The organism is Actinoplanes sp. NPDC023714 (assembly GCF_040639855.1).
Lineage (GTDB): Bacteria > Actinomycetota > Actinomycetes > Mycobacteriales > Micromonosporaceae > Actinoplanes.
Window position 1 is genome coordinate 169,895 of the sequence record NZ_JBFAAR010000002.1, and the last position, 55,162, is coordinate 225,056.

Annotated in this window: 55 protein-coding genes (1 of these 55 only partly in view); 29 read left to right on the forward strand and 26 right to left on the reverse strand. The window is 71.0% G+C overall.

Translation table 11 applies throughout. The features are described from left to right. Positions 1–146: 146 nt before the first annotated feature. From AB0G10_RS08580 to AB0G10_RS08590, 3 genes are all read left to right on the forward strand, one after another. A complete protein-coding gene (locus AB0G10_RS08580) occupies positions 147–821 on the forward strand; it encodes a hypothetical protein (protein ID WP_360918141.1) in 675 nt (224 codons plus the stop codon). A 23-nt stretch (positions 822–844) separates the two neighbouring features. Beyond that, positions 845–2,143, forward strand: a complete 1,299-nt coding sequence (locus AB0G10_RS08585; RefSeq protein ID WP_360918142.1) for a WD40 repeat domain-containing protein — start codon at positions 845–847, stop codon at positions 2,141–2,143. 156 nt (positions 2,144–2,299) lie between these two features. After that, entirely contained in the window at positions 2,300–2,728 is a 429-nt protein-coding gene (locus AB0G10_RS08590; protein WP_360918143.1) for a hypothetical protein, read from the forward strand. Here the strand turns inward: AB0G10_RS08590 and AB0G10_RS08595 are convergent. Continuing rightward, a complete protein-coding gene (locus AB0G10_RS08595; RefSeq protein WP_360918144.1) occupies positions 2,710–3,078 on the reverse strand; it encodes a cyclic-phosphate processing receiver domain-containing protein in 369 nt (122 codons plus the stop codon). The two genes, AB0G10_RS08590 and AB0G10_RS08595, sit on opposite strands and share 19 nt — an antisense overlap. Before the next feature lie 47 nt (positions 3,079–3,125). On the opposite strand from AB0G10_RS08595, the gene AB0G10_RS08600 reads away from it, so the two are divergent. The 3 genes from AB0G10_RS08600 to AB0G10_RS08610 all read left to right on the forward strand — a co-directional run bounded on the left by AB0G10_RS08600 (position 3,126) and on the right by AB0G10_RS08610 (position 5,577). Further along, positions 3,126–3,377, forward strand: coding sequence for a hypothetical protein (locus AB0G10_RS08600; protein ID WP_360918145.1), 252 nt, complete (start codon positions 3,126–3,128; stop codon positions 3,375–3,377). 1 nt (position 3,378) lies between these two features. After that, positions 3,379–4,182, forward strand: coding sequence for an SDR family NAD(P)-dependent oxidoreductase (locus AB0G10_RS08605; protein WP_360918146.1), 804 nt, complete (start codon positions 3,379–3,381; stop codon positions 4,180–4,182). 150 nt (positions 4,183–4,332) lie between these two features. After that, entirely contained in the window at positions 4,333–5,577 is a 1,245-nt protein-coding gene (locus AB0G10_RS08610; RefSeq protein WP_360918147.1) for a vanadium-dependent haloperoxidase, read from the forward strand. A 186-nt stretch (positions 5,578–5,763) separates the two neighbouring features. Here the strand turns inward: AB0G10_RS08610 and AB0G10_RS08615 are convergent, their stop codons facing one another. Then, positions 5,764–7,134 (reverse strand): LacI family DNA-binding transcriptional regulator, encoded by a 1,371-nt coding sequence (locus AB0G10_RS08615; RefSeq protein ID WP_360918148.1) that lies wholly within the window; start codon positions 7,132–7,134, stop codon positions 5,764–5,766. Between the two features lie 469 nt (positions 7,135–7,603). Between AB0G10_RS08615 and AB0G10_RS08620 the strand changes: the two genes are divergently transcribed. Next, positions 7,604–8,956, forward strand: coding sequence for a DUF1996 domain-containing protein (locus AB0G10_RS08620; protein ID WP_360920652.1), 1,353 nt, complete (start codon positions 7,604–7,606; stop codon positions 8,954–8,956). A 51-nt stretch (positions 8,957–9,007) separates the two neighbouring features. Here AB0G10_RS08620 and AB0G10_RS08625 read toward each other — a convergent pair whose 3' ends face one another. Next, entirely contained in the window at positions 9,008–9,397 is a 390-nt protein-coding gene (locus AB0G10_RS08625) for a DUF305 domain-containing protein (RefSeq protein WP_360918149.1), read from the reverse strand. A gap of 4 nt (positions 9,398–9,401) precedes the next feature. On the opposite strand from AB0G10_RS08625, the gene AB0G10_RS08630 reads away from it, so the two are divergent. From AB0G10_RS08630 to AB0G10_RS08655, 6 genes are all read left to right on the forward strand, one after another. Further along, a complete protein-coding gene (locus AB0G10_RS08630; protein WP_360918150.1) occupies positions 9,402–9,902 on the forward strand; it encodes a hypothetical protein in 501 nt (166 codons plus the stop codon). A gap of 87 nt (positions 9,903–9,989) precedes the next feature. Further along, positions 9,990–12,950 carry a discoidin domain-containing protein gene (locus tag AB0G10_RS08635; RefSeq protein ID WP_360918151.1) on the forward strand — a complete coding sequence of 987 codons (2,961 nt, stop codon included), beginning with the start codon at positions 9,990–9,992 and terminating at the stop codon, positions 12,948–12,950. A gap of 195 nt (positions 12,951–13,145) precedes the next feature. Further along, complete coding sequence (locus AB0G10_RS08640; RefSeq protein ID WP_360918152.1) at positions 13,146–14,804, forward strand: discoidin domain-containing protein; 1,659 nt, start codon at positions 13,146–13,148, stop codon at positions 14,802–14,804. 8 nt (positions 14,805–14,812) lie between these two features. Continuing rightward, positions 14,813–16,030 (forward strand): DUF1996 domain-containing protein, encoded by a 1,218-nt coding sequence (locus AB0G10_RS08645; RefSeq protein ID WP_360918153.1) that lies wholly within the window; start codon positions 14,813–14,815, stop codon positions 16,028–16,030. Between the two features lie 53 nt (positions 16,031–16,083). Next, positions 16,084–17,259: a HAMP domain-containing sensor histidine kinase gene (locus tag AB0G10_RS08650; RefSeq protein ID WP_360918154.1), complete on the forward strand. Its 1,176-nt coding sequence runs from the start codon at positions 16,084–16,086 to the stop codon at positions 17,257–17,259. Further along, complete coding sequence (locus AB0G10_RS08655; protein ID WP_360918155.1) at positions 17,256–18,290, forward strand: LacI family DNA-binding transcriptional regulator; 1,035 nt, start codon at positions 17,256–17,258, stop codon at positions 18,288–18,290. The genes AB0G10_RS08650 and AB0G10_RS08655 overlap by 4 nt, the downstream gene beginning before the upstream one ends. Here the strand turns inward: AB0G10_RS08655 and AB0G10_RS08660 are convergent. Next, a complete protein-coding gene (locus tag AB0G10_RS08660; RefSeq protein WP_360918156.1) occupies positions 18,282–19,406 on the reverse strand; it encodes an aminotransferase class I/II-fold pyridoxal phosphate-dependent enzyme in 1,125 nt (374 codons plus the stop codon). The two genes, AB0G10_RS08655 and AB0G10_RS08660, sit on opposite strands and share 9 nt — an antisense overlap. Continuing rightward, positions 19,354–20,262, reverse strand: coding sequence for a DMT family transporter (locus AB0G10_RS08665; protein WP_360918157.1), 909 nt, complete (start codon positions 20,260–20,262; stop codon positions 19,354–19,356). Before AB0G10_RS08665 ends, AB0G10_RS08660 begins: the two co-directional genes overlap by 53 nt. Positions 20,263–20,343: 81 nt before the next feature. Between AB0G10_RS08665 and AB0G10_RS08670 the strand changes: the two genes are divergently transcribed. Beyond that, the gene (locus AB0G10_RS08670; RefSeq protein WP_360918158.1) at positions 20,344–20,814 is read left to right on the forward strand and encodes an Lrp/AsnC family transcriptional regulator; all 471 of its coding nucleotides are present in this window, start codon (positions 20,344–20,346) and stop codon (positions 20,812–20,814) included. Between the two features lie 81 nt (positions 20,815–20,895). Here AB0G10_RS08670 and AB0G10_RS08675 read toward each other — a convergent pair whose 3' ends face one another. From AB0G10_RS08675 to AB0G10_RS08705, 7 genes are all read right to left on the reverse strand, one after another. Beyond that, positions 20,896–22,800, reverse strand: a complete 1,905-nt coding sequence (locus AB0G10_RS08675) for a GGDEF domain-containing protein (RefSeq protein WP_360918159.1) — start codon at positions 22,798–22,800, stop codon at positions 20,896–20,898. Between the two features lie 29 nt (positions 22,801–22,829). Beyond that, complete coding sequence (locus tag AB0G10_RS08680; RefSeq protein WP_360918160.1) at positions 22,830–23,513, reverse strand: hypothetical protein; 684 nt, start codon at positions 23,511–23,513, stop codon at positions 22,830–22,832. Next, positions 23,510–25,843, reverse strand: coding sequence for a xanthine dehydrogenase family protein molybdopterin-binding subunit (locus tag AB0G10_RS08685; protein ID WP_360918161.1), 2,334 nt, complete (start codon positions 25,841–25,843; stop codon positions 23,510–23,512). Before AB0G10_RS08685 ends, AB0G10_RS08680 begins: the two co-directional genes overlap by 4 nt. Beyond that, a complete protein-coding gene (locus tag AB0G10_RS08690) occupies positions 25,840–26,802 on the reverse strand; it encodes a xanthine dehydrogenase family protein subunit M (protein WP_360918162.1) in 963 nt (320 codons plus the stop codon). The genes AB0G10_RS08685 and AB0G10_RS08690 overlap by 4 nt, the downstream gene beginning before the upstream one ends. Then, positions 26,799–27,296 (reverse strand): 2Fe-2S iron-sulfur cluster-binding protein, encoded by a 498-nt coding sequence (locus AB0G10_RS08695; protein WP_360918163.1) that lies wholly within the window; start codon positions 27,294–27,296, stop codon positions 26,799–26,801. The genes AB0G10_RS08690 and AB0G10_RS08695 overlap by 4 nt, the downstream gene beginning before the upstream one ends. A gap of 46 nt (positions 27,297–27,342) precedes the next feature. Then, positions 27,343–27,915, reverse strand: coding sequence for a TIGR03086 family metal-binding protein (locus AB0G10_RS08700; protein ID WP_360918164.1), 573 nt, complete (start codon positions 27,913–27,915; stop codon positions 27,343–27,345). 106 nt (positions 27,916–28,021) lie between these two features. Continuing rightward, positions 28,022–28,654, reverse strand: coding sequence for a hypothetical protein (locus AB0G10_RS08705; protein ID WP_360918165.1), 633 nt, complete (start codon positions 28,652–28,654; stop codon positions 28,022–28,024). A gap of 109 nt (positions 28,655–28,763) precedes the next feature. On the opposite strand from AB0G10_RS08705, the gene AB0G10_RS08710 reads away from it, so the two are divergent. Then, the gene (locus tag AB0G10_RS08710; RefSeq protein WP_360918166.1) at positions 28,764–28,961 is read left to right on the forward strand and encodes a hypothetical protein; all 198 of its coding nucleotides are present in this window, start codon (positions 28,764–28,766) and stop codon (positions 28,959–28,961) included. 109 nt (positions 28,962–29,070) lie between these two features. Here the strand turns inward: AB0G10_RS08710 and AB0G10_RS08715 are convergent, their stop codons facing one another. Next, on the reverse strand, positions 29,071–29,580 hold the full coding sequence (locus tag AB0G10_RS08715; protein ID WP_360918167.1) for a hypothetical protein: 510 nt from the start codon (positions 29,578–29,580) through the stop codon (positions 29,071–29,073). A 44-nt stretch (positions 29,581–29,624) separates the two neighbouring features. On the opposite strand from AB0G10_RS08715, the gene AB0G10_RS08720 reads away from it, so the two are divergent. Both AB0G10_RS08720 and AB0G10_RS08725 read left to right on the forward strand, forming a co-directional pair. Next, on the forward strand, positions 29,625–29,825 hold the full coding sequence (locus AB0G10_RS08720; protein WP_360918168.1) for a hypothetical protein: 201 nt from the start codon (positions 29,625–29,627) through the stop codon (positions 29,823–29,825). Positions 29,826–29,914: 89 nt separating this feature from the next. Beyond that, positions 29,915–30,649, forward strand: a complete 735-nt coding sequence (locus AB0G10_RS08725; protein ID WP_360918169.1) for a CPBP family intramembrane glutamic endopeptidase — start codon at positions 29,915–29,917, stop codon at positions 30,647–30,649. A 122-nt stretch (positions 30,650–30,771) separates the two neighbouring features. On the opposite strand, the gene AB0G10_RS08730 is transcribed toward AB0G10_RS08725, so the two are convergent. Then, positions 30,772–31,671 carry a LysR family transcriptional regulator gene (locus tag AB0G10_RS08730; protein ID WP_360918170.1) on the reverse strand — a complete coding sequence of 300 codons (900 nt, stop codon included), beginning with the start codon at positions 31,669–31,671 and terminating at the stop codon, positions 30,772–30,774. Positions 31,672–31,756: 85 nt separating this feature from the next. On the opposite strand from AB0G10_RS08730, the gene AB0G10_RS08735 reads away from it, so the two are divergent. Next, positions 31,757–32,587: an NAD-dependent epimerase/dehydratase family protein gene (locus tag AB0G10_RS08735; protein WP_360918171.1), complete on the forward strand. Its 831-nt coding sequence runs from the start codon at positions 31,757–31,759 to the stop codon at positions 32,585–32,587. Between the two features lie 99 nt (positions 32,588–32,686). Continuing rightward, a complete protein-coding gene (locus AB0G10_RS08740) occupies positions 32,687–34,612 on the forward strand; it encodes a cellulase family glycosylhydrolase (RefSeq protein ID WP_360918172.1) in 1,926 nt (641 codons plus the stop codon). A gap of 269 nt (positions 34,613–34,881) precedes the next feature. Here the strand turns inward: AB0G10_RS08740 and AB0G10_RS08745 are convergent, their stop codons facing one another. After that, positions 34,882–35,487, reverse strand: a complete 606-nt coding sequence (locus AB0G10_RS08745) for a TetR/AcrR family transcriptional regulator C-terminal domain-containing protein (protein WP_360918173.1) — start codon at positions 35,485–35,487, stop codon at positions 34,882–34,884. A 95-nt stretch (positions 35,488–35,582) separates the two neighbouring features. Here AB0G10_RS08745 and AB0G10_RS08750 point away from each other — a divergent pair, with 95 nt between their 5' ends. Continuing rightward, a complete protein-coding gene (locus tag AB0G10_RS08750) occupies positions 35,583–36,926 on the forward strand; it encodes an NAD(P)/FAD-dependent oxidoreductase (RefSeq protein ID WP_360918174.1) in 1,344 nt (447 codons plus the stop codon). 56 nt (positions 36,927–36,982) lie between these two features. On the opposite strand, the gene AB0G10_RS08755 is transcribed toward AB0G10_RS08750, so the two are convergent. The 3 genes from AB0G10_RS08755 to AB0G10_RS08765 form a co-directional block, all read right to left on the reverse strand. Beyond that, complete coding sequence (locus AB0G10_RS08755; protein ID WP_360918175.1) at positions 36,983–37,705, reverse strand: STAS domain-containing protein; 723 nt, start codon at positions 37,703–37,705, stop codon at positions 36,983–36,985. 10 nt (positions 37,706–37,715) lie between these two features. Continuing rightward, complete coding sequence (locus AB0G10_RS08760) at positions 37,716–37,940, reverse strand: hypothetical protein (RefSeq protein WP_360918176.1); 225 nt, start codon at positions 37,938–37,940, stop codon at positions 37,716–37,718. A 146-nt stretch (positions 37,941–38,086) separates the two neighbouring features. Continuing rightward, positions 38,087–38,827: an ATP-binding protein gene (locus AB0G10_RS08765; RefSeq protein ID WP_360918177.1), complete on the reverse strand. Its 741-nt coding sequence runs from the start codon at positions 38,825–38,827 to the stop codon at positions 38,087–38,089. Between the two features lie 36 nt (positions 38,828–38,863). Between AB0G10_RS08765 and AB0G10_RS08770 the strand changes: the two genes are divergently transcribed. Continuing rightward, positions 38,864–39,562: a response regulator transcription factor gene (locus AB0G10_RS08770; protein ID WP_360918178.1), complete on the forward strand. Its 699-nt coding sequence runs from the start codon at positions 38,864–38,866 to the stop codon at positions 39,560–39,562. Positions 39,563–39,590: 28 nt separating this feature from the next. Here AB0G10_RS08770 and AB0G10_RS08775 read toward each other — a convergent pair whose 3' ends face one another. Continuing rightward, positions 39,591–40,832, reverse strand: a complete 1,242-nt coding sequence (locus tag AB0G10_RS08775; protein ID WP_360918179.1) for an Nramp family divalent metal transporter — start codon at positions 40,830–40,832, stop codon at positions 39,591–39,593. A gap of 112 nt (positions 40,833–40,944) precedes the next feature. On the opposite strand from AB0G10_RS08775, the gene AB0G10_RS08780 reads away from it, so the two are divergent. Both AB0G10_RS08780 and AB0G10_RS08785 read left to right on the forward strand, forming a co-directional pair. Then, complete coding sequence (locus AB0G10_RS08780) at positions 40,945–41,862, forward strand: manganese catalase family protein (protein ID WP_360918180.1); 918 nt, start codon at positions 40,945–40,947, stop codon at positions 41,860–41,862. 169 nt (positions 41,863–42,031) lie between these two features. Beyond that, positions 42,032–43,207: an FAD-dependent oxidoreductase gene (locus tag AB0G10_RS08785; protein WP_360918181.1), complete on the forward strand. Its 1,176-nt coding sequence runs from the start codon at positions 42,032–42,034 to the stop codon at positions 43,205–43,207. Between the two features lie 10 nt (positions 43,208–43,217). Here AB0G10_RS08785 and AB0G10_RS08790 read toward each other — a convergent pair whose 3' ends face one another. From AB0G10_RS08790 to AB0G10_RS08800, 3 genes are all read right to left on the reverse strand, one after another. Continuing rightward, positions 43,218–43,967, reverse strand: coding sequence for a winged helix-turn-helix domain-containing protein (locus AB0G10_RS08790; RefSeq protein ID WP_360918182.1), 750 nt, complete (start codon positions 43,965–43,967; stop codon positions 43,218–43,220). 105 nt (positions 43,968–44,072) lie between these two features. Further along, the gene (locus AB0G10_RS08795; protein WP_360918183.1) at positions 44,073–45,647 is read right to left on the reverse strand and encodes an MDR family MFS transporter; all 1,575 of its coding nucleotides are present in this window, start codon (positions 45,645–45,647) and stop codon (positions 44,073–44,075) included. Between the two features lie 41 nt (positions 45,648–45,688). Then, positions 45,689–46,150: a MarR family transcriptional regulator gene (locus tag AB0G10_RS08800; protein WP_360918184.1), complete on the reverse strand. Its 462-nt coding sequence runs from the start codon at positions 46,148–46,150 to the stop codon at positions 45,689–45,691. A 243-nt stretch (positions 46,151–46,393) separates the two neighbouring features. On the opposite strand from AB0G10_RS08800, the gene AB0G10_RS08805 reads away from it, so the two are divergent. Genes AB0G10_RS08805 through yidC form a run of 3 tightly spaced genes read left to right on the forward strand, consistent with a single transcriptional unit; the run spans position 46,394 to position 49,399 of the window. Continuing rightward, the gene (locus AB0G10_RS08805; RefSeq protein WP_360918185.1) at positions 46,394–46,981 is read left to right on the forward strand and encodes a hypothetical protein; all 588 of its coding nucleotides are present in this window, start codon (positions 46,394–46,396) and stop codon (positions 46,979–46,981) included. Next, the gene (locus AB0G10_RS08810) at positions 46,978–48,489 is read left to right on the forward strand and encodes a glycosyltransferase family 2 protein (RefSeq protein ID WP_360918186.1); all 1,512 of its coding nucleotides are present in this window, start codon (positions 46,978–46,980) and stop codon (positions 48,487–48,489) included. Before AB0G10_RS08805 ends, AB0G10_RS08810 begins: the two co-directional genes overlap by 4 nt. Positions 48,490–48,538: 49 nt before the next feature. Further along, positions 48,539–49,399, forward strand: a complete 861-nt coding sequence (gene yidC / locus AB0G10_RS08815) for a membrane protein insertase YidC (RefSeq protein ID WP_360918187.1) — start codon at positions 48,539–48,541, stop codon at positions 49,397–49,399. Here the strand turns inward: yidC and AB0G10_RS08820 are convergent. Then, complete coding sequence (locus tag AB0G10_RS08820; RefSeq protein WP_360918188.1) at positions 49,353–50,630, reverse strand: MFS transporter; 1,278 nt, start codon at positions 50,628–50,630, stop codon at positions 49,353–49,355. The two genes, yidC and AB0G10_RS08820, sit on opposite strands and share 47 nt — an antisense overlap. 64 nt (positions 50,631–50,694) lie before the next feature. Between AB0G10_RS08820 and AB0G10_RS08825 the strand changes: the two genes are divergently transcribed. Further along, a complete protein-coding gene (locus AB0G10_RS08825) occupies positions 50,695–51,105 on the forward strand; it encodes a MarR family transcriptional regulator (protein WP_360918189.1) in 411 nt (136 codons plus the stop codon). A gap of 130 nt (positions 51,106–51,235) precedes the next feature. Continuing rightward, positions 51,236–51,988 (forward strand): alpha/beta hydrolase, encoded by a 753-nt coding sequence (locus AB0G10_RS08830; RefSeq protein WP_360918190.1) that lies wholly within the window; start codon positions 51,236–51,238, stop codon positions 51,986–51,988. 11 nt (positions 51,989–51,999) lie between these two features. On the opposite strand, the gene AB0G10_RS08835 is transcribed toward AB0G10_RS08830, so the two are convergent. From AB0G10_RS08835 to iolC, 3 genes are all read right to left on the reverse strand, one after another. Then, on the reverse strand, positions 52,000–52,551 hold the full coding sequence (locus AB0G10_RS08835; RefSeq protein WP_360918191.1) for a thymidine kinase: 552 nt from the start codon (positions 52,549–52,551) through the stop codon (positions 52,000–52,002). 23 nt (positions 52,552–52,574) lie between these two features. Further along, positions 52,575–53,612 carry an FAD-dependent monooxygenase gene (locus AB0G10_RS08840; protein ID WP_360918192.1) on the reverse strand — a complete coding sequence of 346 codons (1,038 nt, stop codon included), beginning with the start codon at positions 53,610–53,612 and terminating at the stop codon, positions 52,575–52,577. Positions 53,613–53,721: 109 nt separating this feature from the next. After that, positions 53,722–54,666 (reverse strand): 5-dehydro-2-deoxygluconokinase, encoded by a 945-nt coding sequence (iolC, locus tag AB0G10_RS08845; RefSeq protein WP_360918193.1) that lies wholly within the window; start codon positions 54,664–54,666, stop codon positions 53,722–53,724. 19 nt (positions 54,667–54,685) lie between these two features. Here iolC and AB0G10_RS08850 point away from each other — a divergent pair, with 19 nt between their 5' ends. Further along, a protein-coding gene (locus AB0G10_RS08850; protein WP_360918194.1) for an N-acetyltransferase family protein crosses the window boundary here: on the forward strand, positions 54,686–55,162 show its 5' portion. 12 nt of this gene lie beyond the right edge of the window; the window shows 477 of its 489 coding nt (coding positions 1–477); the start codon lies at positions 54,686–54,688; its stop codon lies off the right edge, out of view.

The following is a 55,162-nucleotide window of genomic DNA, read 5'->3' on the forward strand; positions in this document are numbered from 1 at the left end:
CCCGGCAACAGTGGATACGCCCGGACCAGGTAGCTCGTTCATCACTCAGCGTAATTCTTCCGAAGTGGACCTTCGGTCGTCCCCGATAACACCTCCTCAATCCAAAAGTTTGACGCTTCAACCTTTATCCGTTTACTTTCGTTGACGTGGCAACAACTGACGCCCCCGTGGTGGCACGCGACGGCTCCACCGACCGCACCGCACCGCTCGTAGTCCTCCTCCACGGCCGAGGCTCCCACGAGCAGGAGATCCTGAGCCTGACAGCGCACCTCCCCACGGGTTCTGCCTACGCCGCAGTCCGCGCCCCGATTGCCGAGGGCGGCGGCTACGCCTGGTTCGCGAACCGCGGCATCGGCCGCCCGATATCCTCCTCCCTCCGCGAAGGCCTCGACTGGTTCCGCGCATGGCTCGAGCTCGAAGCCCCTGCCGGCAGACCCGTGGTGCTGATCGGCTTCTCCGGCGGAGCCGCCTTCGCCGGAGGCCTACTGTTGGACGACCCGGCCCGCTTCGCAGGAGCCGCCATCCTCTACGGCACCCTGCCCTTCGAAGCAGGCGTCCCCGTAACAGCCGGCCATCTCTCAGCCGTCCCCGTCTTCGTAGCCCAGGGCGACCAGGACACCGTCATCCCCAAAGATCTCCAAGACCGCACCTGGACCTACCTCCACCACGACTCCGAAGCCACCGTCACCAGCCACCGCGACCCCGGCGGCCACACCTTGACCCTCCCCGTAATCGAATCCCTATCCATCTGGCTCCAGTCCCTGCCCCTCCAACCGCACCCGTCCGACGGCAGCGCCCGCCCTCGCCCGCGCATCTCTTGACTCAACCCGGCATACTCGCCCGCGTGCGTAAGCAGATCTTGCTCGTCGCGTCCACCACCGCGGTCGTGGCCATCGCCGCCCTCGGCGTGACCCAACCCTGGCGTGGCGCACCCGGCGACACGATCCCCGGCGGCCTCGAACTGCCCTGGATGTGGCAGGCCACCGTGGCGATGGACGCGCCCGGCCGAGCCGCCGTGCTGGTAGGCGGCGACACCCTCGGCTTCAACGGCTCCGACATCTACGACGCCGAGGGCAAGCTCGCGGTGGTGGGCCGCAACGGCGAGTACCGCACCCTGCTCTACGGCGGCGTCGACTCGATCGCCGCGGGCGAGGACGTGCTGCTCTCCCCGGACGGCCGCCGCGTGGCCGGCCCCTCCGACGACGACAGCAGCCTCGTGGTCACCGACCTGGACACCGGCGCGGAGAAGCACTATGACCCCGAGGGGAACTGGTCCGGTGCAGTGGCCTGGGCCCCCGACGGCCGTTCCGTGCTGGCGTCCCGCTACGACGACACACTGGCACTGCTCGACCTCGAGTCGGGCAAGGCGCAGACGATCGGCGACCGCGTCTTCTCCTCACCGGTGCGTACCGCCTCTCGCGCCGCCTTCGCTCCAGACGGCCGCCACTTGGCTGTCACGTCAGGCGAATCGCTGCAGCTCGTCGACCGCACCGGCAAAACCGTATGGACCTCCCCTCTGGGCGACCGCACCTATCTCGCCGGCACGGGCGCCTTCTCTCCGGACGGCAGACTCATAGCTCTCGCGAATCTGTCGGGCTGCCTCGACGACTGCGACGAGCAGGACCTCGCCGCCCGAACCTGGACCGTCACCTATCTGAACGCCACAACCGGAAAGCCGGCCGAAGGACCTGCTCTATCCGCCGTGACCGGAAGCGCCATCCGCGCTCTGGGATGGAGCCAAGGCCGTGACCTCGTCATCCTTCGCTACGAGCCGGAGAAGGGCGCCCACCGCGACGCGAAGGGCGACGCCTCATTCCAGGCCTGGAACGACACCGGCTGGTACGAGACCGGCCACATCACCCTCCAAGCCCTGACGCCGGACGGCCAGACGAGAACCCTCCTCGACCCACCCGACGGTGTCCTGACCATGGACGTCTCCGCAGACCTCCTCCAGCAGGGAGCCTTCGGCGGTCCGACTCCCTACGCCGCCCCCTTCCCGGCCCGCTCCATCATCGGCTGGGCCCTGTCCCCGCTGATCTGCATAATCCCGGTCCTCCTAGGCCTTTACTTCACCTTCCGCCCGCGCCGCCGCCCGCGAGTTCCGAACCCCGAACCGCAGCCGCTCTCCGCCTCCGAGCCCTGACCCACAGCCGCGCCAGCCCTGGTTCGCCGGTCCACCGGGGCGACGCGCAGGAGATCCTTTCCCGCTTGCAGTCCGGACAGAAGGCCGGTCGATCAAGGAAGGTCGCCGTCCGAAACCGGGACCCCGGTGTGAGGCGGTTGGCACCATAATGCGGCGATGAGTTCAATCATCACCTTCTTCGTGGCGGCCGACGACGACTCCGCCGCCGCGCTGTCCGAGGGCGGACCCGGGGACGACCTGCCGTCGGCGACATACGGCAACTTCGACGTCTGGACCACGCTCGCCGAGTGGGAGAGCCTCGCCACCGACCGGTCTCTCATGGAGATCGAGGAGGCCGGCGGCGCCGACATGGTCAGTGGCGCCGACGAACCCGTGGTCCTGGCCTTTCCCGCGTCCCTGACCCGGGCCCTCTCGGTCGCCGACCGGCCGGCCCTGCAGCGGCTCGGCGAACAGTGGATCGAACTCCGCGCCGAGGAGGACGAGGAGATCGAGGAAGAACTGGCGGCCGACCTCCTGACCGAGATCGCCGACCTTGCCCGGACCGCGGTCGCGGCCGAGAGCTCCCTTTACGTCTGGGTCTGCTGACCCGCCTCCAGCCCCGCCGCCGATCCGGAGACGACCCGCACCGGATAGCCCCACCGCTGCAGCACCTGCACCACCTTGCCGGCCCCGACCGGGTTGGCCGAGTGCACGTAGATCACCCCGAGGTCGAACGGGATCCCCTCGAACGCTGCACGTTCCAGGACCTCCACCACCGGCCAGATCGTGTCCTCGCCGCCGAGGTCGTGATCGAGCCAGAGCTCGTCCACCCGCCGGTCCCTCAGGTCTTCGAGTACCCGTACCCCGGCGGCGCTCGTCCGTGCCACCAGAGCAATCCGCCCGTCGGTGAACGAGCGCAGGTCGTCGACGAGCACGATCGTGCGGGAGGGTTGCATCCGCTGATACTCCCACCAGGGAGCTGCGGTGGCCGAAAGCTATCAGGTTGTACTGCATCGCTGCTCCTCTTGACAGTTCACAATCGACCTCCGGGGGCACCACGGCCGCCGGGACGTCGAAGGCGGCGAACGCGACCGCGCTGCAGACTCTCGCGGTCCCCTGGCTGCCGACGCGCTGGATCTGCTCGGGCGGCGCCTACTACCAGGGGCTGCCGTCCGGTGGCCTGATCGAGACGCTCAGCGGCAGTGGAAATCGAGCCGAGCCGGTTAACTGCCCGCCGGCCGGGCATCCCAGCTGACATGACGGATGAAATCAACGAGTTCGCGGTGATCACCGGAGCCTCCAGCGGTATCGGATATGAGCTGGCCCGGCAGTTCGCCGAGCATGGGTACGACCTGCTGGTCACCGCCGAGGATGAAGCGATCGAGCAGGCGGCAGCCGACCTGCGGCGGGACGGCCGGAATCAGGTGACCGCGGTCCGGGCGGATCTGGCCACGTACGAGGGTGTCGAGCAGGTCTACGCCGCGATCCTCGAGTCCGGCCGTCAGGTGGACGCGATCGCCCTCAACGCCGGCCGTGGCATCGGCGGCGACTTCACCCGCCAGACCGACCTCGCCGACGAGCTCAACATCATCGACGTGAACGTGACCTCCACGGTGCACCTGGCGAAGCGGGTGCTGCCGGACATGGTCGCCAGGGGCGGCGGTCAGGTGCTCTTCACCTCGTCGATCGCCTCCGAGATGCCCGGCACGTACCAGGCCGTCTACAACGCCTCGAAGTCGTTCGTGCAGTCGTTCGCCGAAGCGCTGCGGGCCGAGCTGAACGACACCGGCGTCACGGTGACGTCCCTCATGCCCGGCCCGACCGACACCAACTTCTTCCACCGGGCCGAGATGGACGACACGAAGGTCGGCGCGAGCGAGAAGGACGACCCGGCGCTCGTGGCGAAGCAGGGCTTCGAGGCGATGCGCAAGGACAAGGAGAAGGTGGTGGCCGGCTCCTGGAAGACGAAGGCGCAGGGGGTCGGGGCGAAGGTGATGCCCGACCGCCTCAAGGCTGAGATGCACCGCAAGATGGCCGAGCCCGGTTCGGCCCAGAAGTAGGCCGAACCCACCCCAGAAGGTGGGCAAAGACGCAGAAGCCGTCATGAAACGAAACGCCTGACATAGGTGTATGTCGATGTGTTGCCCGGGTGGGCGGAGGCCGGAAGGCTGAGCTACGGCCGATCCGCCCACCCACGGGGGTGCACCGACATGCTTCGCAGAATCCGGGGAGCGGTAGCTCTCCTGCTCGCCGTGCCGCTGGTCGTCACTCCCACCGACGCGTGGGCCTCCGCCCCGAACATGGTCATCACCTGGGCCGTGCACTCGGAGACCGCGGCTTACGATGTCGCGCGCCAGGCGCCGTACATCAACGGCCGGACGTTCGCGATGGTCCAGGGTGCCGTTTACGACGCGGCGAATGCGGTGTCCGGCACGCCGTACGAGCCGTACCTGATCGCGCCGCAGGTCCGCCGCGGCGCCTCCCTCGACGCCGCCGTCGCGACGGCGGCCCATCGTGTTCTGCTCAGCCTCTTCCCCGCCCAGTCCGCGACACTCGACGCCTGGTACGCCGACTCGCTCGCCACGGTCCGGAACGGGCGCGCGAAGCGGGACGGCATCGCGGCCGGTGAGGCCGCGGCCGGCGCGATGATCAGAGCCCGGACCGGGGACGGCGCCGATGCTCAGGCCGCCTGGGTCGTGGGCACCGAGCCGGGGCAGTGGAGACCCACCCCGCCGGCGTTCGCCCAGGACGGCGCGCAGGTCGACGCCATCCGGCCGTTCGTCATCCCTCGTGGCGACATGTTCAGGACCGCGGGGCCGCCCGCGTTGACCAGTGCCGCGTACGCCCGCGACCTGAACGAGGTGAAGGCGCTCGGCGGAGCCGCGAGCACGGTCCGCACGCAGGACCAGACCGAGTCGGCGATCTGGTGGCACGACCGTCGCCAGACCGAGTGGGAGATCAAACGGCAGATCGCCCAGACCCAGCGGCTCACTCCGCTGCAGACCGCCCGGATGTACGCGATGGCCGACATCGCCCGGGCCGACTCGACGATCGCCTGTTTCACGCAGAAGCGGCAGTGGAACTTCTGGCGGCCGGTCACCGCGGTGCAGCTCGCCGACACCGACGGCAACCCGGCCACCAGCGGCGATCCGGCCTGGACGCCGTTGCTGATCACGCCGCCCTTCCCGGACCACACGTCCGGGCACTCGTGCTCGACGGCGGCCATCATGACGGCGCTGCGGCAGTTCTTCGGGCGGGACGACATCCCGTTCAGCGCATATAGCGCCGACTCGGGGACGGTCCGGCACTTCGACGGCTTCTCCGAGGCGGTCGCCGAGGTGACCGAGGCGCGGATCTGGGGCGGCGTGCACTTCCGCACGGCAGACGTCCAGGGCGTGCGGCTCGGGAACCAGGTGGCGAGATATGTCCTGGCCGAGGAGTTCGGAAAGCGCTGAGGTCGGCATGGGCACCAGGATGGCCGGGCGGGCATGACACCGGCGTGACAAGAGCTGTAATGCCGGTGTTAGGTCCGGGCGCGTAGAACGGACGGCATGAGCAATCGAAGCAGCGTTCGTCTCACGCCGTCGGTGGTCCGGGCGGGGAATTCTCACGCAGCCAGGTCGGTCGGCCGGCCGTGCAGGTCATGCGGTCTGGCGAGACACCAGGGTCGGCTCGAAGATGACCGAGGTGACCCTGGTTGACGGGTCGTCGATCCGGGTCAGCAGCAGCCGGGCCGCTTCCGCTGCCATGTCCTCGAGGGGGTGACGGACCGTGGTGAGAGCCGGCCGTGCGGCCAGCGCGGCGCTCGAGTCGTCGAAGCCGACCACCGCCACGTCTTCGGGCACGCGCCGCCCGGCGTCCCGCAGGACCAGCAACGCGCCGAGGGCCATCAGGTCGTTGGCGACGAAGACGGCGTCCAGGTCGGGGCGGGCGTCGAGCAGCGTACGCATGGCTGTCGCGCCGCTCTCCTGGGTGAAGTTGCCGCTGGCCGAGGGCAGCCACGCGTGCCCATGCCGTGCCATCGCCCGGCGGAAACCGGAGATGCGATCGACGCTGGCCGGCACGTCGGGCGGCCCGGAGATCATGGCGGGCCGGTTGCAGCCGCGTGCGGCTCGAGGTCCGGTGACTTGCGGTCTCGTGGCTTGAAGTCCGGCGGCCTGCCGACCTGCGGCTCGAGGTCCTGTGGCGTGGTGGCCGTTGCCTCCTGACCTGGCCGTGAGTTGGTCGGCGGGTGGAGCGCCGACGACGGCGTCCTCGATGGTCAGGTCATCGTCGGCGGAACGAGGTGCGGTGGTCGCGCCGGCTGCAGTCGCCGGGCTGACCGCGGCGCCCGCGCCGACCTCGGCGGCCGGGCTGGCTGCCGCCGGGCTGACCGTGGCGGCCGGGCTGACCGTGGCGGCCGGGCTGGCCGCGGTGACAGGGCTGGCCGCGGTGATGGGGCGGGCGGAGGCCAGGCGGTCGGCGGCCAGTTCGGCGCCGGCTGAGTTGTCGAGGTCCACATAGCTGATCGGGACCGGTTCGGAGGGGCGGCCGATCAGTACGGCAGGGATGCCGGCTTCGGCGAGCATTCCGGGAAGGGGGTCGTGTGCGGGAAGCGAGAGGACCACGGCGCCGTCGGCCTGGCCGTTGCGCAGGTCGCCGACGAGGCGTTTGTGGCCGTCGGAGCCCACCATCTGGAGGGCCAGCTGGATGCCGGCGGGGCGCAGGACGCTCATGAGGCCGCCGACGACACGGCCGAAGTACGGGTCGGAGAAGAAGCGGCTCATGAACGGGTCGTCGTCGTGGGTCTCGGAGTCGGAGACGACCAGGGCCACGGTTCCGGTGCGGCGGGTGACCAGCGAGCGGGCCAGTCTGTTGGGTACGTATCCGGTCTGCTCCACGGCGCTCCACACCTGTTCGTGCAGCTGTGGGTCGACGTTGCGGATGCCGTTGACGACGCGGGATACGGTCGCGCGCGAGACACCCGCCACGCGTGCCACGTCTTCGAGCGTGGGCAGCCGGTGGCTCTGCATGCCCGAAGTTATAGCACGGGGAGAGCGCTTTCCGTCGCCCCGCACGAGCCGGTCCGGACGTGGGCCTCGAGCTGCTGTCGGGAGCTCGCCGGCTGATTCGAACGCCGCTCTCGCAACAGCGTGGATGGGTTGTCCGGGCCGGCAGGCAACGGGTCCGGGCCAGCAGGCAACGGGTGTCCGGGCCAGCAGGCAACGGATGTCCGGGCCAGATGTGGAGGGGGTGGCCCCGAGAGTTGAGGGCTGCCGGGGTCGCGAGGGCCGTGACGGCTCTGCGCCGATTCCGCCGGTGGTGACGGCGACGGCGGGGCCCTGAGAGCTGCGCTGGCTGCGGGGTTCCGGAACCTCGTAGGGATTGACGAGGTGCTATGGGTGGCTGATGCTTGGAAAGCGCTCTCCAAGTCTCCGATCCGTCCCTCATGTTTAGGAGACAACTGTGCGAAAACGATTGGTGGCGTCGGTTGGCGCCTTGGTGCTCGTCGGCGGGCTGTTGGTTGGGGGGAATCAGTCCGCTCTGGCAGCTGACACCCTGCTCTCTCAGGGGCGGCCGGCGCTTGCGTCGTCGCTGGAGAATGGGGAGTCGCCTGCTATCGCTGCGTTCGACGGGCGGGCCGACACCCGGTGGGGCAGTCAGTGGGCCGATCCTCAGTGGCTACGGGTGGATCTCGGGGCTCCGGCCTCGATCAACCGGGTCGTGCTGGATTGGGAGGCGGCCTATGCGAAGGCCTTCCAGATCCAGACGTCGCCGGACGGGAATGCTTGGACCACGATCTACAGCACCAGCACGGCGACCGGGGGGAAGCAGACCCTCGCGGTGGCCGGGTCGGGGCGGTACGTCCGGATGTACGGCACTCAGCGGGGGACCGGGTACGGCTACTCGCTGTACGAGTTCCAGGTGTACGGGACGTCGACCGCTACGCCGCCGCCGACCAGCGGGCCGGGGTACGTCTATGCGAACCCGCCGGTCACCGGGGTGGTGCCGTCGACCGCGATCCCGCCGGCGCAGAACCCGCCGGTGACGCATCGTGAGTTCCAGGCCAACTGCTCGGTGAGCAGGACGAACCTGAACGACGACCCGATCGTGTTCCCGAATCTGCCGGGGGCGTCGCACTCGCACACGTTCATGGGCAACCGGACCACGAACGCGAACTCGACGCTGCAGAGCCTGCAGGCCGGCGGCACGTCGTGCATCACGCCCGGGGACAAGACCGGGTACTGGATGCCGACGCTGCTCAACGGCGATCAGGCGGTGCAGCCGGACGGCCCGCAGGTCATCTACTACAAGTCCGGAGTGATCGACTACCGGAGTGTGCGGCCGTTCCCGCCCGGGCTGCGCTATGTGGTGGGCAGCCCGACCGCGACGCTCGACGAGTTCCGCTACGCGCCCGGCGCGGTCGAGGGCTTCGAGTGCGGGAACAGCTCGTTCAACTGGGACATCCCGGCGAACTGCCCGGCCGGGACCCAGCTCAACGTCCGCTACCAGGCGCCGAGCTGCTGGAACGGCGTCCACCTCGATACGCCCGACCACAAGAGCCACATGTCGTACCCGGTCAACGGAGTGTGCCCGGTGTCGCACCCGGTCGCCGTGCCGATGATCGAGTTCAAGATGGCGTGGCCGGTCAGCGGGAACATGTCGGCGGTCCGGTTCTCCAGTGGGCGGGGGTACTCGTTCCACTACGACGTCTACAACGTCTGGGACCCGCCCACGCTGGCCGCCCTGGTCCGCCACTGCATCAACGGCGGTCTGCAGTGCAACCCGCGTGGATTCGATCTGTACAAGCCGGAGCGTGGGGCCGCGCTGAACGAGAACTATGAATTGCCGTGAATGAGTGAGGAGGCCCGGGGCGACGGTCCCGGGCCTCCTCGATAACACTTTTCAGGAAAGAGAATCCAAAGCGAATTCGGCGGTCGCTTTCCGGGTGCCGGCGAGGGCGACGATCTCCGGCGGGCTGTCCGTTTTCAACAGTGAATCGATCAGGTTCGCGGACTGCTCGAAGTGCGCCGCGAGGTGGGTGCGGAGGAGGGCGTCGAACGCCGGGCCGGTCGTCGCGGCCGCCGCGGTGACCTGTTCCGGCGTCACCATCCCGGGCATCGGCATGCCCTTGTGCGGGTTCTCCGCGGGCAGCCCCGCCGCGTCGTGGAGGCGACGCAGTTCGGTCAAGCCCTCATGGGTACGCGTCCCGAGCTGCGTGGACAAATCGCCCAGGGCGGCGTCGGCGCCGTGCGCGGGGACCAGGTCGAGCAGGGGGAGGAGCTGCTCATCCATCGCGATGCTGATCTCCACCCACGCCGTGTCGGTCGTCGAGAAGGCCGGAGGGAAGACCGAGGAGGCGCCCGACGGAGGGTGGACCGAGGAGGCGCCCGGCGGGGGGAGGACCGAGGAGGCCCCCGACGGAGGGAGGACCGAGGAGGCGCCCGACGGAGAGGAGACCGAGGAGGCCGCGGAGGGCAGAACGAGCGAGGAGGCGGCCCGGGGAGCGGTGGGCGAGGACGCCGCCGGCGCCGTGAAAAGCGGGGGAGAGGGGAGTGGCCCGGGGATGGGGGCGGAAGAGGGCGGTCCGGAACAGGCTGTCAGGGCGGCCAACGCCACCACGAGAAATGACCGGCGATTCACTGACACCCGCGCAGTCTCCGACCAGCGATCCGGCGATGTCAATCACGGGCGACGGTTCCGGAACCGGCGATGTCAATCACGGGCGACGGTTCCGGAACCGGCGATGTCAATCACGAGGGGTGGTTCCGGAACCGGCAGCGGCGACGTTTTCTATTGACGTCCGGCAACATGGGCGAAACAATCGCCGCACTTGGAGAGCGCTTTCCGTCCCCTTCCCGAATCGGTGCCAGAATGAACAGAGATCATGAGTAAGCGGCTGTCCGTCCTCGTCGCGCTGGTCGCCACGCTGCTCGGATTCGCCGCGGTCACGCCGGCCCGGGCCGCCGAGGTTCTGCTGTCCCAGGGCAGGCCCGCCACGGCGTCGTCGCAGGAGGGTGACGCCTGGCAGGCCGCCAACGCCGTCGACGGCAACACCGGAACCCGCTGGTCGAGCCAGTTCTCCGACGCGCAGTGGATAAGGGTCGACCTCGGCTCCGTCACCGCGATCGACCGAGTCGTGCTGAGCTGGGAAGGCGCGTTCGGCCGGGCGTACGAAATCCAAGGCTCGACCGACGGCAGCGCCTGGACCACCCTCAAGACCGTGACCAGCGGTGCCGGAGGCACCGAGACTCACGCGGTGACCGCCCAAACCCGATATGTCCGGCTCAACCTGACGCAGCGGGGGACCGGCTACGGCTACTCGCTGTGGGAGTTCCAGGTGTTCGGCGAGACGGCGCCCCCGCAGAACGACGGTTTCACCACCATCTGGAGCGACACCTTCGACGGCCCGGCCGGCACCAGCCCGAGCAGCGCGAACTGGCTGATGCGGACCGGGACGCAATACCCGGGCGGCGCCGCGAACTGGGGGACCGGCTCGGTCGAGACCGCCAGCGACTCGACAGCGAACGTCTCCCTCGACGGCGCCGGCCGGCTCACCATCAGGGCGATCCGCGACGGCGGCGGCAGGTGGACCTCGGGCCGGATCGAGACCCAGCGCAGCGACTTCAGCCCGCAGCGCGGTGAGCAGCTGAAGTTCACCGCCGTGCTGAAGCAGCCGGACGTCGCGAACGGCCTCGGGTACTGGCCGGGATTCCGGGCGACCGGCGCGGCCTACCGCGGGAACTTCACGAACTGGCCGTCGGTCGGCGAGACCGACATCATGACCGACGTGAACGGGCGCGGGGAACTCGCCCAGACGCTGCACTGCGGCACCGCGCCCGACGGGGTGTGCGCCGAGTACAACGGGCGCTCCTCCGGGTTCGCGACCTGCGACGGCTGCAAGACCGGCTACCACGAGTACACGCAGATCATCGACCGGACGAAGACCGACGAGGAGATCCGCTTCTACCTCGACGGCCGGCAGACCTGGGTGGTCCGCGAGTCGCAGGTCGGCGTGGCGGCCTGGCAGGCGGCCGTGCACCACGGCTTCTACCTGCGGTTCGACCTGGCGATCGGCGGCTCGCTGCCGAACGCGATCAACAACGGCCGGACGACGCCGACCGGCGCGACCACCTCGGGCGGGGTGCTGAGCGTCGACTCGGTGACGGTGGCGAGAGCGACCGGCAGCACAGCAACGATCATGACCGATCCGCCGGTCCCGGCCGGGCCGAGCGTCGTCAAGGTGACGGGTACGCAGGGGAACTGGCAACTCACCGTCAACGGCGCGCCGTGGCTGGTCAAGGGCATGACCTACGGCCCGCCGCAGGGCGCCGCCGACGGGTACATGCGCGATCTCGCGAACATGGGCGTCAACACGATCCGCATCTGGGGTCCGGACGCCGCGACGCCGGCGCTGCTCGACACGGCGGCCCGCCACGGGATCAAGGTGATCGTCGGGCTGTGGTTGAACCACGGCGCGGACTACGTGAACGACACCTCATATAAAAACAGTATAAAGGCCGATATTCTGAAGACGGTCAACGATCTCAAGAGCCGGCAAGGCGTCCTCCTCTGGGACGTCGGCAACGAGGTCATCCTCGAGATGCAGAACTACGGGCTGACCGCCGAGGTCGTCGAGGCCCGCCGCATCGCCTACGCCAAGTTCGTCAACGAGATCGCCGTGGCCATCCACGCGGCCGACCCGAACCACCCGGTGACCTCGACCGACGCCTACACCCACGCCTGGACGTACTACCGTCCGCACGCCCCGGCGCTCGACCTGCTCGCGGTCAACTCCTACGGCGCGATCGACACGGTGAAGCGGGATTGGGTCGCCGGCGGCTACACGAAGCCCTACATCCTCACCGAGGGCGGTCCGGCGGGGGAGTGGGAGGTTCCGAACGACGCGAACGGGGTGCCGACCGAACCGTCCGACCTGGAGAAGAAATCCGGATACATCCGGTCCTGGAACGCGATCACCGGCCACCCGGGTGTCGCACTCGGCGCGACACTCTTCCACTACGGTCTGGAGAACGACTTCGGCGGCGTCTGGCTCAACACCACGACGGGCGGGTGGCGGCGGCTCGGCTACCACGCGGTCCGATCGCTCTATACCGGGCAAAGCGCCCCGAACACCTCTCCGGAGATCACCGCGATGTCCGTCAGCAACCAGACGAGCGTGCCCGCCGGAGGAACCTTCACTGTCAACGTGACCGCGAGTGATCCTCAAGGTGATCTCCTCCGCTATCACCTGATGGCCAGTGACAAGCACATCACCGGCAATCGCGGGCTCTCGCATCTGTCCTTCGAAAGGACAGGGTCAACAGCCTTCACCGTACGGGCGCCCGAAGCGCTCGGCGTCTGGAAGGTCTACGTCTACGCGTACGACGGGCACGGCAACGTCGGCATCGAGCAGCGCTCGATCCGGGTCGTCCCGCCGGCCGTCCCCGGCGCCGACCTGTCCCGGGGCAGGCCGGTCACCGCGTCGAGCCATCAGCCGACCGGCACGAACGGGCCGCAGTTGCCGGCCTACGCGGTCGACGGCGACTACGGCACGCGGTGGGCCAGCGAATGGGTGGACTCGGCGTGGCTCCAGGTCGACCTCGGCTCGGTGCAGACGTTCAACCGGGTCCGGCTCGCGTGGGAGGCGGCGTACGCCACGGCCTACATGATCCAGGTATCCGACGACGGGGTGAATTTCCGGACGATTCACACCGCTGCGGGTGCTGACGGCGGCTTCGACGAGCTCACCGTCAACGGCTCCGGGCGCTATGTCCGCGTCAACGGCACGGCACGCGCCACCGGCTACGGCTACTCGCTGTGGGAGTTCGGGGTCTACCGAGCCTGAAAGTCGTCGATGGGCGCCCGCAGGTTCCGGAACCTGCGGGCGCCTTTCCCGTGAGACCCGCCGATGAGCTGCGTCGATGCCGTGAGAAAGCGCTTCCCCGATGTTTCCGGTGCATTGACAGCCTTTTACGTCCGGTTCACAGTGTCGTCCAAGAGAGCGCTTTCACAGCGTCCCCGCCCTCGAGGAGTCCCCGCCATGAAACGTCGCCTGTTATCCGCCGCCGCGCTCGGCGGCCTGCTCACCGCGTTCCTGGCTGTCCCAGCCGCGGCCGCGGAAGTCCTCGTCTCGCAGAACAAGCCGGTCACCGCCTCGTCCAGCGAGTGGGCCGGCACCCCCGCCTCGTCCGGCGTCGACGGCGACAACGGCACCCGGTGGTCCAGCGCGTTCGCCGCGACGCAGTGGTTCCAGGTCGACCTCGGCGCGCCGACGGCGGTGAGCCGGGTCGCGATCAACTGGGAGGCGGCGTACGCGAAGGCCTTCCAGATCCAGTTCTCCGGCAACGGCAGCACGTGGACGACCGCCTACTCCACGACGACGGGCGCCGGTGGGCAGCAGAGCATCCCGGTGACCGGCACGGCGCGCTATGTCCGGATGAACCTCACCCAGCGCGCGCTCGAGGCCTACGGCTACTCCTTCTGGGAGTTCCAGGTCTTCGCCGGCGAGGTGGCGAACCCGGCGAGCGGGCTGCTGTCCTACGCCAAACCCGCACGCGCGTCGACCGAGCAGAACGACCCGCAGTGCAACCCCTGCACGGCCGACAAGGCGTTCGACAACGACCCGGCCAGCCGCTGGGCCACCAACCCGACCGGCGGCTGGACCGACCCCGGCTGGATCCAGGTCGACCTCGGCGCCACCGCCCAGATCGGCCAGGTGGTGCTGCAGTGGGACCCGGCGTACGCCCGCTCCTACCAGATCCAGGTGTCGGCGGACGCCGCGAACTGGACCACCATCTACTCGACGACCACCGGTGACGGTCTCAAGGACGTCATCAACGCCACCGGGACCGGCCGCTACGTCCGGATGTACGGCACGGCACGGGCCACGGCGTACGGCTACTCGCTCTGGGAGTTCAGCGTCTACGGCACCGGCGGCAGCCCGACCCCGCCGCCCGCGAAGCCGGCCGATCCGGTCTTCCCGGCGACCCGGCTGGTCTTCGCCGACGAGTTCAACGGCGCGGCCGGCAGCAAGCCGGACACCGCGAAGTGGACCTACGACCCCGGGTTCCCGCAGAACGGCGAGGTCCAGTACTACACGCCGGACAGCCGGAACGCCTCGATGAACGGCACCGGCGCCCTGGTGATCGAGGCGCGCAAGGAAGCGTCGAACGGCCGCGACTACACCTCCCACCGGATGAACACGAGCAACAAGTTCTCGGTCCAGTACGGGCGGATCGAGGCCCGGGTCAAGGTGCCGAAGGGCAACGGCCTCTGGCCCGCGTTCTGGCTGATGGGCGACGACTTCCTGCAGGGCCGGCCGTGGCCGTACAACGGCGAGATCGACATCATGGAGGTCCTCGGCCGCAACACGAGTGAGGCGTACTCGACGCTGCACGCGCCGGCCTACAACGGCGCCGGCGGTTACGGCCAGAAGTACGCGACCGTCGACCTCTCCCAGGACTTCCACGTCTGGGCCGCCGAGTGGGACAGCAAGGGGATCCGGTTCTTCCTCGACGGCAGCCCGGTCTTCACCGCGAACAAGGACACCGTCGAGAACACCCGCGGCCCGTGGATCTTCGACCACAAGTTCTACCTGATCCTCAACCTGGCGGTCGGCGGCGACTTCCCCGGCCCGATCGACGCCACCACCCCGTTCCCGTCCCGGATGCTCGTCGACTACGTGAGGGTCTACCAATGAAGCGATTGATGGCCGTCGTTCTCGGCCTTTTCGTGATCGCGGTGCCGGGCGAGGCCAGTGCCGCCGATCCGCTGCTCTCCCAGGGCAAACCGGCGACCGCCTCCTCCACCGAGTCGGCGGCCTTCCCCGCCTCCAACGCCGTCGACGGCGACGCCGGCACTCGCTGGTCGAGTGCCTTCAGCGATCCCCAGTGGCTGCAGGTCGATCTCGGCGCGAGCGCGTCGATCAGCTCGGTGGTGATCGACTGGGAGGCCGCTTACGCTCGTACCTTTGCGGTCAAGGCCTCCGCCGACGGTCAGAGCTGGACCACCCTGCACTCCACCGCCGCCGGAGGCGGGGGCAAGCAGACCATCAGCGTCAACGGCTCCGGACGCTTCGTGCGCCTGGAGAGCGCAGCGCGGGCGACGCAGTGGGGGATTTCGGTCAAAGAGCTTCAGGTGTACGGGACCACAGCCGCGCCGCCGAACATCGTCCGTGTCGCGGAGTTCCTGGCGGACTGCCCGTTCAGTCATCGGCTGCCGGACGACCCGATCATCTTCCCGAACCTGCCGGGCGCGTCGCACATGCACAGCTTCTTCGGCAGCACCGTGACGAACGCCCACTCGACGGTCGACACGCTGCTCAACGCGAACAGCAACTGCAACCCGTCGATCGACAAGTCGTCCTACTGGATTCCGACGCTGTACCGGGACGACGTGCCGGTCGAACCGGTGACCGGCATCTTCTACTACCTCGGCGAGGGGGTCCGGGACGACCTGATCGCGCAGACCCAGCCGTTCCCGCTCGGCCTGCGGATCGTGGCCGGCAACGCGAAGGCGACCGGGCCGGCCGACAACACGATCTCCCGATGGTCGTGCCTGCACGCCGGGCACGTCGGGTCGTCGCCGGACTTCGTGAACTGCCCGGCCGGTTCGATGCTGGAGTCGTACCTCGACTTCCCGCACTGCTGGGACGGCCGCTCCCTGGACTCGGCCGATCACAAGAGCCACATGGCGTACCCGGTGAACAACGCCTGCCCGGCCAGCCACCCGGTCGTGGTGCCGAAGCTGCGGCAGGTCATGCGCTACCCGGTCACCGGCGACCCGGGCCGGCTGCGGCTCGCGTCCGGCGCCGGATACACGATGCACGGCGACTTCTTCAACGCCTGGCCGGTGGCGGAGCTGGCGCGCCGGGTGAACGACTGCATCCGCCCGATCATCAAGTGCGGGGTGGACGGCCGGCCGTGAGCCCATTTTGATCGCGGCCCCCACCCGCGGGGGCCGCGTTATCATCCGTATCGGTGCAAAGCGGTCTATTACGTCTGCTCGGAACCGGGCCGCGCGAGGCGGCCCGGCAGGCCGCCGTGCTGCTCACCGTGGCCGGCCTGCTGGCGCTGCTCGGCATCCTCAACGACCGCACCCACGCCGACCGGCTCATCGCCGTCGCGCTCTGCGACGCCGGTACGGCGCTCGCCGGGTTCCTGCTGCCCTGGAACCGGATGGGCCGGTTCTCGCCGGCCTGGCTCGGGCTCGCCGCCTTCGCCGTCCTCGGCCTCTCCACCTGGTCGTTCGGCGGGGTCTCGACCGGGACCGGGCCGTTCCTGGTGCTGCTCTACTCGTGGGCCGGCCTGCACTTCCCCCGCTGGATCCTGATGCTCTACCTGGCGCCGGCCACCGTCGCCTTCATGCTCCCGCTGATCCTGACCGGCCAGCCGCAGGCGGTCGTCGGCAGCGCGGTGATCCTCATGCCGGTCGCGCTCACGGTGGCGCTGCTCATCGAGGCGCAGGCCCGGCACCTGCGCGACGACCGGGAACGGCTGGCCCGGATCGAGGAGTGGCGGGCCGGGATGGTCAGCACGCTGGCGCACGACGTCCGGGCGCCGCTCAGCACGGTCCGCGGCGTCCTGGAGGAGCTGCAGGACTCGCCCGGGTTCACCGCGCACGACCAGCGGATGGTCGCCGCGGCCCTGCGGCAGACCGCCCGGATCGCCCGGCTCGCCGACGGGCTGCTCGACCTGCACCGCATCGACAGCTCCGGGCACCTCAAGCTCGACCGCGAGGAGTACCCGGCCGGCACGCTGGTGAAGGACGCGCTGCAGTACGTGCGGGCCGACGCCGACATCCGTACCGAGATCCCGCCCGGCCTGACGATCCGCGTCGACAAGCAGCGCTTCGAGCAGATCCTGCTCAACCTCATGACGAACGCGCTGCGGTACGGCGCGCCGCCCATCGTCGTGCGGGTCGCCCGGGACGGCGCGTACGACCGCCTCGAGGTGCGCGACCACGGCCCGGGCATCCCGGACGAGCTGCGGACGCGGCTGTTCGGTCAGTTCGCGGCCGGCGGCAAGCAGGGCGTCGGCCTCGGGCTCTGGATCGTCCGACAGCTGGCCGAGGCGCACGGTGGCCGGGCCGTCGCCGAGGCGCGCGACCCCGGGGTGGCGATGGTGGTCACCTTCCCGTTGAATCAGACTCCATGATCTCCCGACCGCGGCAGCCGACCATGGACCAGGTCGCCGCGGCGGCCGGCGTCTCCCGGGCCACGGTGTCCCGGGTGATCAACAACGCGGCGTCGGTGGCGCCCGCCATCCGCGAGGCGGTGCAGCGGGCGATCGCCCAGACCGGGTACGTGCCGAACGTCGCCGCCCGCAGCCTGGTCACCCGCCGATCCGACTCGGTCGCCCTGGTGATCAGCGAGCCGGACCGCCCGGACGACCACTCCTTCCTCAACCGGATCTTCACGGACCCGTACTTCGGCCGGGTCACGGCCGGCGCCACCGGCGCGCTCCGCCCGCACGACGTGCACCTGGTCGTCGTGCCGACCGACGCGTCCGACCACCACCAGGTGGTCCGCTACCTGCGGCAGGGACACGTCGACGGGGTTCTGCTGATCAGCAGCAACGAGCACGACCCGCTGCCGGCGCAGGTGCACGCGCTGGGCATCCCGGCCGTGCTGTCGTCCCGGCCGTCCGGGCCGCTGCCGGTCAGCTACGTCGACGTGGATCAGCGGGCCGGGGCCGCGCTGGCCGCCGGGCACCTGCTGGCGCGGGGTTGCCGGCGGATCGCGACGATCAACGGGCCGCTGGACATCCCGGCCGGTTCGGAGCGGCTCGACGGCTTCCGCGGCTTCCTCGGCGATCGCGGCTTCCCGGACGTGCCGGCGGTGACCGGGGACTTCACCCGGGCCGGCGGCGAGGCGGCGGCCCGGGCGCTGCTCGCCGCCGATCCTGCCCTGGACGGCCTCTTCGTGGCCAGCGATCTCATGGCCGAGGGCGCGCTGCGGGCGGTTCAGGACCACGGCCGCCGGGTCCCGGACGACATCGCCGTGGTCGGCTTCGACGATTCGAGCGCGGCGCTGGAGTGCCGGCCGCCCCTCACCACGGTCCGCCAGCCGGTCGAGGAGATGGCCGCCGAGATGGCCGAGCTGCTGCTGGCCCACATCGCGAGCCCGGGCCGGTCCCCGCGCTCGGTCGTCTTCCAGCCGACCCTGGTCCTCCGCGAATCAGCCTGACACGACCGCGCGGATCGCGGCGGCCACCTCGGCGACCCGGTGGGACGGCAGACCGGCCAGGTTGATGCGGCCGGTCGGCAGGCCGTAGATCGCGTGCTCGTCGCGCAGCCGCTCCATCGCCTCCGGCGGCAGCGGGAGGGTCAGGAACATGCCGCGCTGCTCGGCCAGGCGGGCGAATCCGGGCAGGTCGGCCAGCCGCAGCGCCAGCCCGCCGCGCAGCCGGCCCAGGCGGTTGCGCATCGACTCCAGCTCGTCGCGCCAGCAGGCCCGCAGCGACGGGTCGGTCAGGATCTCCTCGACGATCGCGGCGCCGTGCGCGGGCGGCTGCGAATAGCTGACCCGGGCCGCGTTCTCCAGCAGGATGCGGTCACGGCCGGGACTGGTTCCGATCACCAGGGCGGCGCCGACCCGCTCGTTGTAGAGGCCCCACGCCTTCGAGCCGCTGACCGCCACGTACGCCTCCGGCACCACGCGGAGCAGCCGGCGCATGCCGTCGAGATCCTCGTCGAGGCCGTCGCCGAGGCCGAAGTACGCCTGGTCGACGAAGGGGACGACGCCCCGGCGGAACAGCACCTCGGCGAGCTCGTCCCACTCGGCCGGCGGCATCCGGTAGCCCGTCGGGTTGTGACAGCAGCCCTGGATCATCAGCACGTCGCCGGGCCGGGCCACCGAGGCGGCCGCGAGGGTGTCCGCGACCGGATGCGTGGCTACGCGCAGGCCGGCCGCGGCGAGGACACCGGGGTGGTTCACGTAGGCGGGCACGCCGAGGTGCACGGTCCGGTCCGGGCCGGTCGCCGCGATCAGCTCGGCGAGCAGGCGCAACGCGCCCGTCCCGGCCACCGTCTGGACCGCCGTGGTGCGGGCCAACACGGAGTCGTCGGCCAGGAGCAGTTCGGCGATTGCGGCGGCGAAGCGCCGGTTGCCCGACGGTCCGACGTACGCCTTGGTGCTCGAACGTTGCGCCAAGCGCAACTCCGCCGCACGGACCGCGCGCATCACCGGGCTGGCGCCGCTGTCGTCGCGGTAGACCCCGACGATCAGGTCGAGCCGCCCGGGCCTCGTGTCACGCTCGCACGCCGCCGTGAGCTCCCACAGCGGATCGGCGGTGAGCAGCATTCTCGGATCTTCCTTCCAGCAGGGGGAACAGGGTTACGCCGCCCACGATCAACACGAGGCTGACCAGCGTGGGCGTGGTGATCGGCTCGCCCAGCAGGGGCACCGCGACGATCGTGGTGAGGACCGGCGCGAGCGCGCCGAGACAGGCCGCCAGCCGGGAGCCGAGCCTCTTGATCGCGATCGAGTAGCAGACCGCCGCGACCACGCCGACGCCGACGCCCTGCACGAGGAGGTAGGTGAGCGCGTCGCCGTTGAGGCTCAGGTTCGACGGGACGAGTCCGGAAATGATCAGTGAACCGGTGATCGCCGCGGACGGCACGCAGAGCACGAGCGCGGCGCCGATCGGATCGAGCCGGGTGGTCCGCAGCGCGAGGGTGTAGACGCTCCAGATCAGCCCCGCCAGCAGCAGCACGACGATTCCGCCGCCGGTGCTCCAGGACAGCGAGGCCGCGACGCCGAGGAGGATCAGGCCGAGTGCGGCGGCTTGCGCGCGCCGGATCCGCCGGCCCCGGATCGTGTACGAGAGGCCGGCCACGAAGAGCGGCACCACGCCCGGGATCACGAGCCCGACCAGGGCCGCACTGGTGAGCGAGCCGCCGAGCGCGGAGACCGTGAAGTAGGGCAGGCCGGCGCCCGCGCAGAGCGCCACGATCACCGCCGGCCGCTCGCCGGACAACGATCGTAGTGTCCGCGGGATCCACGGCGACAACAGCACTACGGGCGTAGTGAAGCGGAGGAGCGCGGCGTCCATGACGGTGAGCGAGGAGGCGCCGATGCCGCGGATGCTGAGCGCGAAGCCGGCCCAGACCAGCACGGTGGCCGCCATGGCGGCGAGCCCGGTTCTGTTTCCTCTCACGGGAGTCACGTTATGCTTCTCGGTGCGGCATACGATTGCTAATTCGTGCTGCATCGGCCGTTCCTTTGGCAGAATCTGCCAATGCGCGATCTCGATGACATCGACCGGCGGATCCTGCTCGCACTACAGCGCGACGGTCGGCTCAGCAACCAGGACCTAGCCGACCGGGTCGGCCTCTCACCGTCGCCGTGTCTGCGAAGGGTCAGGCTCCTCGAGGAGGCCGGGGTGATCGCCGGCTATCGCGCGGTGATCGACCAGGAGGCGGTGGGCCTCCCGATCACGGCGTTCGTGAGGATCACGCTGCAGACGCACGAGCACCATCTCGTCGAAGAGGTGGAGCGGCGGCTGCGGGAGGTGCCGGAGGTCGTCGAGGCCTATCTGCTCGCCGGCGACCAGGACTACCTGCTGAAGGTCACCGTGGCGTCGTTCGCCTCGTACGAGGACTTCGTGCGTCATCGGCTGCGCACCATCCCGACGCTCGCGTCCATCCAGACGACGTTCGCCTTCGGCGTCACCAAGACGGTGTCGCCGCTGCCGGTCGGGTCCTCATAGGATCCCCTCCCGTAGCCTTCGACGGGTGGGACCCCGGATCGCCGCCCGGGCCGGCCGCGCGTTCCTCCGCCGGGCCGTCGGCTACCTCGCGTGCGAGGTCTTCTCCCGGTACATGGCGGCGTCGGCCTCGCGCAGCAGGTGGTCCGGGTCGGTGGCGCCGTCGGCCGAGACGGCGACGCCGATGCTGACGCCCACGGTGACCTCCCGGCCGTCGATCAGGAACGGCTCGGCGAGGGTGGTCCGGATCGCCTTGCGGACGGTCTCGTGGCCGTCCGTGCCGCCGATCCCGCCGATCAGCACCACGAACTCGTCGCCGCCGAGCCGGGCCACCGTGTCGGTGCGGCGGAGCAGCCTGGTGAGCCGGCCCGCCACCTTGATCAGGAGCTGGTCGCCGGCCGCGTGCCCGAGCGTGTCGTTGACCGCCTTGAAGCCGTCCAGATCCAGCAGCAGCACCGCGAACCGGTAGTCGGGGTCGCGGGTCGCGCGCAGCCCGGCCTGGGTGAGCCGGTCCTCCAGCAGCAGCCGGTTCGGCAGGCCGGTCAGATGATCGCGGAGGGCCGCCGTGCGCAGGCGTTCCTCCTGCTCCCGCAGCGCCGCCATGGTGACCTGGTAGTCGAGCGCCTTGGCGAGCAGTGAACCGGAGTGGTTCATCATCTCCCGGCCGGGCGGGGTGGTCGACTGGATGCGGCCGACCGCGGCGAGCATGCCCCAGTCGCGGGCGCGGCTGCGGATCGGCGCGATCAGCACGATGTCGCCGGCCGGGCCGTCGGCGGTGTCGAACAGCTCCGGGGGAGGGAAGGCGTCCACCGGCAGGCGTGCGTCGGCGCTGACGGACGTCCGGTAGGCGCCTACGAGCGCAAGCGTGTCCGATACGCGGTGGTCCGCCGGTGGCGCCTCGCCGGAGGATGGGGGCGTGTCGCCGGAGGTCTCATCGCCGGAGGCCTCGTCGCCGGAGGCCTCGTCGCCGGAGGACGGGGCGGGTGGAGCCCAGAGACCGAGGCATCCGGCCACCGCCGGGGTCAGGCCGAGCCACTCCAGTGACCGTGGGTCGGCCGCCGCGGCGCCGAGCAGGGCGATCCCCAGCTCGTACTGGATGTTCAGCGTGCTCTGGAGGTACTGCACCTCGCCGAAGAGCGCTCGCGTGTGCTGCTCGGAGACCGGGAACCCCTGGCTCGGGCATCCGCACGACTCCCGCGGCACGAAAACCGTGCCGACCCTGTCGACCTGATCGGAGACGAACCGATGAAGACGCTCGTAGACCACGGCGCCCACGCGATCCAGCGGCTGGCGTACCGTCGACAGGGCCGGCCTCATGTATGCGGCGTCCGCGATGTCGTCGAATCCGACGACGGCCAGATCCCCGGGGAGAGACAGTCCCGAGGCGGTCAGCCGGTTGATCAGTCCGATCGCGTTCCGGTCGGTGCCCACCACGATCGCGGTCACCGGCATCCCGGCCACGATCAGCTCATCGGCGACCAGCTCACCGCCGCTCTCGTGGTTGTCCCCGCTCTCGTAGTGCACCGGCTCCAGCCCGTGCGCGAGCATCGCCTCCCGATAGCCCTCGTGGCGCTCGCGGAGGTCGTAATGGGCCAGGTACCCGGCGAAGGCGATCCGCTCGTGGCCGTGGCCGATCAGGTGGGCGACGGCGTCCCGGACTCCTGATCGGTTGTCGGCGAGCACCGCGGAACCGCATCCGTCCTGAGCGACATGGACCACCGGCAGCCCGGCATCCCGCGCCTTCCCGGCGTAGGCGGGCGCGACGGCGCCGGGCAGCACGGCCAGGCCGGACAGGTGCGCCCACGCGAGCGGGCGGTCGAACTCGGGCAGGCCGCTGCGGTCGGCGCTGTGCGATCCGGGGTCGAGCGTCTGCACCGCCATGACCCGGTCACCGCCGGCCACCGCGGCGTCGTTGATGCCGGCGATGATCGCGCCGTAGTAGTCACCACCGACGAAGGGGGAGAGGATTCCGAAGGTGCGGCCTGTCACTCCGTCATGATCTCGCGAAATGATCGGTTTCAGGCGCCATGTGCCAACCATTCCAGCGCGACGACCGCGGCACCGAGGGCGAACTCGGCGAACAGCACGATCATTTTCTGCCAGACCGGCAGCCTCACCCGGCGCACCGCGGCCCAGCCGATGGCGACCAGCCAGGCGACGAGCGCGATGGTCGAGCGCCTCAGCGCCTGCTCGGTCGTCCACACCTCGGCGTAGGCGAGCGCGAGGAAGACGAACGGCAGCACGAGGGCGCCGAGCGCGCCCGTCACCACGCCGATCATGTGCCGGAGTTGAGGGCGGGTGGGCATCACCTGGTGCACGGCGATGTGCGACACGACGTCCGCCACGAGGACGGCCAGCAGCGTGCCGCCCACCGCGATGATCAGCGTGGAGCCGGCCCGCGCGGCGCTGGTGTGGTGCTCGCGGAGTGCCAGCACCACGGCCAGCGCCGCGAAGGTGATGTAGACCCGCTCCTTGAGCCGATCGGCCCGAGCCTCAGCCCCGCCGTCGTGCGAGCCCGTCCCGCCGTCGTGCGAGGCCGTCCCGCCGCCGCCGCGCGAGGCCCGGCCGCCGCCGCGCGAGGCCCGGCCGCCGCTGCGCGAGGCCCGGCCGCCGCCGCGCGAGGTTGGTCTGCCGTTGCTCGGCGGCTCTTCCGGGGTGGCTGGACCTTGGCGCGCGGCGGGGGTGGCATCGGGGTCGGTCACTCCATGAGGTTAGGCAGGAGCTTGTCGAGGCGGACCGGGAGGTCTCGGACCCGGATGCCGGTGGCGTGCCAGATGGCGTTCACGATGGCGGCGGGGGAGCCTACGATGCCGATCTCGCCGATGCCCTTGCTGCCCATCGGGTTGATCTGGTCGTCGTGTTCGTCGAGCCAGGCGGCGTCGATGTCCTCCACGTCGGCGTGGGCGGGGATGTGGTACTCGGCCAGGTCGTGGTTGACCCATTCGGCGAAGGCGGGGTCGAGGACGCCCTCCTCGTGCAGGGCCATGCCCATTCCCATGATCATGCCGCCCAGGAACTGGCTGCGGGCGGTGCGCGCGTTGAGGATGCGGCCGGCCGCGAACATGCCGAACATGCGGGAAACCCGGACCTCGCCGGTGACGGCGTCGACGCGTACCTCGGCGAAGTGTGCTCCGAAAGCGTGCCGGCCCTCCGTCTCCTGCTGCTGGATCAACTCGGTGGTGTCGAAGGTCGCCTCGTCGCCGCCGGAAGCGAGCAGCTCACGACAGGCGCCGGTGACCGCCCAGCCCCAGGAGGCGCTGCCGGAGGAGCCGCCGGCCACGGACGCCTTCGGCAGCGAGCTGTCGCCGATCCGGATGTCGATGGCCGAGACCGGCACGCCGAGCGCGTCCGCCGCGATCTGGGCGAGGATGGTGCGCGCGCCCGTGCCGAGGTCGGCCGCGCCGATCGCCACCTCGAAGCGGCCCGCGTCGCCCCCGGTGGCCGCAGCACCCGAGACAGTCCCGCCGCCCCCATTCGCTGCGCCGCCCCCATTCGCTGCGCTGCCGGCGGAAGGTGCGCTGCCGGCGGAAGGTGCGCTGCCGGCGGAAGGTGCGCCGCCCGCGGATGCTGCGCCGCCTGCGGTAGGGACGCCCGCTGCGGTGACTGCGCTGCCTTCGGTCGATGTGCCCGCGGCGGAAGGTGCGCCGTCCGCGGTGAGTGCGCCCGCCGTGGTTGTCGCGCCCGGTGTGGTCGGGGTGTCGGTGTTCGCGGGCAGTTTGCGGACTCGGGCCACCGAGGGCTGGGCCATGGTCGGATATGTCGCGCCGGCCACTCCGGTCCCGATCCACCAGTCGCCCTCGCGGCGGCGGCGCGGGCGGGGGTCGCGGTCCTCCCAGCCGAAGCGGCGGGCGCCCTGGCGCAGGCATTCGACGTAGTGCCTGCTGGTGAACGGCGTGCCGTCCTCCGGTTCGGCGTCGGGCTCGTTGCGGATGCGCAACTCGATGGGGTCCATGCCGAGTTTCTCGGCGAGCTCGTCCATGGCGCATTCCAGGGCGAACATGCCGGGCGCCTCGCCGGGTGCGCGCATCCAGCGGGGTGTCGGCATGTCGAGCCGGAGCAGGCGGTGGGTGGTGTGCCGGTTCGGGGCGGCGTACATGTGCCGGGTCGAGACGGCGGTCTGCTCGGCGAACTCGAACAGCCGGCTGGTCTGCGACGTCGCCTGGTGGTCGATCGCGGTCAGGATGCCGTCGCGGGAGGCGCCGAGCCGGATCCGCTGGATCGTCGGGGTACGGTGGCCGACCATCGTGAACATCTGCTGGCGGGGCAGCGCGACCTTGACCGGTCGGCCGACGACCTTGGCGCCCATGGCCGCGAGGACCGCGTTCGGCCGGGCCGTGCCCTTCGAGCCGAAACCGCCGCCGACGTGCTCGGTGACCACGCGGACCTGATCGGGTTGCAGGGAGAAGACCTCGGCGAGTGTCGCGGCGACCCCGGACGGGTGCTGGTTGGAGTCGAAAGCGGTCAGCGCGTCGCCGTCCCAGCGGGCGATCGTGGCGTGCGGCTCCATCGGGTTGTTGTGCAGGGCCGGGGTCTCGTAGACGACGTCGACGGCGACCTCCGCATCCCTCAGCGCCGTCTCCACATCACCGGCCGACGTCGTCGCCGGGAAGGCGGGGTTGACCTGCTCAGGGGTGTAGAGCTCCGGATGATCCGCCCGCAGCACCGCGTCGTGGCCGAGCTCCTCGATGTCGAGCTGCACGGTCTGCGCCGCCCGCCGCGCCTGCTCGAGGGTGGCGGCGACGACGAGCGCGACCGGCTGGCCCCGGTAGGCGATCCGGTCCGACTGCAGCACCGCCAGCTCCGGGTCGTCGGTCTCCGCGATCCGCGGCGCGTTGCCGTGCCAGAGGACCGCGAGCACCGTGTCGGCCGGATCCGCGATGACCGATCTCAACCGCCCGTGCGGCACCGGCGACGTCACGATCCAGCCGTAGGCGACGTCGTCCTGCGGGTATTCGGCGGCGTACTTGGCGGCACCGCTCACCTTGAGCGGACCTTCGAGGCGCGCGAGCGGCGCGCCGATGGCAGACGTCATGACAGGTGCTCCAGGACCCAGGCGGTCAGGTTGCGCATCAGACCGATTTTGTACGTGTTGTCGCGCAGTCCCCGGGCGGCCGCGAGTTCGGCGTCCGCCGCGGCGAGCCAGGACTCCCGCCCGGCCGGCGCTCCGCGGAGCCGTTCCTCGGCGAGCCGGGCGCGCCACGGTTTGTGGGCGACGCCGCCCCAGGCCAGCCGCACGTCCCGGACCACGCCGTCCTCGACGCTCAGGGCGGCCGCGACCGAGCCGACCGCGAACGCGTACGACGCCCGGTCCCGGACCTTGCGGTAGAACGAGTGGGCCGCCACGCCGAGGACCGGCAGATCCACCGAGGTGATCAGTTCGCCGTGGTCGAGGACGGTGTCGCGGTCCGGCTCGTCGCCGGGCAGGCGGTGCAGGTCGGTGACCGGGATGCTGCGCTCGCCGGCCGGCCCGCTGGTGTTCACGACGGCGTCCAGCGCGACGAGCGCGACGGCCATGTCGGACGGGTGGGTGGCGACGCAGTGCTCGGAGGCGCCGAGGATGGCGAGGTTGCGGTGGTCGCCCTCGCGGGCCGGGCAGCCGGATCCGGGCGTGTGCTTGTTGCACGGCTTCGTGGCGTCCATGAAGTACCGGCATCGGGTGCGCTGCAGCAGGTTGCCGCCGGTGGTGGCCATGTTGCGCAGCTGGCCGGACGCCCCGGCGAGCAGCGCGCCGGACAGCACCGGGTAGCGCTCCCGCACGCGCGGGTCGGCGGCCAGGTCGCTGTTGCGTACGCCGGCGCCGATCCGCAGCCCGCCGTCCGGCAGGTCGGTGATCGCGTCGAGGCCGAGGCGGTTCACGTCGACCAGTACGTCGGGGGTGGCGACGCCGAGCTTCATCAGGTCGACCAGGTTGGTGCCGCCGCCGAGGAACATCGCGCCCGGCTCCAGGCCGTCGTCGAGCCCGGTGGCGCCCCGGTATTCGAAGGTTTTCATCGAGGTGTCTCCTGAGCCTGGGCGGCGGCCTGCCGGATGGCCGGGACCATGTTCGGGTAGGCGCCGCAGCGGCACAGGTTGCCGCTCATCCGCTCGCGGATCTCGGTGTCGCTCAGCAGGTCGTGGTCGTGCGGTTCGGTCACGGCGCTGGGCCGCCCCTGGGCGACCTCGTCGAGCATGCCGGCCGCCGAGCAGATCTGGCCGGGCGTGCAGTAGCCGCACTGGAACCCGTCGTGGTCGAGGAAGCCCTGCTGGACCGGGTGGCCGGCCAGCCCCTCGACCGTGGTGATCTCGGTGTCCTGGTGGGCGATCGCGAGCAGCAGGCAGCTGTTGACCCGGCGCCCGGCGAGCAGCACCGTGCAGGCGCCGCACTGGCCGTGATCACAACCCTTCTTGGCGCCGGTCAGGCCGAGATGCTCGCGTAGAGCGTCGAGGACAGTGGTCCGGGGATCGAGGTCGAGCTCGTGCTTCGCCCCGTTGACGATCAGCCGCATGGATCGCCACGTACCCCGGACCGCCCCCGTCAACCGTGCGCGACGATTACGGTGTCCAGGAAGGATCGCGACCGATGAAGCCGAGCAGCCGGTCCTGCACCCCGGCGTCGTCCGGCACCGCGACCCGTGGCCCGTACTGCCCCGACGACCGGATGATCTCCTCCATCGGCTCCATCCCGCCCAGCAGCCCGCCGGCGAACTCCGGGTCGAGCCGATCGTCCTGACCGGTCGCCCGCGCCAGATCCCAGGTGTGCATGAAGACGTCGGATGTGTAGAACCGGTCAATGGCCTGATCGAGCGGCACGTCGCCGATGTGCGGATTCCGCAGCGTCCGCGACGGCGTCCCCGGATCGTCGAGGACGGCCTGCACCGCGGCGGCATGCTGCTGCCACGCGCCGGCCGGGTCGTCGCCGGCGTCCGGCACCGCCGGCAATCGCACATCGGACCCGCCCGCGAGGAATCCGGGCAGCCATTCGACCAGGTGGCGCACCACATCACGAGCCCGCCATCCATCGACGGGCGTGGGTGCGTCCCAATCCTTCACCCCGAGCACCCGGGCACTGAACTCGCCTGCCACCTGCCGGTGGCGTTCGGCGGGCGTCAGATCAGAAAGCGACATCGTGGGCATCCTTTCAGCGTCGGCGCGGCCTCTCTGCCACCCTAGCCCTTTCAACTGTACGGTTGAAAGCACCGTGGCATCGAGACCCCGCCGCGCCACGGATGCGCTATCCGCCGGCCGGGGTCTGCCAGCCGACGTTGAGCCGGGGCGGCCGCGGCGGCTTCTGCTCGACCCGGTGCAGCAGCGAGTCCACCTTCCGGTCCAGCGTGGTCAGATACCGGGTGAGCCGCGGATCGGCGGCGTACCGGCTGCGGTGGTCGTGCAGCGTGTCCACGAGCTCGCGGAGCAGCTGGGCCGCCGCCGGATCGGACTTCTCGAACGCGGTCAGCGCCTCGTCGATCTGCTCCCGGGCCTCCCCGAACGCGCCGGTCAGCAGCGCGTCCAGGCGGCGCTCGGTCAATCCCCGCAACGCCGACAGCGGGCCGGGCGGGCTCGGCTTCCAGGTTTGCAGGAGTTCGGCGGGGTGCGTGGCCTGGTCACGGTCGACCGTCTTGCGGTGCGGGACGCAGAGCAGCAGCAGATTGTCGTACGCATCAAGGTCCTCGGAATCCATCCCGGGCGCATGGCGTGGCCCGTCCGGATCGGCCCCGCGGATGCGGACCGGCTCGACGTTGACCTCCGGCTCGTTGCCGAGGAAGACCATGACCGGAGTGCGGCAGCCCGGGAAGTCGCAGCTGCCCTGGGAGAGCGCCACGAGAGCGGCGCGGGTGGCCGGTGACAGCGGATGTGTCTCGTCCATGGCGTGTCTCCATGGGTGGATGTGCCATTTTCGTGGCGAGGGCGGACAAGTGGGTTCAGGCCGCCCCGATCGGGAAATCGTTCGCTCCCCGGCCTGAATCGAGGTTGAGATGGCATTGCACACGATGGTCTGTGAAGCCGAGAACGCCACCGAGGTGCTGTTCGCCTGCACGGACGCCGCATGTGGCCGCCGGGTCGTCGTGGGCAAGGCCCGCCCCCGGCTCACCGTGATCGACCAGGGCGATTTCGGCGCCCGGCACGTCGGTTCGCTGGGCGGCATCACCGTCGAAGCGGTCGACGTGGCCTGATTCGGTTCCTCACGACCTCACAGAGACCCGGCTCTTGCCGGAACCGGGCTCGGCAGGGCCGGCCGGCTCACCCGGACGCCGTTGTCCGGCGGACCGGCCGGCCGGGCTCTCACCGCGGGTCTTCGACCTTGATGATCGGACCGTCGTGGTAGCCCATCATGTCGTAGCCGACCTCACCGAGCTCCGAGTTGAGGAACGCGGTGACGACGAGCTTGTAGACGCCGGCCTGCGTGGTGTTGCCGGGGTCGCCCTCGGGCAGCTTGAAGGCCGGAACCTCGAGCCTGGCGGAGTACGTCTCGCTCTGGGCGAACGTCGGGCCGCCGATCGGCACCCGGACCTCACCGAGGGACACCTCGTCGCCGGGACCCTGGGACTCCGCGAACGCGGTGACGACCCATTCCTTCGTCTGTACCGACAGGGCCGTGAGCCAGAGGGGGACGAGGTTGCCGAACACACGCCAGCTGACGTCGATGTCGAACGGCTTGCTCCGGTTGACGACGAGGTTGGACGAACCGATGGCGGGTCGCTCGGTGACGGCGACGATGCCCAGGAACTCGCCCTCGATGGCGGGGTCGGTCGGTCCTCTGGGCGGGATGTTGGGATCGAAGCGATCGGTCATGGCGATGCTCCTTTGCATCTCCTTCAATCCGGTGATCGCACGATGTGCTTGGCGCCCAGCGCGTCGGGCGGTGTACCGGGGGTTCGCCTCGAACGTATTCCCGGCGGCGACAGGCCGTCAGCCGGATCAGCGACACCGCCGTCCGCCGGGCCCGGTTCGACAAGGTGACCGCCGTGATCGGCGACCACCAGCCGGCCGAGGCGGCGCCCGCGCTGGCGCAGACGGTCGGCATCGTCGTCCGCTGATGGCTCAACGGTTCAAAGGAGCGGTGCTCATCACAAAAATCACGGTTCGCCGCTTAAGATCCAGTTCGTACCGGTAGCGTCCTGCGGCTGTGTCCGACGACCGCATCCTCACCGTCTCCGGCCGGCGCCTGGGCTTCATCCTCGGCGCCGTCGTCGTGGTGCTGGTCGCCGTCAACGTGGCCAACAAGTTCGGCCCGCCCGGCACCGGCCTCGTGGCCGGCCCGCTGGTGGCGCTCGGCCTCCTGCTGCTCGGCCGCCGGGCCGGCCTGACCTGGCACGACCTGGGCCTCTCGCCGCGCACGCTGACCCGCGGCTCCAAGTATGCCGCGGGCGCCGTGCTGGCCGTCGCCGTCGTCTACGGCATCGCCGCGGCCGTGCCGGCGACCCGGCCGGCGTTCCAGGACGGCCGGTACGACCTGCACCCCAGCGCCGTCCTGGAGACCGCCTTCCTGGTGATCCCGCTCGGCACCGTGCTGCTCGAGGAGGTGGCGTTCCGCGGCGTGCTGCACGGCCTGGTGAACCGGCACCGCGGCGCGGTCTGGGCCAGCGTCGTGTCGTCGGTGCTCTTCGGGATGTGGCACATCCTGCCCTCGCTGGGCCTGGCCGACGCCAACCAGGCGATCGGCGCGGCCGTGGGCGGCGGCACCACCGGCCGTGTCCTGGCCGTGGCCGGCGCGGTCGCCTTCACGGCGCTGGCCGGCCTGCTCCTCTGCGAACTCCGGCGGCGCAGCGGCAGCCTGCTCGCGGCGGCGGCGCTGCACTGGGCCACGAACGGCATGGGCCTGCTGGTCGGCGCCGCGCTCGCCACCGTCCACTTCGCTTGACCCTCGATTCCCGGGACAGAGCCTTTCATTCGTACGATGGCCAGCTCTTGATCTTGAAGAGAGGGCCGGCGAACGGTGGCGTGGGGAAGGACGGGGACCGAGGTCCACGCCGATTTCTGGCGCTAGTATTCGCTGGTCGTGGTGGTGTGCGGCGGGATCAGGTCGAGGAAGGCCTGGACCGCGCGGCTCGCGGGGAGCGCGGACGAGCGGGCGACGGCGAGGGTCCACGGTGTGGCGGGCGGGTCCAGGGCGACCGGGACGACGGCTGCTCCGGCCTCGGCCCGCAGCGGCGGCACCAGCGCGACGCCGAGGCCCGCGGCCACATAGTCCGGCACCGTCGTGAGGTCGGTGACCTCGACGACGATCGAGCGGGTCAGGCCGGCGCGGCGGAAGTCGTTGTCGGAGCGGACGCGGTTGCAGTAACCGGCCGGCAGGTCGATGAACGGCTCGCCGGCCAGGGCGCCCGGATCGACCGCCGTCTCCGCCGCCAGGGGATGACTCTCGGACACGAGCAGCCGGGGCTGGAACGTGGCGATCGGCGTGAGGTGGACGCCGGCCACCGCCGCCGTGTCGACGCCCACGAACGCCACGTCGAGCTGGTGGTTCCGCAGCTTCTCCAGCAGGCCCTCGCTGCCCTCGGCCGCGACGGTCATGGTCATTCGTACCCCGGGGTGGCGCTCGCGGAAGTCGCCGACCAGCCCCGGCAGATCGACGGCCGTCAGGCCGGAGAGCGTGCCGACGCGCAGGCTCCCGCGCAGCCCGAGACCCGCGCCCTCGACGGCGGCGCGCGCCGTGTCCAGGGAGTCCAGCGCCTTCTTCGCCTCGGGCAGCAGCGCCCGGCCGGCGTCGGTGAGGGCCACCCGCGTGGTGCTGCGGTCGAACAGCGGCGTGCCGAGATCGCGCTCGAGGGCGCGGATGCTCGCCGAGACGGTGGACTGCACGGCGTGGGTGCGGCGGGCGGCACGGGTGAAGTTGAGCTCCTCGGCGACCGCCACGAAGAACTCCAGCTGACGTTGCTCCACGCCGCCCACCCTATCGCTCTCGGCGATCGGAGCTATGAAGAGCGTTCGTTGGACACGATGAGACCGGCGCGGCAGGCTCTTCCTCGTGAAGATTCTGCTGACCGGCGCGACCGGTTACATCGGGTCAACTGTCCGCACCGCTCTGATCGAGAGCGGTCACGAGGTGACGTCGTTGGTGCGTTCCGCCGCCGCCTCCCTCCCCTCCGCGGTGATCGGCGATCTGCGGGACACCTCCCTGGTGCGCGACCTCGCCGGCAAGCATGACGGTGTGATCCAGCTGGCGGCGCCCGAACCGGCGGTGGAGGCCGCGGTCGCCGACGCGGTGCTGGCGGCGCGTCCGGAAGTGTTCATCCGGACCGGCGGCGTCTGGGTGCACGGGCCGGGCGACGCGATCACCGAGGAGACGCCGCGGAACGCTCCGGCGCTGGTGGCCTGGCGCGAGGAGGTCGACGTGCGGGCGCTCGCGGCGCCCGGCATCCGGTCGGTGCTGATCGAGCCGGGGATCGTCTTCGGTCATGGCAGGGGCATCCCGGGCCTGGTCGTGGAGGCCGCGCGGCAGGGGCACCTCATCGGGGACGGCACCCAGCACTGGACCACCGTGCACGTCGACGACCTGGCCGCGCTGTACGTGCTCGCGCTGGAGAAGGCCGAGCCCGGATCGGTGTTCCTCGGGGTGAGCGGCGACAACCCGACCGCCGGGGAGCTGGGGGAGGCGGCCGCGCGGCGGCTCGGGGCGGGAGGGCGCCCGGCTCCCGAGGACCCGGCCGCGACGGTGGCCCGGCTCGGCTACTTCGGCGCGGCGCTGCTGCTGAGCCAGCGGGCGTCCGGGGCGAAGGCCCGCCGGGTGCTGGGCTGGAAGCCGGTGCGGCCGTCGTTGATCGAGGAGATCGCCGCGGGCGGTTACGACCCGGCCTGAGTTTGTTTCGGAAAAGGTTGAGTTCGGTGACCCCGAGATTGCAGGATGTCGATGGGAGCGCTCCCGAATCCCCGATCCCCACCCTGCAAGGAGTCCCACGTGCTCAGTCGAAGAGCAAGAAAACGCCTGGTCGCGGCGCTGGGCGGCCTGGCCCTGGCGATCACCGGAGGGGCGAGCGCGCCCTCCGGCGCCCAGGCCGCCGCACCGGCGTCGGACTGGCTGCACGTCTCCGGCAACCAGATCGTCGACGCCGCCGGTAACCCGGTCTGGCTGACCGGCACGAACTGGTTCGGCTTCAACGCGTCCGAGCGCGTCTTCCACGGACTCTGGTCGGCGAACATCACCGAGATCACCCGGTCGATGGCGCAGCGCGGCATCAACCTCGTCCGGGTGCCGATCTCCACGCAGCTGCTGCTGGAGTGGAAGGCCGGCACGTTCGGCACGGTCAACGTCAACACGTACGCCAACCCCGAGCTGACCGGCAAGAACAGCCTGCAGATCTTCGACTACTGGCTGGCGCTCTGCGAGCAGTACGGCATCAAGGTCATGCTCGACGTGCACAGCGCCGAGGCCGACAACTCCGGTCACATCCACCCGGTCTGGTACAAGGGCTCGATCACGCCGGAGCTGTACTACCAGGCCTGGGAGTGGGTCACGGCCCGCTACAAGACCAACGACACGGTCGTCGCGATGGACCTCAAGAACGAGCCGCACGGCACGCCCGGCACCACGCCGCGGGCCAAGTGGGACGACTCGACCGACGTCGACAACTGGAAGTACACGGCCGAGACCGCGGCCAAGCGCATCCTCGCGATCAACCCCGAGGTGCTGGTGCTGGTCGAGGGCCAGGAGGTCTATCCGCGCGAGGGCGAGACCTGGAACTCCCCGAACACCGACCCCGACCTGTCGCCGAACTACTACTACAACTGGTGGGGCGGCAACCTGCGCGGCGTCGAGGACCACCCGATCAACCTGGGCGCCAACCAGGACCAGCTCGTCTACTCGCCGCACGACTACGGGCCGCTCGTCTTCAACCAGCCGTGGTTCGACAAGCCGTTCGACAAGACCACGCTGACCAACGACGTGTGGCGGCCGAACTGGCTCTACATCCACGAGAACAAGACCGCGCCGCTGCTGATCGGCGAGTGGGGCGGGCGGCTCGGCCAGGACGAGCGCCAGGACAAGTGGATGACCGCGCTGCGCGACCTGATCGTGGAGCACCGCCTGCACCAGACGTTCTGGGTGCTCAACCCGAACTCGGGCGACACCGGAGGCCTGCTGCTCGACGACTGGAAGACCTGGGACGAGCAGAAGTACGCGCTGCTCAAGCCGGCGCTGTGGCAGCAGGGCGGCAAGTTCGTGAGCCTCGACCACCAGGTGCCGCTCGGTGGCGTCGGCAGCACCACGGGCATCAGCCTCAGTGCCGCGTACGGCGAGTCGGACACCGCCGCGCCGACCGTTCCCGGCCAGCCGGCCGCGAGCGGCATCACGTCGTCAGCGGCGACCCTGACCTGGGCGGCGTCCACCGACAACGTGGGCGTGACCGCGTACGACGTGCTCCGCAACGGGACCGTGATCGCCACCGTCTCCGGGACCACCTACACGGCGACCGGGCTGGCGGCGTCGACGGCGTACACCTTCAGCGTCCGTGCCCGGGACGCCGCCGGGAACGTGTCGGCGGCCTCGGCCGGGCGCAGCGTCACCACGACGGCGGGCGGCGGCGACGGCGGGGACCAGGGGTGCACGGCCACCTACAAGACGACGAGCTCGTGGACCGGCGGGTTCCAGGCCGAGGTCGCCGTCAAGAACACCGGCACGACGGCGGGCAAGGGCTGGGTCGTGAACTGGACCTACCCGAGCGGGACCACGGTGGCCTCGCTCTGGAACGGCGTGCAGACGACGCCGCCGGTGACCGTCCGCAACGCCGACCACAACGGTGCTCTGGCGGCCGGGGCGTCGGCGACGTTCGGTTTGGTCGGCTCGGGGCCGGCGTCGACGCCGGCGGTGAGCTGCACCCTGTCCTGACCGGTTGGGCTGCACGGGAGTGCGGCAAATCGGGCGTGAAAAGAGCCCTGCCGTACAGCCGGTCGAGCGTGGCTGTACGGCAGGGCGACAATTCGGGCGTGGAGGGAGCCCTGTGGTTCAGCCGGTCGAGCGTGGCTGTACGGCAGGGCGACAATTCGGGCGTGGAGAGAGCCTTACGGTTCAGCCAGCCGAACGTGGCTGTACGGCAGGGCGACAATTCGGGCGCCGGAACAGCCCTGCGGTACAGCCGGCCATCGGGCCCGGCGCGGTCACTCCCTGCTGAATCGCTCCAGGGCGCCCAGCACCAGGTCCAGCCCGAGCTCGAAGGCCCGGTCGGCGCGTGGACGCCCCCGCCCGGCGGCCTCGATGGCGGCGACGAGGAGTGGCGTGCGGGCGCCGGCCGGGTCCCACACCTGATCCGGGGCGGCGATGTCCAGGGCCGAGCCGATCACGAAGCTGTCCAGCACGGTAATCACGTCGAGGAGTTGCCCGGTCGGCACTCCGGCGCCGCTCAGGACGGCCGCGATGTCGTCGTACATGTTCATCACGTCGGGTGACGACACCGTGTACGCCGTGAGCATCGGGATGAGCCTCGGGTGCCGGGCGAACGCGTCCCGGTAGCGGCGCAGCAGGTGGCGCAGCGTCACGTTCCAGGGTCCCGCCGGCGGCACGTCCGGCTGCTCTGCGAAGATCAACGCCCGCATGGCCTCGATGATCTCGGTCTTGCCGGCGACGTGGTTGTAGATCGAGGAGGGGCGGACGCCGAGCGCGGCCGCTACCTCACCGAGCGTGAACTCGCCGCGGGCGTCGACGAGGGCGAGGGCGGCGGTGGCGATCTTCTCCACGGAGAGTTTCGGGGTGGCGGGGCGACCCATCGCGCCTTCCTGGGGGATCGGCAGTGGGGGAGAACACCATGCTAAACGAACGCCGTTCGTTTAGAGTGCGAAGTGAAGGCGATGGAGGGATATCTATGACCGACTACGACGTCATCGTGGTCGGCGCCGGAGTGACCGGGCTGACCGCCGCGGTGAGGCTGCACGAGGCGGGCCGCAAGGTGCTCGTGCTCGAGGCCCGCGACCGCGTCGGCGGGCGACTGCTGACCGACATGGTCGACGGAGTCCGCCTCGAGGTCGGAGGTCAGTGGGTCTCGCCGGACCAGACCGCGCTGCTCGGCATGCTCGGGGAGCTCGGGCTGGACACCTACGCACGGCATCGCGACGGCGAATCCGTCTATATCGGGCGCGACGGCATCCGCCGTACCTTTGAGGGTGAAGCTTTTCCGGTTTCCGACGGGACGACCGCGGAGATGGAGCGGCTCACGAAGGAGCTCGACCGGCTGGCGGCGGAGATGGACCCGCTCAGCCCGTGGGAGCATCCCGATGCCGCCCGCCTCGACCGGATGTCGTTCGCGGCCTGGCTCGCCGAGGAGACCGACGACGCCGAGGCGCGGGACAACATCGGCCTCTACATCGGGCCGGCGATGCTGACCAAGCCGACGCACGCGTTCTCGGCGCTGTCGGCGGTGCTGATGGCGGCGAGCGCGGGTGGGTTCAGCCACCTGGTCGACGCCGACTTCATCCTGGACCGGCGGGTGGTCGGCGGCCTCCAGCAGGTTCCGCTGCGGCTTGCCGCCAGAATTCCGGATTCACTGCATCTGTCGACCCCGGTGACCCACGTCGCGTGGGAGTCCACCGGAGTGACGGTCAACGACACCTGGCGGGCGCGGCGCCTCGTCATGGCCGTTCCGCCGACCCTCGTGAACCGGGTGCAGTACAGCCCCAACCTGCCGCCGGTGCACGCTCAAATGCGTCAACACCAGTCGTTCGGCCTGGTCATCAAGCTGCACATCACCTACGAGACCCCGTTCTGGCGGGATAAAGGCCTTTCGGGTACGGCGTTCAGCCCGTATTCGCTCGTCCACGAGGCCTACGACAACAGCAACGAGGACCTGCCCGGCGAGACCCGCGGCACGCTCGTCGGATTCGTCTCGGACGAGAAGGCGGACGCGCTGCTCGGCCTGAGCGCGAGCGCCCGGCGCGACAGGGTCCTCGCGGCGCTCGCGAACTACTACGGGACCGAGGCGCTCACCCCGGTGTCGTACTACGAGAGCCCGTGGATGGCCGACGAGTGGACGGCCGGCGCGTACGCGACCAGCTTCGACATCGGCTCGCTGACCCGGTACGGCAAGCACCTGCGGCAGGACGTCGGCCCGATCTCGTTCGCGAGCAGCGACATCGCCGGGCTCGGATTCCAGCACGTCGACGGCGCGATCCGGATGGGCGAGGCGATCGCGGCCCGCCTGGCGGAAAGCTGACCGGGCCCGCCGTCACGGGCGCGGCCCGCCTGACGGAAAGCTGACCGGGCCCGCCGTCACGGGCGCCGCAACGCCGCCCACACCACCTTGCCACCCTCGGCCGGCGCGCATCCCCACCGGTGCGACAGCTCGGCGACGAGCAGGAGGCCCCGGGCCGTGGTCACCTCCTCGAGATCCCCCTCGCGGAGGTGCGGCAGCACGGCCGAGCCGTCCCGCACCGCGATGATCATGAAGCGGTGGCCGAGGGTGAACCGCAGATCGGTCATCGTGGCGGCGTGCTTCACCGCGTTCGACACCAGCTCGCTCGCGACGATGCTGGCGGTCGGGGCGAGCCCGCGCAGCCCCCACCGGGCGCAGGCCTCCACGGCCAGGTAGCGGGCCCGGCGCGCGGCGCCCATCGCCGGCAGCAGCACCTCGCCGAGCGTGTGGGTGTGGTCCCGGGGCTCGGCGTCGAGCGCGTCGTCGACCGAGGAGAAGATCGGCGTCCGGCCGTGCTGATTCGCGAGCGTCTGCGCCATCCGCCAATCCGGGACGGCCAGCAGCAGGGGCGTGTGCGGCCAGAACGCCGCCTGACGCGCGACCACGAGCAGCACCGACAGCGCGGCGTTCGTGGCGGCGACGATGCCGCCGAGGTCCACGACGACCGCGTCGGGCTGCTCGACCAGGCATTTCGTCAGGGCGGCGCGGATCCTCGGCGCCGTCGACGAGTCGAGCTCGCCGATGACGCGGACGAGGAGGCGCGTGCCGACCCGCTCGACTTCGCAGCGAAGTTCGGGCACCGGAGCATTGTCACCCCTGGAACGGGCGTATGTCGTTCCCGGTCGATGCGGTGGCGGTCCGAAATGTGACTGGTGCCGGTGCGCCCGCCGCGCGACCCGCTCGCCGGCGGCGGATCAGGGGGACCGCCCAGACCAGGGCGAGCGCCGCGGTGAGCAGGGCCGTGCGGGGGTCCGGTTCGGCGTGCCCGAGGAGCGCGGCGAGCCAGATGGCGAGAACGATCGTCCGGGGTGTCATGACGATGGCCTACCCGCGGCGGCGGCCCGTCCGGGCCGTGCGGCGGCCCGGCCGGGTCATCCGGCAACGCCACCGGCCCGCCCGGGTCATCCGGCAACGCCACCGGCCCGGCCGGGTCATCCGGCAACGCCACCGGCCCGGCCGGGTCATCCGGGAATGCGATGCCGGGGGAGCGTCACCTCCATCGACAGGCCGGTCGGGCGCAGCCGGCGCGCGCGGATCGTGCCGCCGAGGCCGGCCAGCCGCTGCCGTACCACCCACAGCCCGAGGCCGTGATCGTCCGGCGGCGGGGTGCGGCGGCGCAGTGCGGCCCGCAGCGCCGGCGTCGGGCGGCCCCGGTCGCGGACCGCGATCCGGAGCCGGCCGCCTCGTACCCTCGCGTGCAGCCGGACCGGCCCGGGTGCGTGCCGCAGCGCGTTGCCGACCAGGTTGAACAGGATCTGCCGGGTGTGGTGCGGATGCACCGGCCAGCGCCGCGCCCACCGGCCGGTGCTGACGGCGAGCCCGCCGGCCGGCGCGATCGCGGCGACCGCCGGCAGGATCTCGCCGAGCGGCACCGGCGCAGCCGGCCGCAGTGAAGAATCCGGCCGCAGTGAAGAATCCGGCCGCAGTGAAGAATCCGGCCGCGGTGAAGAATCCGGCCGCGGCGAAGCGACCGGGCCGCCGGCCAGCTTCCAGGCGGTCGCCGCGGCGTCGCCGAGGACGGCCTCGGCGTGCGCCACGTGCGCGGCCGCGAGCCGGGCCAGCTCGGCGCGGTGCGGCTCCGGCGGCGCCGTCTCCAGGGCCTGCAACAGCCCGACCAGGGTCGCCATCGGCGGGCGCAGCTCGTGGCACAGGCTCCGGGCCAGCAGCAGGCCGGGATCGTCCGGGACGGGTCGCCGGATCATCCGCATTCCTTCCTCGATCGGGGGCAAAGCATCGACATGCGTGCCGGGATCCGTGTGGTGATCATTGACGACCACGACCTTTTCGTACGGGGACTCGAGCTGTTGCTGCCCCACGTGAGCGGGGGCCGGGCGACCGTGGTGGGCACGACCGGCGACGCCGCGTACGCGGCGAGCGTGGTCCGGCACGCCGTCCCGGACGTGGTGCTCGTCAACCTGCACATGCCGCCGCCCGGCGGGCTGCACGCCGTCGACGCGGTCCGCCGGGCGGCGCCGCGGGCGACGGTGCTGGCGATGTCCGGCGACGACGACCCGGCGGTCGCGATCGGCGCGCTCCGGGCCGGCGCCGCCGGTTTCCTGCCCAAGAGCAGCGACGCCGCGAGCCTGCTGCCGCCGCTGATCGCCGCCGTCGAGGGCTGGTCGGTGATGCCGCCCGCGCTGCTCGCGGCCCTGGCCGGGCCGGACGGCGGGCAGTCGCCGCCGCCGGTCACGCAGTCGCTCGGCGACGCCGAGCGGGAGCTGCTCGTGTTGATCGCGTCGGGTGCCTCGACGACCGTGATGGCGGCGCGGATGCACGTCTCGGAGCGGACCGCCAAACGGCTGACGGCGGCGCTGCTCCGGAAGCTGCGGGTCGCCAGCCGGGCCGAGGCCGCGATGCTGGCCGGCGCCGCCGGGATGCTGAGGGAGGTCACGGACGCCCGCATGCCCCGTTCCGGGCCGCTCAATCAGCGGCCCTGAATACCGCAGTCAGCCCTGGATACCCCGATCAGCTCAGGGTCCGAACCAGCAGGAACACGTTCAGCGCGACGATCAGGGCGGCGGCGGCCGAGGCGGCCACCGTCGTGATCGGATGGTTGACCTGGTCGCCGAGCACGTCCCGGCGCCGGGTCAGCCAGATCAGCGGGACGAGGGCGAACGGCACCCCGAACGAGAGCACGACCTGGGACCACACCAGCGCCGTGGTCGGATCCGCGCCGAGCAGCAGCACCACCATCGCGGGCGCCATGGTGACCAGCCGGCGGACCGCGAGCGGGATGGTGCGCCCGATGAACCCCTGCATCACGACCTGCCCGGCGTAGGTGCCGACACCGGACGACGCCAGGCCGGAGGCGAGCAGCGCTATCGCGAAGGCGAGCGCCGCGTGACCGTCCAGAACGGACCCGAGGCCGGCGTGGATGCCCTCCAGGGTGTCCGTGCCGCCGATGCCGGAGCCGGCGAAGAGCTGGGCCGCGATCACCAGCATCGCCAGGTTGACCAGGCCGGCCGCGCCGAGCGCGATCAGGGTGTCGGCGCGCTGGCAGCGCAGCGCCTCCCGGCGCCGGCCCGGATCGGCGGCCGCCACGGCGCGGGTCTTGGTCAGTGCCGAGTGCAGGTAGATCACGTGCGGCATCACGGTGGCGCCGAGGATGCCGGTGGCGAGCAGCAGGCTCTCGGCGCCGTCGAAGGACGGGACCATCCCGGCGGCGAACGCGGCCGGCTCGCCGCCCGAGCGCAGCGCGGTGTAGAGGAACCCCAGCAGGATCACGCCGAGCATCCCGCCGATCACCGTCTCGAAGCGGCGGGCGCCGCGCCGGTGCACCTCCAGCAGCGCGAACGCGACCATGCAGGTGATCAGGCCGCCGACCGGCAGGGGGACGCCGAAGAGGAGGTACAGGGCGAGGGCGCCGCCGATGATCTCGGCGAGGTCGGTGGCCATCGCGACGAGCTCGGCCTGCACCCACAGGCCGCGGCTCACCGGGCGGGGCAGGTGCTCGCGGCACAGTTCGGCCAGGTCCCGCCCGGTGACCAGGCCCAGCTTCGCGGACAGCGACTGGATGAGCATGGCCATCAGGTTCGCCGCCACGATGACCCACACCAGCAGGTAGCCGAAGCTCGCCCCGCCGGTGAAGTTGGTCGCGAAGTTGCCGGGGTCGGCGTACGCGATCGCGGCCACGAACGCCGGGCCGAACCAGGGCGCCACCCGGGCGACCCGCCGCTTGATCGGTACTGCCAGGTCGAGAACCACCATGCGCCCGGCTTGCCCGGGACGGCGGGCCCGCACGGGCCACGGATGACCCCACCGGGCACCGTGAGCGGGTAGCCCGGAGTGCGACGCCACACGACACCGGGAGGAGCCCCTCATGTTCAAGCACGTCGACCACCTGCAGTTCCAGGCCAAGCCGGAGAAGCCGGACGCGTTCTTCGCCGCGAAGCTCCAGGAGCTGGTGGGCGGGCAGTTCGGTGAGATGACCGTGATGATGCAGTACCTCTGGCAGGGCTGGTCGTGCCGCGTGCCGGGCAAGTACAAGGACATGATCATGGACATCGCGACCGAGGAGATCGGCCACGTCGAGATGCTCACGACCATGCTGGCCCGGCTGCTCGAGGGCGGCCCGGCCGAGGCCACCGAGAAGGCCGCCGCCGCGAACCCGGTGCTCGCCGCGGTCCTCGGCGGGCAGAACCCGCAGCACGCCGTGGTCACCGGCGGCGGCGCGATGCCGACGAACAGCCAGGGCGTGCCGTGGAACGCCGGATACATCGTCGCGAGCGGCAACCTGCTCGCCGACTTCCGGTCCAATGTGGCCGCCGAGGCGCAGAGCCGGCTGCAGACCAGCCGGATCTACAACATGACCGACGACCGCGGGGTCAAGGACATGCTCCAGTTCAACCTTGCCCGCGACACGTACCACCAGCAGCAGTGGCTGCTCGGCATCGAGCAGCTGATCGAGGACGGCTTCACCGAGAACGGGATCGAGGACTCGAACGCCGAGTTCGAGCACCCGGAGGCCAACCACACCTTCTACAGCTTCGACCCGGCCAGCCGGGCGGGCGAGGGCCGGTGGGCGCGCGGCCCGGCGCTGAACGGCAAGGACGAGATCGTCTACGTGCCGGACGCCCAGCCGCTCACCGACGACCGGCCGCTCGGCCCGGCCCCGGACCCGAAGCTGTTCGTCACCTACGACGGCTCGATGGGTAGGGGCAAGCCGGGCACCGGCGCCGGCGCCCACGCCCAGGGCGTCGCCAACGTGGTCAACAAGATCAAGGGCGCCCTCGACTGAGAACGGCCGGATGCGGGCCCGGGCGGAGAGCCGCCCGGGCCCGCGGGCGCGCTGCACCGGGCTCGCCGCGGCTGGACTCGTGGACCGGGGACCGGCTCCGATGAGTGGACCCGGGACTGGCTCCGATGACCTGTCGACGCACGGCCGGCCGAGGGGCAAGCTGGAGGGCATGCCGGAGACGTTCGTCATCGTGGGCGCCAGCCTTGCCGGGACCCGGGCCGCCGAGACCCTGCGGGGGGAGGGCTTCGAGGGCCGGGTCGTTCTGATCGGGGAGGACGAGCGCCTTCCGTACGAGCGACCGCCGCTCTCCAAGGGCCTCCTCCTCGACCAGGCCGATCCCTTCCTGCACGACGAGAGCTGGTATGCCGATCAGCGCATCGAGGTGCGGCTCGGGGAGCGGGTCGAGGACCTGGACGTCGCGGCGAGGACGGTGCACGGCGTCGGCTACGACCGGCTGCTGCTCGCCACCGGCTCGCGCCCGCGCCGGCTGCCCGGATCGGATCACTGCCTCTACCTGCGGACCTACGACGACGCGCTGCGGCTCAAGGACGTCCTGGCGGCGGGCGGCCGGCTGACCGTCGTCGGCTCGGGGTGGATCGGGCTGGAGGTCGCCGCGGCGGCCCGGCAGAGGGACGTGGCGGTCACCGTGATCACGCCGGAGACGGTTCCGCTGCAGAACGTGCTCGGTACCAAGGTCGGGGCGGTCTTCGCCGATCTGCACCGGGCGCACGGCGTCGGCTTCCGGTTCGGCAGCGGCGTCGCGGCGATCGACGGCACCGCGGTGCGGCTCACCGACGGCTCCACGGTGGACGGTGACCACGTGCTGGTGGCGATCGGCGCGCAGCCGAACGTCGAGCTCGCCGAGCGGGCCGGCCTCGCCGTGGACGGCGGCGTGCTCGTCGACGCGCACCACCGGACCAGCGATCCGGCGGTCTTCGCGGCCGGCGACATCGCGAGCGTGGACCATCCGCTCTACCGGACCCGCATCCGCGTCGAGCACTGGGGCAACGCCCTCGACTCCGGGCCGGCCGCGGCCCGCTCGATGCTCGGCGGCGGGTCGCCGTGGACGAAGGTGCCCTACTTCTTCACCGATCAGTACGACCTGGGCATGGAGTACGCCGGCACCCTCGAACCGGGCGCCGAGCTGATCGTCCGCGGCGACCTGGCGAAGCGCGAGTGCATCGTGTTCTGGGTGCTCGACGGCCGGGTCACGGCCGGCATGAACATCAACGTCTGGGACGTCACCGACCAGATCCAGGAACTGATCACGGCCGGCTTCGGCGGGCACCGCGTGGATGTCGCGAGGCTGGCCGACCCCGCGGTGCCGCTGCCCGAGCTGCTCTGAACCCGCTGCTTCAGGACCCGTTGCCGGCGGCCGCCTCGCCGGGCGGGCGGTAGAGCGCGATCGCCAGTTCGGCGGCCGGGGCGTCGGCGGTGGCCCGGGACGCGAACTCCCGGGTGAGCGCGTCGAGGCGGCTCGCGAACTCGTAGAACGTCGCGTCGTCCAGCGGTATCCGCCGCACCTCGACGAGCCGCGGCCCGGCCTGCGACCGGTTGACCTGCTCCGGAACGACCGGATCCGCGAGGTCCGACGAAACCCGCTGCGCCGGCGCAACCGTGGCCAGGGAAGAAACGGCGGCCGGAGGAGAGACAGCGGCCGGGGGAGAAGCGACGGCAGGGGGAGAGACAGCGGCCGGGGGAGAGACGACGGCAGAGGGAGAGGCAGCGGCCGGGGCGTCGGCCAAGGAAGGGGCGTCGGCCGAGCCCGAGGCGCCCTCCGCCTGCTGCGGGGCGGGCGCGTGGGCCGCCTCCACCGTCCACAGCGGAACCGGGAAGCGGCCGGTGCCGGTCCAGGTCAGGCCGGGCAGCGGCGCCGGCATCGGCAGCGGCGGCTGGGCGGCCGCGGCCGTGCTCACGTAGCGGGGCACGGCAACGCCGCGTTCGATCCGGGAGGCGCCGATCCGGACGAGGCCGGCCTGTTCGAGCATGGCGAGGTGGTATTTGACGACGCCGCCGGGCAGCCCGAGCCGCGCGGACAGCCCCGCCACCGTGGCGGGCCCGGCATGCAGCAGCCCCAGAATCCGATCACGAACGTCGTCAGTCATGGCAGACATTGTCGACCTTGATCCACCCGTACAGAAGCCGCCGGTCCGTCCGTCTCAAAAGTGTGGGCCGTCCCGATCGGGGACGGCCCACAGAGGGGTGGACGATCAGCGGCCGGGGGTCTGATCGACCGGCGGGGCGCCGTCGATCGCGTCGGCTGCCACGGCCGCCGCCTTGAGCTCGGCCGGCAGGTCGAGGCTGTCCCGGAGGGTGACCTGCTTCATCGCGAGGGCGGCCACGATGCCGACCACGCCGATGACGGCGGACAGCAGGAAGATGTGCCCGGTCGCGTCGCCGTAGGCGGCCCGCACGATGTGCTGGATCGCCTCCGGGAGCGCGGCCAGGTTCAGGCTGCTCGATCCGCCGGACGAGCCGGCCGGGACGCCCGCGGCCGCCAGGTCGTGGGTGATCTGGTCGGTGACCCGGCGGGCCAGGACGGCGCCGAGGACCGAGACGCCGATGGTGCCGCCGAGTGAGCGGAAGAACGCGACGGTGGCGCTGGCCGAGCCGATGTCCTTGAGGGCGACGGTGTTCTGGACGGCGAGGACCAGGTTCTGCATCGACGATCCGACGCCGGTGCCGACCAGGAACATGCCGACGCCGACGAACCAGAGGGCGGTCTCGTGGTCGATCGTGCTGAGCAGGCCGAAGCCGATGACGAGCAGGACCGCGCCGGCCACGATGTACGGCTTGATCCGGCCGGACTTCGTGATCATGCGGCCGCTGACGATCGAGGAGAGCAGGACGCCGGCCATCATCGGGATGGTGAGCAGGCCGGCCTCGGTCGGGCTGTAGCCGCGGCCGATCTGGAAGTACTGGCCGAGGAAGACGGCGCCGCCGAACATCGCCATGCCGACCGCGAGGCTGGCGAGGATCGCGAGGGCGGTGTTGCGCTCCCGGACGATCGGCAGCGGGACGATCGGCTCGGCGGCCCGGGACTCCACCCACACGGCGAGGGCGAGCAGGGCCAGGGTGCCGCCGACCATGGCGTACGTCTGCCAGGACAGCCAGGCGAAGGTGTCGTCGACGAACGAGATCCAGATGAGCAGCAGGCTCACGCCGGCGGCGATCAGCGTGGCGCCCAGGTAGTCGATCTTCACGTTGTCGCGGCGGACGGTCGGCAGCTTCAGGGTGAACTGGAGCAGCACCAGCGCGACGATGGCGACCGGGACGCCGACGAAGAAGCACCAGCGCCAGCCGAGCCACGAGGTGTCCACGATGAGGCCGCCGAGCAGCGGGCCGCCGACCGTGGCGAGGGCCATCACGCCGCCGAGGTAGCCGTTGTACCGGCCGCGCTCGCGGGGCGGGATCATCGCGGCGATCGCGACCTGGACGAGCGCCTGCAGGCCGCCGACGCCGATGCCCTGGAAGGCGCGGGCCGCGATCAGCTCACCGGCGTTCTGCGCCAGGCCGGCCACCACCGAGCCGGCGATGAAGATCACGATCGAGATCTGGATGAGCAGCTTCTTGTTGAACAGGTCGGCGAGCTTGCCCCAGATCGGGGTGGTCGCGGTCGCCGTGAGCAGGGTGGCGGTGACCACCCAGGTGTACTGGGTCTGCGAGCCGTTCAGCGACCCGATGATCTTCGGCAGGGCGGTGGAGACCACCGTGCTGCTGAGCATCGCGACGAAGAGCACCAGCAGCAGGCCGCTGAGCGCCTCCAGGGTCTGCCGGTGATTCATCGGCCCGGCTTGCGCCGGGGCCGTGGGGGTTGGGGTTGCGCTCACAGCGCCGCCTCCGTCTTTTCCTTGAGTACGGTGTCGATGGCCTGGGCGAATCGGCCGAGGCTGAGGTTGAACGCGGCGACCTCGGCCGGGCTCCAGTCGGCGAGCGCGCGGTCGAGGACCCGCTCGTACCAGTCCACGGTCTCGGCCAGCGCGCCACGGCCCCGGGCGGTGACGACCAGGACCGTCGCCCGCCCGTCGTGCGGGTCCGGCTCGCGGGCCACGAGCCCGTGCGCCACGAGCGCGGCGACGGCCCGGCTCACCGTGGACGGGTCGAGCCCGGACTGGATCGCCAGCTCGCGGGCGTGACAGCCGGCCGGTAGCCGGGAGATCTCGCCGAGCAGGACGAACAGGCCCGCGGGTATCGCGGTGCGTTCGGCCGAGCGGTGCTGTTTGAGCAGCCGGGTCACCTTGAGCAGGTCGTGCAGACGGGTGCCGATCTCGGGCACGGCGCCGTCCATGGCTTCGCCTCCTGGAGCACTTGTTGGTTGCCGCAGACAAGTATCCGCAAAACTTGCACAGCGAGCAACTTTGCACACAGCGAAATTCGGCGGGTACGCGGAGCCACGGTGCTCACGGCGTACGGAAGAGGGGTCTTCGAATTCTCAAGTGGCTGATCCGGTGACCGACTCAGATCTCGACAACCCCCCTCGGATCCCCGTGAAGGAACGCCCGTGCACGTCCCCCGAAGAATGGCCGTGGGCATGACAGCCGCGATGCTCATAGCCGGCCTGAGCGGCTGTGGCACCCTCCAAGAGATCACCAGCAGCAGCAGGCCGCTGCTGGGTGACACGAAGGCCGACCCGTCGCCCGCCGCGACCGTGGCCGCCGGCGCGACGAAGAAGGCCGAGCGGAAGAGCGGCCCGCTCGACACCGGCACCGTCACGCACAAGCTGAAGCAGGGCGGCTTCACGGTGCAGATGACCTACTGGACCTCGGACAACGCGAAGCTCTACACCGCGGACTCGGTCAAGACGATCAACGTGGCCGCGCACATCGAGGACGCCGACAGCAAACACCGGATGAGGGTGAGCACGTTCCAGGTCACCCAGGACGACGGCACCGAGCGCGCCGTGGTCACGAAGGACAGCGGTGACTTCGACGTCACCCCGCCCTACCCCTACAACACCGTGGTGACCCTGCCGCCCGCGACCGCCGGCGCCACCTCGCTCACCCTGACGATCCAGATCGACCTGCTGGTGGAGACGTCGCCGAAGTCGGGCGCCTACTACCGCTCCACCGCGCTCGACACCCTCACCCTGCCGCTGCTCAAGGATGGTGCCACCGGATGAGCGAGACCAGTCCCGGCCTGCGGAGGGCCACCGACCGCCAGATCCTGACACCGCGCAGCGCCAAGGCCGGTCCGCTGGCGCTGCCGCCGGCGCTTCCGCAGCTCAAGGCGCTGGAGAGCGTCGAGACGCTCTCCGGTGAGATCGCCAGCGCGGCGGCGAGCGCCCGCAACGCCACGATCAGCTGCATCATCCCCTGCTACAACGAGCAGGAGACGATCGCCGACGTCCTCAACAGCATCCTGGCGCAGACCCGGCTGCCGGACGTCGTCCACGTCATCATCAACAACACCGACGACGACACCCCGGAGATCGCCCGCCGGTTCGAGGGCCAGCACACCCGCACCGTCAAGGGCGAGGAGTTCGAGACCACGGTCTACGTCCACGACATGGGCGTGAACCCGGACAAGAAGGTGGGCGCGCTCAACTACGGCTACTTCCTGTCCCGGGGCTACGACTTCATCCTCGGCGTCGACGGCGACACCACCCTGGAACGGGACGTCGTCGAGCGGCTCGAGCTGGAGATGACCGACGACCCGCGGATCGGCGGGCTCAGCGCGATCTACAGCATCGACAAGAACCGCTACAAGGGCCTGATGGCGCGGTTCCTGATCGCCGGCCAGCGGGCGCAGTTCGCCGCGTTCAACATGGACAACCTGCTGCGCGGCCGGAACATGGCCGTGCTCGGCGGCCAGTGCAGCCTCTTCCGGATGCGCGCGCTGGAGCAGGTGATGGTCGCCCACCACCAGCAGGCGCCCTGGGTGCGCGACTCCGAGGTCGAGGACAGCAAGCTCTCGCTGCAGATCAAGGACGCCGGATACAGCACGAAGATCAGTTCAACGGCCCGGGCGTACGTGGGTCCGATGACGAACCTGCGCGCCCTGCACGGCCAGCAGGTGAAGTGGAACTTCGGCGCGATCGACCTGTTCTGGCCGGGTCAGCGCGGTGACAACAAGGGCCAGCCGCTGCACCCGAACCTGCGGCTGCGCTGGTACGAGAACATCGCGATGATCTTCAACCTGATGAGCCGGCTCGGCTTCCTGCTGCTGCTGGTCGCCGCGCTCTCGATCGACGCGTTCGTCTTCAACCCGATCTGGCTCATCCCGCCGGCCGTCGCGATGCTGCTGAACCTGCGGCTCGCCCTCGCCATGAAGGACAAGAGCGCCTCCGACATCCTCTACGCGTTCCTGGCCTTCCCGGCCGAGCTCTACATGTGGATCCGGATGGGCCACTTCCTGTCGGCCTGGACCCAGTTCTTCGCCCAGACCGAGAACGACAACTGGGCGGCGCAGGCCAACGCGGAGAAGGGCAAGGGCTCGGCGTACATCATGCCGCTCGTGGTCCTGGTCGCCGTGATGGGCGGCGCGATCTACGCCTGGACGCAGCAGAGCGTGCAGATCCAGTCGGCGATCCTGTCGCTGGGCTGGCCGATCCTGTACATCGCGACGATCGCGCAGACCGTCTTCATGCTCCGCAAGCTGTTCCGCCGCCACCGCGGCTTCACCGTCTGACCTGCCCCGACACGCAGGGCCTAGCCGATCGGCTAGGCCCTGCATCGTTATGATCGCCGCCGTGAGCCTCGACTGGATGTACTCCGCGATCTCGTGGATCCTGCTGCGCTGGCACGGGCTGTGGGAGGCCGCGGGCGTCCCGGACGGTCTCGTCCTCGGCACCAACTGGACGTGGGTCCTCGCGATCGTCTTCCTGGTGGTGACGCTGCGGGCGATCCTCTTCCCGGTCTTCGTGAAGCAGATCAAGTCGCAGCGGGCCATGCAGGCGCTGGCGCCGAAGATGCGCGAGCTCCAGGAGAAGCACAAGGCCGACCCGCAGAAGCTCCAGGCCGAGATGATCGAGCTCTACCGCACGGAGAAGGCGAACCCGCTGATGGGATGCCTTCCGATGCTCGTGCAGATTCCGGTCTTCCTCGGTCTCTTCCACGTCTTGAATCGGCTCAGTCCGGACAATCAAGGCACCACCCGGTACGGGTGGACGACCGCCCAGTTCACCGAGGCCACGCACGCGTCGCTCTTCGACGCCCCGATCGCCGCCACGTTCGGGTCGCCGGCCTCGGAGCTCGCGGCGTTCGGCGCGAGCGGCGGGACCGTGAAGGTCGTGGCCGGCGTGCTCGTGCTGGTCATGATGCTGACGACCTACCTCACCAGCCGGCAGATGATCCTGAAGACCGGGTGGGCCGAGGACCCGCAGCAGAAGATGATCCAGCGGCTGATGCTCTACGGCATCCCGTTCTCGCTGCTCATCTCGGGCGCGCTGTTCCCGATCGGCGTGGTCGTCTACTGGGTGACGAACAACCTGGTCACCCTCGGGCAGCAGCAGTGGGTGCTGCGCAGGTTCCCGCCGGCCCCGATGGCGACCGCTACCGCGCCGGCTCCTTCGGAGACGTCTCCTTCTGGAAATCAATAGCATCGGGAGCGCCGCCGAACTCGTCGGCCATCTCGCCCGCCACGTCGCCCGGCCGCCCGTGACCGTCGCCCGCCGCCAGCCGCGCGTCGGCGGCCGCGAGCGCGTGGTGGCCGGTGGTGAGCACCGCGACGCCGGCCAGGACCACGGCCGCGCCGACCACGAACGGGACGTGCATGCTCCCGTGCTCGACCATCCTGCCCGCGGCGTACGGCGCCAGCCCGCCGCCGATGAACCGGACGAACCCGTAGGCGGCCGACGCGACCGGCCGCTCGACCGGCGAGACCAGCATGACGGCCTGGGTGGTGAGCGTGTTGTTGATGCCGGCCACCACCCCGGACGCGATGACGCAGCCGATGACCACCCCGCGGACGTCGGTGAAGAGCCCGATCAGCAGGAGCAGCACGGCGAAGACGGACAGCGCGCCGTACAGCGAGGGGGCCGTGCCGAACCGGCGCTGCAGCCACGGCGCCCCGGTGATCGAGAAGAACGCGAGCAGCAGGCCCCAGGCGAAGAAGACGAAGCCGAGCTGGATCTCGTTCAGCTCCATCGGGTACGGCGCGTAGCCGAGCATCGTGAAGAAGCCCCAGTTGTAGAGCAGCGCCGTGACGCCCATGGTGAGCAGGCTGCGGTGGCGCAGCGCCTTGATCGGGGCGAGCAGCGGGGTGGGCCGGGCCGGCTTCGGCACCGGCTCGACGAACACCACCGTCGCGAGCAGCGCGATCGCCATCAGCACCGAGACGCCGAAGAACGGGCCGCGCCAGCTGACGTCGCCGAGCAGGCCGCCGATCAGCGGGCCGGCCGCGATGCCGAGGCCGAGCGCCGCCTCGTAGAGCACGATCGCCCCGGCGAACCCGCCGGTCGCCGACGCCACGATGACGGCCAGGGAGGTCGCGATGAACAGGGCGTTGCCGAGACCCCAGCCGGCCCGGAACCCGACGATCCCGTTGATCGAGCCGGACAGGCCGGCGAGCGCGGCGAAGACCACGATGAGCGCGAGGCCGGTGATCAGGGTCGGCTTCGCGCCGATCCGGCTGGCGACCCAGCCGGTGAAGAGCATCGCCACCGCGGTGACCAGCAGATAGCTGGTGAAGAGCAGACTGACCTGGCTGGGCGTGGCGTCCAGTTTCGCGGAGAGGGCCGGGAGGATCGGATCGACGAGACCGATGCCCATGAAGCTGACGACGCAGGCGAACGCGACCGCGTACACGGCACGTGGTTGTTTGAAGAGCATAGGGAAACGCTAGATGCATAATGAGGTTATGGAAAACCCGGCGGGTACGAGTCGTGGGTCACAGTTGCTTCCCGTCCTGGGGCAGCTGGTCCGCTTCCTGCGGCAGATCGACAGCCCGGACAACCCGAGCCCGGTCTCCCTCGCCGTGCTGCGCCGCCTCGACCGGGACGGCCCGGCCCGGGTCACCGACCTCGCCCGCCTGGAACGCGCCTCCCAGCCCGGCATGACCCAGCTGGTCGGCCGGATGGAGAAGGCCGGACTGGTGCGGCGCGCCCCCGACCCGGCGGACGGGCGCGGCGTCCTCGTCGAGGTCACCGGGGAGGGCCGCGACGTGATCACCCGGACGCACGCCCGGTACGAGGCGACCCTCGACGAGCTCTTCGACACCCTCGACGAGACCGACCGCGCCGCGATCGTCGCGGCGCTGCCCGCCCTCGAGCGGCTGGCCCGGGCCGCCACCGACCGTCAGGCGTAGGACCTGGTCCCATTGGGCTGTCATCGATGTGGGGAAGGGTTTAGGGTGGTCGCGCCGGGGGTCGGGCTCTGGCGGTCACACCTCTGCTCGGATCCTCCTCGAGGGTCGAGTGGCCAGCGGGAGCAGATAAATGGCGATTTTTGACGAATTGGCGGGCACGCTGAGCGGGACGGCGAGGGATCAGCCGCCGCTCGTGCTGCTGCACGGCCTCACCTTCGACCGCCGGCAGTGGGCGCCGATGCTGGCCGCGCTGCCCGGCCGGCGGGTGCTCGCGCTCGACCTGCCGGGCCACGGGCAGTCGCCGAGCCAGCGCTCCTACCGGCTGTCCGACGTCGCCGAGCTGGTCAACGGCGCCGTGCACGCCGCCGGCCTGGAGGATCCGGTCGTCGTCGGCCACTCGATCGGCGCGCTGATCGCCACGACGTACGCGGCCCGCTTCCCGGCGCGCGCCGTCGTCAACATCGACCAGCCGCTGCTGCCCGGCAAGATCGGCGCCGTGATCCGGGGCGCCGAGGCGACCCTGCGCGGCCCCGGCTGGCGCGCCGTCTGGGACGAGATGGTGAGCGGCATGGGCGTCGACGCGCTGCCCACCGCCGCCTGGTCGCTGGTCGAGCGCACCTCACGGCCGCGCGCCGACCTGCTCCTCGGCTACTGGGAGGAGATCCTGCGCTGCACCGACGCCGAGATCGAGGAGCAGCGCCGCAAGGACCTGACGGTCCTCGCGGACAAGCAGACCGGCTATCGCTGGGTGGCTTCGGTGCGGCCTTCGCTTTCGTACGAGGGATGGCTCCGCTCCTCGCTGCCCGGCCTCGAGGTGACGGTGCTGGAGGGCGGGCACTTCCCGCACCTGGCCCACCCGCGCGAGGTCGCCGCCCTGCTCTGAGGAGCCAGGACCTAGGGCAGGACGACGCAGCGGCGGCAGCGCGCCTCGTACGAATAGGTGCCGTCGTCCGGAAGCGCCGTGGACGGGGCCAGCTCGCGGATGAAGGGCTTGCCGTGCTCGAGGACCTGGGTGTGGGTGGCGTCCAGGGCCCGGCAGACGTCGCAGACCGCCCGCCGATGGATGACCTTCTCCGGCGCGAGCTCGAACAGGGCCCGCACCGGCGCGAAGAGCTGGCCCCGGTGGTCCAGGTCGATGCCGGCCACGACCACCTTGACGCCGGAGCGGACCGCCACGCCGAGTTCCGCGATGTCGTCGACCGTGAACATGTGGATCTCGTCGACGCCGATCACCTCGACGTCGCCGCCGGCCGCGCCGGCCAGCGAGTGGACCTTGACGGTCTGCAGGCTGCCGCCGGAGCGGGAGGTGACGGTGGTGTCCCGGCCGTGCCGCGCCGACTGGTAGATGCGGTGCGGGATGCCGGCGTGCTGCAACGGCGACAGCAGGCTGATCATCTCCAGCGACTTGCCGCCCTTCATCGGGCCGACGATCACGGTGAGGTCCATGCCGAAGAAGGTGCCACCAGTGTTCACCGGTTCGCCATCCACCCACCCGGCGGCGTTGCCTGCGTCATCTGGTAGCGATGCTTCGAGACGCGGCGGACCCGGGTGGCCCGGCGCTCCCGGAAAGCCCTCAGCGCCGCGGGCACGTCGCCATCCCGGGCCAGCCGCGACGCCAGCGCCAGGGCGTCCTCCAGTGCGGCGCTGTGCGGGCCGGCGTGCGCCGCGTCCCCGATCAGCACCCGGCCGGGCCCGGCCGCGCCGCCGCCGGGGATCTCGTGGAGCGGCGCGAAGTGCGGATCGTCGGCCGCGTCCAGCAGTTCCCCGGCCACCTCGCCGAACCCGCCGAACAGGAATCGCCAGTCGCCGGGCGGCTCCTCCGGCGCCCGGCTGCCGATCACGGCGACGCAGTGGACGTCGCCGTCGCCGAGCGGCAGCGTCTGGAAGCTGCGGCCCCGGCTGCCGAGCCGTGTCGTCCAGGTGCCGGCGGGGACGGCGTCCGAGCGTACGACGAACCGCCAGGAGACCTGCCCGAGGAACCGGGGTTTGATCGACGCGGGCCGGGCCGCCGAGTCGATGCCGTCCGTGCCGACGATCAGGTCGTGATGATCGTTGTCGTTGTCGTTGTCGTTGTCGTTGTCGTTGTCGTTGTCGTTGTCGTTGTCGCTGTCGCTGTCGCTGTCGCTGTCGCTGTCGCTGTCGCTGTCGCTGTCGCTTTTGCGGTCGCCGTCGCCCACGGCATCGAGCAGGATCTCGTGCAGGGCGTTGCTGCGGACGGCGCGGCAGTCGCCGTCGGTGCCCCAGAGGTCGGAAGCGGTCAGCAGGGTGCCGCCGGCGTCCCGGATCTCCCGCCGCAGGACCGGCGCGGCCTCCTTCTCGAGCGCGGTGCCGAGGCCGAGGTCGTTGAGCGCGCGGACGACGTCGCCGGGCAGGTAGAGGCCGGTGCCGCCGGTTCGCGGGGCGGGGGAGCGCTCGACGATGTCCGCGTCGATGCCGGTGCGGGTGAGCGCGTGCTTGAGCGCGAGGCCGACGATGCCGGCGCCGACGATCAGGATGCGGGGGTTCACGGGCGTCTCTCCCTGTGCCGGGCGGTGTCGATCAGTATCACATACTCCATCGACCGGCTGGGTAGGCATTATCGGCGCAGCAGGGCGCGAACCTCAGGCCGGGTAGGCACTATCGGCGCAGCAGGGCGCGGACCTCCGGCTCGGTGGGCATGGCGTCGGCGCAGGCGAGACGGGATGCCACCAGCGCGCCCGCGGCGTTGCCGAACCGCAGCGTGGTCGCCAGGTCCCAGCCGGACAGCAGGCCGTGACAGAGCGCCCCGCCGAACGCGTCGCCCGCGCCCAGGCCGTTGACCACCTCGATCGGCACGGGCGGCACCCGGACGAACTCACCGGTGGACCGGCGGGAGGCCGTGACGCCGTCCGGGCCCTGCTTCACCACGGCGAGGTCGACCCCGGCGGCGTGCAGGGCGGCGACCGCGTCGGCCGGGTCGCGGGTGCCCACCGCGGTGAAGCACTCGTCGAGGTTGCCCACGGCGATGGTGCAGTGCGGCAGCGCCCGGTCGTAGTACCGGCGGGCCTCGTCCCGGGACGGCCAGAACATCGGGCGGTAGTCCAGGTCGAAGACGGTCATGCCCGCCCTGTCGCGGGCCTCGAGCGCGCGTAGCGTCGCGGTCCGGGACGGGTCCTGCGACAGTCCCGTGCCGGTCATCCAGAAGACCCGCGCCGCGCGGATCGCGCCGAGGTCGAGATCGCCGGCGTGGATCTCCAGGTCGGGGGCCTTCGGATAGCGGTAGAAGAGCAGCGGGAAGTCGTCCGGCGGGAAGATCTCGCAGAACGTGATCGGGGTGGGCAGCCCCGGGACCGGCGTGACGAAGCGGTCCGAGACGCCGAAGCCGCGCAGCGCCCGATGCAGGAACTCGCCGAACGGGTCGGCGCCGGTGCGCGTGATGATGGCGCTGCGCCGGCCGTACCGGGCGGCCGCCACCGCGACGTTGGCCGGGCTGCCGCCCAGGAACTTCGCGAACGTGCTGACCTCGGCCAGCGGCACCCCGATCTGTTCCGGATAGAGGTCGACGCCGATGCGCCCGATCGTCAGCACCTCGTCAGCGGCCATCCCTCATTATCCTCGGCTCATGATGATCGTGCCGATGGCCGACGCGCACGCGGAGCAGGTGCTGGAGATCTATCGGCTCGGGATCGAGGGCGGCGACGCCACGTTCGAGACGGCGGTTCCGGATTGGGCCGCGTTCTCGGCGTCCCGCCTGCCCGGCCACCGGTTCGTGGCCGTCGGCGCGGACGGCGAGGTGCTCGGCTGGGCCGCCGTGAGCCGGGTGTCGGAGCGCCGCGTGTACGAGGGGGTGGTCGAGCACTCGGTCTACGTCCACCCCTCCGCCGCCGGCCGCGGGATCGGGAAGGCGCTGCTCCGGGCGTTGATCGCGTCCACCGAGGCGGCCGGCGTCTGGACGGTGCAGTCGGGGGTGTTCCCGGAGAACGCGGCGAGCCTCGCCCTGCACGCGGCCTGCGGGTTCCGGGTGGTCGGTACGCGGTCGCGGGTCGCCCGGCACCACGGCCTCTGGCGCGACGTCGTGCTGCTGGAGCGCCGCAGCCCG

What these genes read in the sequence shown, in the direction of transcription:
- AB0G10_RS08590 (WP_360918143.1), top strand. Translation starts at nt 2,300, where the DNA reads ATGAGTTCAATCATCACCTTCTTCGTGGCGGCCGACGACGACTCCGCC.
- AB0G10_RS08595 (WP_360918144.1), bottom strand. Translation starts at nt 3,078, where the DNA reads ATGCAACCCTCCCGCACGATCGTGCTCGTCGACGACCTGCGCTCGTTC.
- AB0G10_RS08605 (WP_360918146.1), top strand. Translation starts at nt 3,379, where the DNA reads ATGACGGATGAAATCAACGAGTTCGCGGTGATCACCGGAGCCTCCAGC.
- AB0G10_RS08610 (WP_360918147.1), top strand. Translation starts at nt 4,333, where the DNA reads ATGCTTCGCAGAATCCGGGGAGCGGTAGCTCTCCTGCTCGCCGTGCCG.
- AB0G10_RS08615 (WP_360918148.1), bottom strand. Translation starts at nt 7,134, where the DNA reads ATGCAGAGCCACCGGCTGCCCACGCTCGAAGACGTGGCACGCGTGGCG.
- AB0G10_RS08625 (WP_360918149.1), bottom strand. Translation starts at nt 9,397, where the DNA reads ATGGATGAGCAGCTCCTCCCCCTGCTCGACCTGGTCCCCGCGCACGGC.
- AB0G10_RS08630 (WP_360918150.1), top strand. Translation starts at nt 9,402, where the DNA reads ATGCTGATCTCCACCCACGCCGTGTCGGTCGTCGAGAAGGCCGGAGGG.
- AB0G10_RS08635 (WP_360918151.1), top strand. Translation starts at nt 9,990, where the DNA reads ATGAGTAAGCGGCTGTCCGTCCTCGTCGCGCTGGTCGCCACGCTGCTC.
- AB0G10_RS08640 (WP_360918152.1), top strand. Translation starts at nt 13,146, where the DNA reads ATGAAACGTCGCCTGTTATCCGCCGCCGCGCTCGGCGGCCTGCTCACC.
- AB0G10_RS08645 (WP_360918153.1), top strand. Translation starts at nt 14,813, where the DNA reads ATGGCCGTCGTTCTCGGCCTTTTCGTGATCGCGGTGCCGGGCGAGGCC.
- AB0G10_RS08655 (WP_360918155.1), top strand. Translation starts at nt 17,256, where the DNA reads ATGATCTCCCGACCGCGGCAGCCGACCATGGACCAGGTCGCCGCGGCG.
- AB0G10_RS08660 (WP_360918156.1), bottom strand. Translation starts at nt 19,406, where the DNA reads ATGCTGCTCACCGCCGATCCGCTGTGGGAGCTCACGGCGGCGTGCGAG.
- AB0G10_RS08670 (WP_360918158.1), top strand. Translation starts at nt 20,344, where the DNA reads ATGCGCGATCTCGATGACATCGACCGGCGGATCCTGCTCGCACTACAG.
- AB0G10_RS08685 (WP_360918161.1), bottom strand. Translation starts at nt 25,843, where the DNA reads ATGACGTCTGCCATCGGCGCGCCGCTCGCGCGCCTCGAAGGTCCGCTC.
- AB0G10_RS08690 (WP_360918162.1), bottom strand. Translation starts at nt 26,802, where the DNA reads ATGAAAACCTTCGAATACCGGGGCGCCACCGGGCTCGACGACGGCCTG.
- AB0G10_RS08695 (WP_360918163.1), bottom strand. Translation starts at nt 27,296, where the DNA reads ATGCGGCTGATCGTCAACGGGGCGAAGCACGAGCTCGACCTCGATCCC.
- AB0G10_RS08700 (WP_360918164.1), bottom strand. Translation starts at nt 27,915, where the DNA reads ATGTCGCTTTCTGATCTGACGCCCGCCGAACGCCACCGGCAGGTGGCA.
- AB0G10_RS08705 (WP_360918165.1), bottom strand. Translation starts at nt 28,654, where the DNA reads ATGGACGAGACACATCCGCTGTCACCGGCCACCCGCGCCGCTCTCGTG.
- AB0G10_RS08710 (WP_360918166.1), top strand. Translation starts at nt 28,764, where the DNA reads ATGGCATTGCACACGATGGTCTGTGAAGCCGAGAACGCCACCGAGGTG.
- AB0G10_RS08715 (WP_360918167.1), bottom strand. Translation starts at nt 29,580, where the DNA reads ATGACCGATCGCTTCGATCCCAACATCCCGCCCAGAGGACCGACCGAC.
- AB0G10_RS08745 (WP_360918173.1), bottom strand. Translation starts at nt 35,487, where the DNA reads ATGGGTCGCCCCGCCACCCCGAAACTCTCCGTGGAGAAGATCGCCACC.
- AB0G10_RS08750 (WP_360918174.1), top strand. Translation starts at nt 35,583, where the DNA reads ATGACCGACTACGACGTCATCGTGGTCGGCGCCGGAGTGACCGGGCTG.
- AB0G10_RS08760 (WP_360918176.1), bottom strand. Translation starts at nt 37,940, where the DNA reads ATGACACCCCGGACGATCGTTCTCGCCATCTGGCTCGCCGCGCTCCTC.
- AB0G10_RS08765 (WP_360918177.1), bottom strand. Translation starts at nt 38,827, where the DNA reads ATGATCCGGCGACCCGTCCCGGACGATCCCGGCCTGCTGCTGGCCCGG.
- AB0G10_RS08770 (WP_360918178.1), top strand. Translation starts at nt 38,864, where the DNA reads ATGCGTGCCGGGATCCGTGTGGTGATCATTGACGACCACGACCTTTTC.
- AB0G10_RS08775 (WP_360918179.1), bottom strand. Translation starts at nt 40,832, where the DNA reads ATGGTGGTTCTCGACCTGGCAGTACCGATCAAGCGGCGGGTCGCCCGG.
- AB0G10_RS08780 (WP_360918180.1), top strand. Translation starts at nt 40,945, where the DNA reads ATGTTCAAGCACGTCGACCACCTGCAGTTCCAGGCCAAGCCGGAGAAG.
- AB0G10_RS08785 (WP_360918181.1), top strand. Translation starts at nt 42,032, where the DNA reads ATGCCGGAGACGTTCGTCATCGTGGGCGCCAGCCTTGCCGGGACCCGG.
- AB0G10_RS08790 (WP_360918182.1), bottom strand. Translation starts at nt 43,967, where the DNA reads ATGACTGACGACGTTCGTGATCGGATTCTGGGGCTGCTGCATGCCGGG.
- AB0G10_RS08795 (WP_360918183.1), bottom strand. Translation starts at nt 45,647, where the DNA reads ATGAATCACCGGCAGACCCTGGAGGCGCTCAGCGGCCTGCTGCTGGTG.
- AB0G10_RS08800 (WP_360918184.1), bottom strand. Translation starts at nt 46,150, where the DNA reads ATGGACGGCGCCGTGCCCGAGATCGGCACCCGTCTGCACGACCTGCTC.
- AB0G10_RS08805 (WP_360918185.1), top strand. Translation starts at nt 46,394, where the DNA reads ATGACAGCCGCGATGCTCATAGCCGGCCTGAGCGGCTGTGGCACCCTC.
- AB0G10_RS08810 (WP_360918186.1), top strand. Translation starts at nt 46,978, where the DNA reads ATGAGCGAGACCAGTCCCGGCCTGCGGAGGGCCACCGACCGCCAGATC.
- yidC (WP_360918187.1), top strand. Translation starts at nt 48,539, where the DNA reads ATGATCGCCGCCGTGAGCCTCGACTGGATGTACTCCGCGATCTCGTGG.
- AB0G10_RS08820 (WP_360918188.1), bottom strand. Translation starts at nt 50,630, where the DNA reads ATGCTCTTCAAACAACCACGTGCCGTGTACGCGGTCGCGTTCGCCTGC.
- AB0G10_RS08830 (WP_360918190.1), top strand. Translation starts at nt 51,236, where the DNA reads ATGGCGATTTTTGACGAATTGGCGGGCACGCTGAGCGGGACGGCGAGG.
- AB0G10_RS08835 (WP_360918191.1), bottom strand. Translation starts at nt 52,551, where the DNA reads ATGGACCTCACCGTGATCGTCGGCCCGATGAAGGGCGGCAAGTCGCTG.
- iolC (WP_360918193.1), bottom strand. Translation starts at nt 54,666, where the DNA reads ATGGCCGCTGACGAGGTGCTGACGATCGGGCGCATCGGCGTCGACCTC.